Consider the following 44,853-nt stretch of genomic DNA (forward strand, 5'->3'; position numbering starts at 1 on the left):
TGACCAAGGCAACGGCCTGGGCAGCGAAGAGCATCGCTGGCCGTTTTCAGGGCTCTGACCGGAGTTTCGTGAATCGCCAGGTCGGCGAGGTGCGTGCGGGAACGTTTCGTCAGGGGATCTCTCGGTTGTGGGGGTCTGTTCGCTGGAAGATGTACTGTTCCCGGAAGTCGATGTGCGGTTGGAGCGGGTGGACTTCACCGCGGAGACTCTGGTCGTGGTGGCGGTGGCATGCGGGCCGGCACCGCGGTGTCCCGGTTGCCGAGTTCGTGCCCGCCGTGTGCACTCGTCGTATGAACGCGGTCTGGCAGAGCGGCCACTGACGGGGAAGAGGTTGCAGGTCAGGCTGCGGGTGCGGCGGTTCTTCTGTGACCGCTCATCATGTCGGCGGCGGACCTTTGTCGAGCAGGTCAGCGGGCTGAGTGAACGCTATCGACGCTCCAGCCTCGGTTTGAAGCAGTGGCTTCACGCGGTTGCGGTCGAGCTCGGTGGCCGCCCCGGCGAACGGCTGTGCCGCAAGATGTCTCTCCCGGTGGGCCGCAGCCGACTCCTTGAACTGCTGGAATCACCACCAGTGCCGGAGCGGGCCCCGCGAGTCCTCGGTGTCGACGAGTTCGCCTTCCGTAAGGGCCGCACCTACGGAACCCTCCTCGTTGATGTGGAAGCCAGCCGGGTCGTCGACGTCCTGCCCGACCGCACCTCGGAGACCTTCGCCACCTGGCTGCGCGACCATCCCGGCGCCGAGATCATCTGCCGCGACCGGGCCACCGCCTACACCCGCGCGGTCAAAGAAGCCGCACCACACGCCCTCGAAGTTGCGGACCGTTGGCACCTGCTCCAGAACCTCGCGGCCTCGGTGGAGAAGACCCGCCACCAGCACCGCGCCTGCCTGCGCAAACGTGCCGACGAAGAGACCGGCCGCATCCCGCAGGCACCGTCGCTCATGCAGCTCCCGCTGCACGAGCTGCCGCGAACGCCGATCATCGAACGGACTCGGCGCCGCTACGCCGACGTCCAGGAGCTCGTCGCTGCAGGCTGGACCGTCAGTGCCATCGCCCGCCGGCTCAATCTCGACCGTAAGACTGTCCGGCGCTTCCGTGACACCGACCTCGACCAACTCTTGGCCTCGGCAAACGAACGCCACCCAGCCGGAGTACTGGAGCCGTTCAAGCCGTATTTGAACACCCGGTTCATCGAGAGTCTCGGCCAGGTCAGCGGCAGCCGCCTCTTCCTCGAAATCCGAGAACGTGGATACCGCGGCAGCCGCCAGGTCGTCCGCAAGCACCTCGCCGCCCTCCGCGCCGGCAACGCCGAACCAGTGCGGGCCGACGTCCCCAGCCCCCGGAAGATCACCGGCTGGATCACGCGACCTCGTGAGGCCCTCACCGACCAGCAGGAGGAGCGACTGCTGGAAGTCCGGCTCGCCTGCCCCGACATCACCCGGGCCTGCGACCTCGCCCGCAACCGCCGCGGATCCTTCCTACTCGAATGGATACAACAAGCCGAGCAAACGCCCCGAAACCAATGAGCGGCTTCGCCGGCTTCCTCCGCCAGGACCTTGACGCTGTCACCGCCGGCCTCACCCTCACCTGGAGCTCCGGCGTCGTCGAAGGCCACGTCAACAGAGTCAAAACACTCAAGAGAGCAATGTACGGCCGAGCCTCATTCACCCTCCTCCGCACTCGCATCCTCACCCAGGCATGCAACAGCCGATGAGGCTAAGGACGTGTGTTGAGACCGAGGTCGGCCTTGAACAGGTCAATCACTTCGTATCGACCGCGATCAACCTCGGGCACCCCTGCCTCCTCATCACTGGCGCCCTCAGCGATCATTGAGTGTGCCTTGATTACCCTTTTCACGAGGTCCCGAGCTGGCACAGACACATCCCTACCAGCCAGAACTTCGATCTCAGCCGTGGCAGCATGGAGCCGACCATCCTCCGAACGGTTCCGTTGGCGAGACTCCGCTTGTCCATAGCTGGCGCTGATCGACCGCAAATACTCAGAGTAGGCATTTCGCTTCACATCGTTGTGCGAGTCTTCTCGCTGCCACTCGCGGTTACGCGATGCCTGCTTGCCCTGGAGGGCATCGCCGATAAAAACTCCGAGCAGAGCACCGATCACGCCCACGACGACGGACCACATTCCCAGCGCCCCCTTGCACACAGTCGGCCGAAGGCAGCCGCCAGCGGCTCCCTTGATTCTCTATGGTTCGTGCACTCTAGGGATCGGCTCGCAACCCACCGCTGATGAACCCAAAAACGCGCGTGTCGTCGAGGTTCCAGAGGAGCGCCTGAACAACGGACAGAGCCAGAAACGCGAGTACCTGCCGAATGCCCGACTGGAACGGAGCCGTTTCCCATCACGGAACTGCGGCCAGAGCCCTGAAAACGGCCAGTGTCGCTCTTCGTTCCCCAGTCGTTTGCCTCGGGCAATGAGGACCAGCTTCGTCCGTCGGCACAGGGACGGAAGTGTCTCCTCCGCCAACGGCTCCTTCGGCGTCACAGGCAGCAAACCGCCCGTGCCTTCGTGTCCGATCCGGGGGATCGCCTTGCCCTGGTCCGCTCTGCGAGCTTCCTGTGTGTGGGCCTACGGTGAGGTCATGCCTCACGACATCACACGCTTACATCACGTCGGCCACATTGTCAGCGACATGACACAGGCCATCGCGCTCTACCAGCGACTCGGATTTCGCGTTCCGCCGCCCAGCGTGCCGGCGCTGGCACCCCGTGAGGGTGCCGCGCCAGAGCCCTTCGGGGCAGCGAACACCCACGCCGACCTCTCCCGGAACTTCGTCGAGTTGGTGACCCCGGTGAAGCCCGGCAATAGGGAGGGCGTGCCACCCGACGCGCGGATCGTTCCACTCCAGGCACCTCCGGAGAAGCTCCCCCTGGTCCTGTCGCGGATCGATGCGACCAGCGCCCAGCTTGCCGGATGGCGTGATCGCTTCGAAGGGCTCCACATCCTGATGTTCTCCTCGCCGGACGTCGACGGCACGGGAACCCGGCTCACCGCTGCCGGTGTCGAACACGGAGGGGTGAACACCGTCGGCCGACCGGTCGAGACCCCCAACGGCGTGCGCACGGAACCCGTCCGGTACCTGGAGATCGACGGTGCGCCGGAAGGCCGGGTCGGCGTCGTTGCCGACTTGGACCCGGAATTCCAGCACACCCGTCACCTCGACCATCCCAACGGCGCCCAGGACCTCGTCGAGGCGGTGCTGTGCGTACCTGACGGACAACTCCCCCTGGTTCATGAGCGGTACCAGCGGTATATGGGCCGGCCGATCTCCGCAGAGGGGCCGGTTACCCTCGTGGCCGAGGCCGACCTCCCGGATCTGCTGCCGGATGAGCTTGCGCCCGCGCTCCCGGCGCTTGTCGCCTGCACAGTTGCCGTCCCTGACATCGCTCGGGTGCGTGCGCTGCTTGCAGAGAACGGGCTGCCCGTACGCGAGACGGCCCGAGGGGAGATTTTCGTTCCGGCCAAAGCAGCCCTGGGCGCAGCTCTGATCTTCCGGGAGATCTGAGAGGGGGCATGGGGGCATTGGGTTCCCGAAGGTGCGCCTCGCGGTCAGGGGACGTCAGAGCTGCGTGGTTCCGCCTCGCCTCGGCCTGGTGCGGCTGAGGAATCAGGATGAGCAGGTCTGTCCACCCCCTGAGCAGGGGGTGGGGAGTTTCTTGAAAGCGGCCACGGTTCGCTTTCCCGGTGTCCCGTGCTCGCTCACGGTGTCCCTTGCTCGCTCACGGTGTCCCCTGGCCGGCCCATGGGACAGGAAAGTGAGACGACGACTGTCTGATCGTTCGCCCGTAGTTGCGCTGATCCCGCTCCCCCTGACTCAGTGTCGCTGGTGTTGCCGGCTGTAGTTCGGGCCGTGGCGGGACCGCGAGCGGAAGGTGCGGCGGTAGGTGTCCGGAGGCACGCCGACAGTGCGGTTGAAGTGTCGGCGCAGCGTCGTGGCGGTGCCCATGCCGGTAGCTGCCGCGATGGCGTCGACACTGTCGTCGGTGGCCTCGAGCAACTCCTGGGCGCGGCGGATCCGTTGAGTCAGCAACCATTGCAGCGGGGTGGTGCCGGTCGCCGCCCTGAAGTGGCGGCCCAGGTTGCGCGAGCTCATCCGTGCCTTGCGGGCCAGGTCCTCCACGGTCAGCGGATGGTCGAGCCGTTCGATCACCCAGGGGAACAACTCGGTGAGCGGGTGGTTGTCCTGGGCGGGCACCGGGGCGGTGACGAACTGGGCCTGGCCGCCGGCCCGGTGCGGGGGCACGACCAGGCGGCGGGCGACCGTGTTGGCGATCGCCGAGCCGTGGTCGAGGCGGACCAGGTGCAGGCACAGATCCATCGCGGCGGCCTTGCCGGCGGAGGTGAGCACACTGCCGTTGTCCACGTAGAGCACGTCCGGATCGACCTCCACCCGGGGGTAGCGGGCGGCCAGGACCTCGGTGTGCGCCCAGTGCGTGGTCGCGCGCCGGCCGTCCAGCAAGCCGGCGGCGGCCAGCACGAACGCACCCGTGCACAGGGAGGCCACCCGCGCGCCTGCCTCGTGGGCCGCGCGCACCGCGTCGACCAGGTCGGCGGGCGGGTCCTCATCGACATCGGCCCACCCAGGGACAATCACGGTGTCGGCGCGCTGGAGTTGGTCGAGCCCGCAGTCGGGCTCCAGCCGGAACCGGTCGACCTGCACGGCGCCCGGCCCGCAGACGGTCAAGTTGTACCAGGGGTCGGCCACACCGGACAGGTCGGCGCCGAACACCTCGTACGCCAGGGACAGTTCGAAGTGCAGCATTCCGTCGGTGACGGCCAGCGCGAGAGTACCCATGTCCGAAATTGTACGTGCCATGTCGTTCCAGACACTCGCGTTGATCGTCCGCCGCCGCCAGGATGTACGCAGTTGAACATTCGAGTGCTGAGAACTGCAGGAGAAGTCATGGGATCGGGTCAGACGGTCGTGGTGTTCGGCGCCTACGGGCACACCGGGCGCTTTGTGGTGGAGGAGTTGCGGGACCGAGGCTTCGTCCCGATTCTGTCCGGACGCGACGCGGACAAGCTGCGGGTTCTCGCGGCATCCCAGCCGGGGCTCGACGCCCGGCCGGCCACGGTCGATGACCCGGCCTCACTCGACCGCGCGCTGGCCGGCGCGGCAGCCGTGATCAACTGCGCCGGGCCCTTCGCCTCGACCGCCGCCCCGGTGATCGAGGCGGCACTGCGCGCCGGGATCCCGTATGTGGACGTGGCCGCCGAGATCGAGGCCAATCTCGACACGTTCACGCACTTCGCGGAGCGCGCCGCCGCCGCGGGCACCGTGGTGATCCCCGCGATGGCCTTCTTCGGCGGCCTCGGCGACCTGCTGGTCACCGCGGCGATGGGCGACTGGACCTCGGCCGACGAGGCGCATATCGCGTACGGGTTGAGCAGTTGGCACCCCACCGCCGGGACACGCACCGCGGGCACGGTCTCCCGGCAGCGCAGGGACGGCCAACGCGTCGTGTTCGGCAACGGGCGCCTGGAGTACCGCGATGACGCTCCGCCGACGCTGAAGTGGACCTTCCCCGACCCGATGGGGGTCCGGTCCGTGATCGGCGAGTTCACCATGGCCGACGTCGTCACCGTCCCCAGCCACCTGGCCATCCCCGAGGTGTGCACCTACATGACAGTCGAGGCGGCCAAGGACCTGGCAACTCCGGACACACCGGCACCGACTGCGGTCGACGAGCATGGGCGGTCCGCACAGACCTTCCTCGTCGACGTCGTCGTGCGCTCCGGCGGCGAGGAACGGCGCGCCGTAGCGAGCGGCCAGGACATCTACGCCGTCAGCGCACCGCTCGCGGTGGAAGCGGTCCACCGTGTCCTCACGGGACAGACCAGGACGGTCGGTGTCGCCTCCGCCGGCGCGATCTTCGACGCGCCCGGCTTCCTCCGCGCGCTGTCCGCGCAAATTTCCCTCGAACTACGTCAGTAGCGGGCAGACCGCCTGCGCCGGCGTCGGGCTACAGCCAACTCCAGCTGGGTGCCTGGGCGTTCACCGGGAACGCATCCGGCTCCGCGCGACCCGTCGATGTCAGGCGTCGGCCCTAACGGTCGGAGTGGGCCACCACGGTGCTGCTGCCACCGCTCACGGACGTGCGCCCTCCCCGCGCTCACCGCCGGCTGAGGAGGCCCGCAGCCGACGCGGAGCGACAGCATCCGCCCAACTCCCCGGCCTGCTGCTGACACTCCCCGGCCCGACGGGCGCGAAATGACCTCGACGACCGCCCGAATGTTTACTGTGCGTAACCGGTGAACACCTACGGTGATACTGGGAGCCGCCATGTCCATGCTGCTGATCAGAGGAAAGTTCAAGGTGGAGGGGGGCGCCAAACCGGATGGCGACACCCTCCCGTTCATCCCGGACAACGTGGCCGACTGGAAGCTCGTACCCGGGGACGGGCAGATCGTGCCCAAGGCCGACGGCCGCGCGAGCATCCGGCTCGAAGGAATCGATGCCCTGGAGACCCACTACGGCGAGAAGCAGCACGTGGAGCACCAGCCGCGGGGCCTCGCCCACGAGGCCGCGGACGAGCTGCTGAAGTTCCTCGGCTTCGACACCGTCCTCCGGGACGACGACGAGACCGTCGCCACCACGCCGGACAGCGTGCCCGGCTGGATCCTCACCCGGGGCGCCGACGCCTTCGGCCGCTGCGTGGCCTTCGTCGGCAAGGGCACCCCGCCCGTGTACAGCGGCTACTGGACCGGCGTCGACGACGACCTACTGAAGCGGACCGCCAACCACCGCCTGCTCCTGCTCGGCCTGGCCTACCCGACCTTCTACTCGGGCCTGCCCGAGTACCTGCGCGAGCTCCTCACCGACGCCTCGGAGAAGGCGAGGGCGTCCGCGAAGGGCGTGTGGAAGGTCGACAAGACCCTCGACGGGGCGAAGGTCGCCGGAATGACCTCGCTCACGGACGACACGACCGGCGCGGTGATCCTTCCGAAGCTGTTCCGCCGCCTGAAGGACTACCTGGACTTCATGGGCACCGACTCGTCACTGGCCTGCTTCCGCGCCTTCCTGGCCGGGGCCACGGACGACGAGTACCGCCTCCTCCCGGAGTCCGAGACGCTCCACAGAGGTCTCCACCACATCGTCGAGGTCACCGCCGACAACACCGTGAAGATGACCCGCCCGGCCAGGGAGATCGTCTTCAAGGAGAAGTGAGCGGGAACCCGTCGGGGCTCGCGGCCCCGGCGGGTCGGCTCCCACCCGACTCGGTAACGTCGGCTCACGCCTCCTGGATGAACGCGCGCACCAGGTCGAGAAGAGGATGTGGTGAGGATGACTGGGACGCGGGAGTCCGAGGTTCGGACATTGCTGGCGGGGCGGGGCCTGGTGGAGTCGCCGCGGTGGCACGGTGACCGGCTCTACTTCTCCGATTGGTCCGCGCACGAGGTGATCGCGGTGGATCTTGCCGGTCGGAGTGAGGTCATCGCTCGGGTGGAGTCGCTTCCGCTGTGTACCGCCTGGCAGCCGGACGGCCAGCTGCTGATCGTCTCGTCGACCGACGGGCTGCTGCTGCGCCGGGAGCCGGACGGGACACTTGTGACCCATGCCGACCTCGGAAAATCGGGCTGGAACGACATCGTCGTGGACGGCCGGGGCAACGTCTACGTCGACAGCATCGGCTTCGACATGATGGCCGGCGAAGCGTACGCACCCGGCTTCGTCAGCCTGGTTACCCCGGACGTCTCGATCCGGCGGGTAGCGGACGGACTTGCCTTCCCGAACGGTATGGCGGTGGCCGCCGACAACTCCACCCTCATCGTCGCCGAATCCTACGGCCACAGCCTCGCGGCCTTCGACATGGATCCCGACGGTGGGTTGTCTCGTCGTCGGGTGTGGGCCGACCTCGGCGACGGCACCCCGGACGGCATCTGCGTCGACGCCGAGAATGCCGTCTGGTACGCGGACGTGCCCAGCAAGCGGTGCGTGCGAGTCGCCGAGGGCGGCCTTGTGCTGCAAACGATCGAGTTGGACCGCGGCGGGTTCGCCTGCGCGCTCGGCGGTCCCGCGGGGAAAACGTTGTTCGTGGTGGCGGCAGAGTGGCGGGACAACCTGCCGGAAATGGTTCCTGCGGGATCCGGCCAGGTGCTTGCCGCCGAGGTTGATGCCCCTATGGATGTCAATCGGCTGACGCTGGTGCAGGAGTGGGCTTCCTGGCCACGGTGATGAGTTGGTAGATCTCGCGGGCGACGTAGCGTTTGAGGCAGCGGATGGTGTAGAGGGCGGAGTTGGCTTGTCGGTCACCGCCTCGGTTGAGCCTGCGACGCTGAGTCTTGCCGGATGATGCCTCCACCGGGCTGACGCCACAGAGGGCGGCGAAGGAACCCTCGCCGCCCATCCGGTCCGGGTTGTCGCCGGCTGCTATCAGCAGTGCGGCCGCGGTGTCAGGGCCGACGCCGTAGCAGTCCAGGAGCTTCGGCGCGTAGGAGGTGATCGCTGAGGTGATCCGTGCGGTGAGGTCGTTGATCTCCTCGGTGAGGTGACGGATCCGGCTGGCCAGCAGCCGCAGGGTGTGGCGTGCGGCCATGGCCGGGGTGGCCCCGGTTGCGGTCTCCAGCTCGGAGCATCGACGGATGAGTTTGGGGTTGCTGAGGCCTGCCAGAGATTCACGAAGTGCGGGGTCTGCGGAGACCAGGACGGCCTTGAGCTGGTTGATCGCTTGCGAGCGTGACTTGACCGCGGAGCTCTTGGCCATCTTGAACATCCGGACCGTCTCCACCGGACCGTCGGTGGTCTTGGCGGTGGCGGTGGCGCGGCCTGAGAGCACTGCTTGGGCGGCGGCCGCCGCGTCGATCGCGTCGGTCTTTCCTCGTCGGCGCCGCAAGGCCTTGTCCGGCTGGTTGACCTCGGTGACCGCGATGCCTTCGCTCTGAAGGTAGCGGGTCAGCGCGGCGCCGTAGGAGCCGGTGCACTCGACTCCAGCCCGCTTCAGGATCCCGAAGGCCCGTGCCCAGGAAAGGAGTTGTCGGTATCCCTCTCGCGTGGTCGGGAAGCTACGAGTGTCAAGCATGGCTCCGGTAGAAGTGATCACCGCAGCGACGTGCACATCCTTGTGGGTGTCCACGCCCAGCACGGTGTCCTCTGGGTGGCCGGTCGTGTCGTGCAGCGGAGGGGCTTGCCGGGTCATGCTGGGCACGGTCGTCTGTCTCCTGAACGCCTGGGGGACTCGTGGCCGGCGCCGGGCCGGTGAGGCGGTCAGGACTGTGACGGTGCGCGTCGCGAAGGCCCCTATCGGGACACGCCCACCGGTCCGGCGGCAGCACGCACCGCCTCGGGCGGTGGTCGGCAGATCAAACTCAAGGCATCAGCGCCAGTCGTACCTCGGGCCAGACCACCGCCGGGGGCGGCACCCGACCATCCTCACAGTCGTACCTGGTTGCGACGCCTCTCGCCTGCTTGAGAAGGCCCGATCCGGCACTCGAGATTGTGCCGGCGCTTGTACATCTCGCGGTCGAAACCAGGCGGCCGGCCACCGGTCGCACCTCGACGCCGGCGGTGTCCGGCCTGGTCACGCTTCTCCGGGACGGTGTGCGGAGTTTGCCGACAGCGCAGGTACTCGCGGATCTGGCGGGAGGAGTACGCGCGGTCGGCAAGAACATGCACGGGGCCGGGTACGACCCGCGATCCCTCGCCCCGGAGGCGCTGGTGCAGATCGCTTGGGAGCTGGCCTGGGGGTCTCGCGCCCGAGTGTCAGTTTTCTGCGCGCTGGAGGTCAGGGCCTCGTTCGCCCCTAGGCGGTCAACGCCGGGTGAACCACGTCATCGTGACGTCGTTCGTGAACACCTTGCGGCCGGTTACCGTGAAGAGAGTGGGGTTGAAGTCTCCGTCGAAGACCGCGATTCCGGATCCCGCGGCTACGGGGTAGCTCTTGATGATCAGTTCATCGATTTCGGGAAGCAGTGAGCCCGCGAGCCGCCCTCCGCCGCAGAGCCAGATGTCCTGGCCGTCGTCGTTCTTGAGACTCCGGATCAGTGCGAGCGGGTCGCCTCTGACCAGGGTGACGGCAGGATCGGGGCTGGAGGTGAGTGTGCTCGACACCACGTACTGACGCAGGTGCGCATACGGGCTGGTCATGCCGAGCTTGAGCGCCGGGCGATAGGTGCCATGGCCCATGATCACCGTGTCGAAGCGAAGGTTCGGGATATCCGCGAGGCCGACGTGGCCGCGTATGGAGGTGGGGACGGTCTCCGGGTAGCGCGCGTTGACCCACGCGGCGTAGTCGGCGGCCTGCCGCTCGTCGCCCACGGGGTAGAAGTCGAATTCCCCATCAGGGCCTGCGATGTAGCCGTCGAGGGAGACTCCGACGTAGTAAACGAGCTTCCGCATCCAGACAACTCTTTCGTAGCACTCTGTTCGTAGTGGTATGAACGTAGTACTGCGATTAGAGTGGTGTCAATGTGTGCAAGAACCCCCGAGCGCAGGGCGACCTCCTACATGCGGCTATTGAGGTACTGCCAGGGACGGCCGCCCGCGGCCTGACGTTCCGTTTGGTGGACGTCCAGGCCGCTGTTCCCGCCGGGACGACCTCCAACTACCTCGCCAACCGGTGCAGCGGGACAAGGGCACCCTCGCCAAGGCGGTCATGGCCAGGTGGGTCGTCGACCAGCAGCCAGGTGATGGACCCAGCGGAGAAGCAGGCGACGCCGGTCATCATCGGCGTGAGGTAGGTGATCGCGGCGAAGACTCCGCCGAACAAACAGCACCTCAACCTCACGATCAAGACCATCAGCCGCCCGAAGGACACCTCCGGGTTCGTCGTCCTGCCCCGCCGTTGGGTCGTCGAACGCTCGCTGGCCTGGATCATGCACGCCCGCCGCCATGCCCGTGACTACGAACGGCTCGTCCAGCACTCCGAGACCCTGATCACCTGGGCCGCGATCACCCTGATGACCCGGCACATCACCCGGGCAACCAAGAGCGTCAACGGCCTGCCCGTCCCCCTTGCACGGGTTCTGCAAGACGCCTGACTCCTCCCGGGTCACCAGAGCTTGTCGATCTCTCCCGGATACAGCTCTATGCGGCTGTCGCGGAATGACGCCTCGGCCTGCCGGGCCTCGGGCGAGAAGAAGTCGGCCATGGTGACCTTGTCGAAGCCGGGCTGGTCGCTGGGGAACGGATCCTGCGTCGTCCCACCGATCAGCACCGCACCGGGAAGAACGCGCCAGCCCGCACTCTCATAGAACGCCTGCAGCGGGCTGTCGCAGGTGAACAACCCCAGGTCCAGCTTCCGCGCGACCATCGTCTCCCGGGCCGCCGCCACCAGGTGTCGGCCATGCCCGCGGCCACGGGCCTCCCGCCGCGTCACCACCGTGCTGAGCCCACCGGCCGCAAAGCACCCACCTGCATGGACGATCTCCTTGGACAAGATGTCCAGCGCAGCCAGCAGCGTCCCGTCGTCCACAAGCAGCATCGACAACGGCCGCAGCACAGGATCGTGGGCCGGAGCGTCGGGAGGAGCAACCGACCCAGGCGGAGACGGCCACGCCTGCTCCTGGAGTTCCCGCACCTGTACACGCAGCTCGAACGGAGTGGCTTCTTCAGGGAACGACACAATCTGCACGCGCTGATTCTGGTCGCTCTCCGCGCAAGGGCAAGAGATTTCCCAGCACTCAGTCTCGCCCCCGTTCAGAAACAGCTACAGCGCCGCCGCATCAACCGCGACGCGCACTGAGCTGGCGGCCGGCAGTCGTCCGGCGGGCGCACCTGGCGGATACCTCGTAGGTTGGAGATGAAAGCGGTCGCGCTCGTAAAGATCGGCAGGGCACGCGCGTGACGACAGCGGAGATCGATTTCGAGGAGCTGTTCGACGCCGCGCCGAACTCGTACCTGGTGCTGGACGCCGACCTGGTGATCCGCTATGCCAACCGGGCCTACCTCCAGGTCACCGGCAGGACACGCGAGGAATTGATCGGGGGGTCCATCCTGGAGGCATTCCCGGACACGCCTGCCGCGCCGGACGCGGCGCGTGACTTCGGCGCCTCACTCCAGCGCGTACTGGACTCCCGCGAGCCCGATGTAGTGGCACCGAAGCGATTCGACATTCCCGTCGCCGGCCGGCCCAGCGAGGTCGAGGAGCGATGGTGGTGCGGGATGTCCAGCCCCGTCCTGGGGCCGGACGGCACGGTGAAATGGATCATCGCGCGGGCCGACGACGTCACCGAGTTCATGCATTCCCCCGTCATCCATGAGCTCACCCAGCCGCTGAGCAAGCAGGCAACAGGGATCGCGGCCCAGGTGTATGCCCGGTCGCGTGATCTGGAACAGCTGAACGAGCAGCTGCGCCAGGCGCATGCCCGCGAACGTGAAATCGCCGTCACCCTGCAGGAGGTCATGCTCCGCTCGCCCGACTTGGACAGGCACCGGGACATCGCCGTGCGGTATCTGCCTGCCGGCGGATCACTCAACGTGTGCGGCGACTGGTACGACGTGGTCGATCTGCCGCCCGACCGCTACGCCATCGCTATTGGGGACGTCGTCGGCCACGGCCTGCAGGCCGCCGCCGTCATGGGCATGCTGCGCAGCGCCCTGAGCGCAGCCATCCGGGCCGTTCCCAGCCCCGCACAGGCCCTGGAGGTACTGGGCCTGTACGCCCGGGCGGTCGACGGCGCACTGGCCACCACCGTGGCCAAAGTGCTCATCGACCCGCGCAGCCGGCTGATCATTTACAGCAACGCCGGCCACCCACCGCCGGTACTGCTCCGTCCAGACGGCAGCTGGCAGCTGCTGGACCAGGCCACAGACCCGCCGTTGGGCGTCCGACCGGAACATGTCCCCCGCCCCCAGGCCGGCCTGTCCTACACCCGGGGGGACACCCTCGTGCTCTACACCGACGGCCTCATCGAACGCCGCGGCGAAGACATCGATGCCGGCCTGGCCCGGCTGACCGACGCCCTCGCCCAGTACTGCACCCTCCCCGTAGAACAACTCGCCGATGCGCTGGTGGCTCACTTGGGCGTCACCAGCGGTAGCTGGGATGACATCGCCCTGGTCATCGTCCGCCTGTGACCGTTTCCGTGACTCCTCCCCGCCCTGAAGGCGGGGCTTCTCGCTATGCCTGGTTGGCGTGGCGACGGGCCAGCCCGGCCCGTAAAACGTTGAGCGCCCCGACCGTGTCAGCGTGTGCCCGGTGGCCGCACCAGAGGCAGTGGAACTTCTCCTGTGTGGGCCGGTTCTCCTTCGCGGTGTGCCCACACTCGGGGCACTCGCGGGATGTATTGCGGGGGTCCACGGCCATCACTTCCCGTCCGGCGCTCTCAGCCTTTGCGTTCAGGATCGCGAGGAACACCCCCCAACCGGCATCAGCGATCGAACGGTTGAGACCCGCTTTGGCCGCAGCCCCGTTGGGCAGGAAGCTGCCCAAGGTCCCGGGGTCGGGCTTGGGTGCGGGGGCTTTGCTCATGTTGCGGATCTTGAGGTCTTCGTGCGCGATGAAGTCGTGCTCACGCACCAGGCCGAGTGCGGTCTTGTGCGCGATGTCGAGCCGTTGACGTCGCACCTTGCCATGCAGGGCCGCGACCCTCTCCACCGCCCGCTGATGGTTGCGGGTGCGGTTCTTGTCCTTGCGGCGAAGGGAATCGGCTCAGGGCCTGCTGCGCCGCCTCTAGTTTCGCGGCGGCCCGGCGCCCGTGGCGCGGGTTGGGGATGTGTACGCCGTTGGAGTCGGTGAGGAACGAGGCAATACCGAGGTCGATACCGATCACGCTGCCGGTCGCGGGCAGCGGTGCCGCCCGTCCGGGGCAAGCGCGGCCGGCCTCGTCGTCGCCCGGAGGTGGTGCTTGGCGACCGCGGCTACGACCACGACGAATACCGGCGCCTGGTCTGGGGCTGGGCAGCCAACGATGGGTCGTCGAGCGCGCGTTCGCCCACCTGCACTGGTTCCGCCGCCTGCGGATCCGCTGGGAGGTCCGCGACGACATCCACGAAGCCTTCCTCAGTCTGGGTGCGCGCTGATCTGCTGGCGGCGCTTGAACTCGTTGCATGAAGGCGTGCCACGTGTGCTGGAGTGGAGGTCGCAGGCTGAACTCACCCGCCGTTTCGGTCCTGGGCAGCCATGACCTCATCGCCGTGCTCGAAGGCCCAGGCGCCGAATGCGTCGATCGGGCCGAGCAGCGTCCTTCCCAAAGCGGTGAGTTCGTACTCGACACGGGGCGGCGCTTCGGCATAGGCGTGTCGTTCCACCAGACCGTTGAACTCCAGCCGCCGCAGCGTCTCGGTCAAGACCTTGGGGCTGATGCCGCCGATGCGCTCGCGGAGTTCGCCAGGGCGCATGGGACCGTCCCGCAGGACCCAGATCAGCACCGCGTTCCAGGTGTTGGAGAGAAGGTCGAAGGCGAGGCGTGCGCGGCAGTCGGCGAGATAAGCGTCGGTCGTCACGTACCAAATGGTGCCTGACGGATTTCCTAGTGTCGTCCCGGAAGCGGTTGGAACAAGCGCGGAGAGGGGCGAATCGATGAAGATCGGCGTGCTGGGAACGGGGAACATGGCGGACGCACTGGCCACGCACTGGGGGCGGGCCGGGCACGAGGTGTTCGTCGGAGGCCGGGACGAACTGAAGGCCCAGCGGCTCGCGACGTGCATCGGGGGAGGTGCGGGCCACGGGAGTCTGCAGCAGGCGGCGGACTTCGGCGAGGTGGTCCTGGCCGCGCTGCCATATGGCGCGGGGGCAGACGTCGTCAAGGAGCTCCAGGCGGCGCTGAGCGGGAAGGTCCTGCTCGACTGTGCCAATCCGGTCGGGCCCGGCTTCCGGCTGCTGACAGAAGGCGGCCTTTCGGCGGCGGGCCGCCTTGCCGCGGCGGCACCGGGTGCGCAGGTCGTCAAGGCGTTCAACCTCTGTCACGAGGACGTGTGGCGGATGACCCCGCCGGTCTTCGACAGCCAGCCCCTCGTGGTTCCGGTCTGCGGGGATGACGAGGCGGCACTCACGCGGGTGTACGAACTGGTGCGGGACGTAGGTTGCGCCCCGGTGGCCGGGGGCGGGCTGGAACGCGCCGGACTGCTGGAGGCGACCGCGGCACTGTTCATCGGACTGTGGGTGGCGGAGCAGGCGGACGTACGAGCGATCGCACCGCCCCTGGCGTACGCGACAGGTCCAAGAGCCGAGAGCGTGTGAGGTGTACCCGGGCATTACGTTAGGAGTTCTAAGGCCGGGATTCCCTGCCGAGACAGGGATGGGTTGCCAGCCACGCGCTTGGTTTATGTATGTCAGGCGGCTTGCGCGATCCGGGGCAGGGTCAGGGGCTGGCGAGCCAGGCCCTTCCCACCCGGGCCTACACGGCGGGACATCAAGGTGATTGCAGCCCAGGGCCCGAGGCGACTCGGACCAGGGTTCAGAAAAGCTACTGAGTCCGGCTGCCGCGGGCGTTCCCGAGAGTTCAGCGTGGCGATCCGGGTCCGGGACGAGGCGCGAACGCGACGACGTAGCCCTGGTCCCAGGTCGGGGACCGCTCCCCGTCGGCCGACCGAAGCGCGGCGTGCGAGACGTCACCTGAAACGGGCTGGGGGCTGCTCGGCCGGGGCGGGTGGTCGCAGCGAACCCTCGACTTGCCCGCGGATGCCGACTGATTGCTGAACGCATCCTCGACCGATTGGCGGAGCATCGTTTCTGTGGTGAACCGCACCACTCGGGCGAGTGAGCAGCCTGGCGTCTTGGCCCGGCGACGGCTCATCAGCGCTATTCCTACATTCGTGATCAAGAACCTGATGCGCGCCGCTCGGCTGCCGCGCTTGCCGTCCTGCCCCTCACCACTTCCCCACTGGCGCACGCCGCCGAGACGCTTCCGCTGAGCGTCGCGGTCGACCAGCTCGACCTCGCCGATGAATCCCGCGAGGGGTACACGCGCGACAAGTTCCGCCACTGGAACGCCGGGCAGAACCCTTCGGACGGCTGCAACACCCGCAACGAGGTACTGATTGCCGAGGCAGTCGAGCCGCCGACCATCGGCCCCGGGTGCAAGCTGTCCGGCGACACCTGGTTCTCGTACTACGACGCGACGACGGTGTCGGGCCCCGCCGACATCGACATCGACATCGACATCGACATCGACCACATGGTGCCGCTCGCCGAAGCATGGGATTCCGGCGCATCAGCGTGGACCGCGCAGCGCCGCGAGGCATACGCAAACGACCTGGGAGCCCCCACCTCGCTGGTCGGCGTCACCGCCCGATCGAACCGCAGCAAGTCTGACCAGGACCCCGGCACATGGATGCTGGACCGCAACCAAGCTCCGCTGGGACCTGACCGTCGACCCGCAGGATCAGGCCGAGCTCCTCGATCTTGCCGAGCAGTGCCCGACCACCGACGTCCACTTCGAACCCGCCCCGTAGTCGAACATCAGCCGCCCCGAAGTCCCGCACGGCAGCGGACCCCGGCGAATCAGCGCGGGGGTCCGCTGCGGCGTCCAGGAGCCTTCTCAATTTCGATCGCCAGCACGTCCAGGGGCTCTGAACCGGGCTTCGCCCCCGGATGCGGTGGTGTGCAAGGCGGGCGTCCAGATGAGCGTCCCGTCCTCCGTGAGCGTCCGGGTGAATCCCATGCCGGCTGGTCAGCTCGTGCCCGACGCGGGTCCCGCCAGGCCGTGCAGCAGTAGGGCAGTGAGGGTGTCGACGATCTCCTCGTCGGTGGCCTGAGGGCCGCCTTCCCCTGCGGTGATGACCGCGAACCCAAGCATCGAGATCATCGCCCCCATGGCGGCGGCGATCAGCGCGGGGTCGCCCGGGAGTTGGTGGCCGCGCTGGCGGAGCCAGTCCAGGTGCTCGTGGAGGGTGCTCGTCTCCTCGGTCAGGTTCGCCCATGCGCGGCCTTCGCCGGGCGGGCTGGCGAAGGTCGTCTGCATCAGGGCTACGACCACCGGCAGGTGATCGCGGATCACCCGCCAGGTGACGGCCAGATGCTCGCGCAGCTGCTCGGGGTCCGTCAGGTCATGATCGGGCGGGTGGCCGTCCGCGCCGATCTCCGTGTCGGCCTGCGCGTTCAGGTCCTGCATCAGCGCCTGGAGCAGGGCGTTCTTGTCCGCGAAGTGGGCGTAGAAGGAGCCGGTGGCACGTCCGGCCTCGCGGGTGATGTCGGTGATCTTCGTGTCGAGATAGCCGCGCTCGGCGAAGAGCCGCCGTGCTGCGTCCTTCAGTGCCGCCTCGGTCTCGGCGGCCTTCTCCTTGCGTACGCCCATCAGGTGGGGCTCCTTCTCGGGCTTGACGTATGGCCAGGCCTTCATCATAGTGAACCAAAGTTCGATGAATTAAAATTCAGTGAATATGGGTTCAGGGGGCGTGTGTATGAACGTCATCGTCATCGGCGGCGGAGTGGCTGGAGCGGCGAGTGCGATAGCGCTGCGGCGGCTCGGTGTGGAGGTCACGGTGTACGAGGCGTACGCCGAACCGGCAGGTCAGGTGGGCTCGTTCCTGAGCCTGGCGTCCAACGGTCTGCGGGTGCTGCGCTCCCTGGGCGTACTGGAGCAGGTGCAGCGGGCCGGGATTGATGTGCCGGGCCAGCGCATGTGGTCGAGCTCGGGCAAGCTGCTGGGTGATGTCCCACGGGGCCGACTGCGCGGCGACGAGCTGCACAGCGTGACCCTGATGCGTGGCGCGCTGGTCGAGGTGCTGCGCGCGGAGGCGCTGGCGGCTGGGGCGGCCATCGCCACAGGTGAGCGCCTGGTGGATGCGGTCACCACCGAGAAAGGCGTACGGGCGGTTTTCGCGAGCGGCCGTATGGCGGAAGCGTCGCTGCTCATCGGCGCGGACGGCATCTGGTCCGCCACCCGGTCGCTACTCGACCAGCACGCGCCCACCCCCGAGTACGCCGGCCTCTTCAGCGTCTCGGGCATCGCCGGCGGCATCGAGACCGAACCCGGCATCTTCAACATGACTTTCGCCCAAAACGGCGCCTTCATCCACCTCGCCGCCCCCGGCGGCAAGGTCTGGTGGTCGGCCCAGGTCTCCTGCCCCGCACAGCCGGAGCTCACCCTCACCGACGAGGAATGGCTGCGCCGCCTGGCCGGGCTCTACCGGCACGAGCAGGTGCCGTCCGCGATCCTTGAGGCCACCGTCGAACTGCACCGCCCCACCCTGATGCACAGGCTCGACGCGGTCCCGGTCCGCCACAGCGACCGCATCGCGCTGCTAGGCGACGCCGGACACCCTGTCGGTGCCGGTCAGGGCGCATCGATGGCCCTGGAGGACGCACTGGTCCTGGCGCAGTCACTGGCCGCAGAGCCCTCGGTGGCGGCCGCCCTCTCGGCTTACGAGGCTGTTCGCTCGGACCGCATCGCCAAGATGGTCAAGGCGGCCTCGGACAACCGCGACGCCAAGACGGCCGGCCCACTTGCACGGCGGATGCGCGACCTGGTGATGCCGGTGGCGGTTCGTCTCTGCTACGAGAAGGCCACGGCCTGGCTCTACACCCACGACTGCGGCGAACTGCCGGCCCTTCGAGTGGCCTGAGGGCCCGCTGCGGGTCCTCAACCCCGTGCACCACCCCCTCAACCAGCCCAGCACACCTCGGGTGGTTCCCGCGCGTCCCCCGTGGACTGCTCTCCTGCTCTTGGCTTCTGACTCGTGGGCCCCGGCTCCCGGCCCCTGCGATCACAGGTGCCTGAACGCTTGATTACGGAGAATCACGTTGCGGTCACGTTAATCGGACACATCTTGACGCTTCCCCAACCACATAGTTGGCTTTCGGCCACCTTGGCCGTAATTGATGCGGCCTGCCAGGGAGTTTGGATCCAACCAATGAACGCACTTCTGCGTCGTGCCGCCGTCGCAGCCGCCGCCCCCGCGATGGCCATGTCCCTCTTCGGTTGCGGGACGACCGAAGAACCGGGTGTGAGGATGAGTGACGACATCGTTGTTGGTCTGCTACTCCCAGAGAACCAGGCCGCTCGCTACGAGCAGTTCGACAAGCCGGTCATCGAGGAACGCATCGCGCTGCTCACCAACAGCAAGGGCACGGTCCGCTACGCCAACGCGAAGAACGACGCCCATCTGCAGACGCAACAGCTCGAATCCATGATCGCGGACAAGGTCGACGTGCTGATCGTGGACGCAGTGGACTCCAAGGCCATAGCCGGCGCGATAGAGAAGGCGGACGACGCCGACATCCCGGTCGTCGCCTTCGACCGCCTCGCCGAGGGCCCCATCGACGGATATGTCTCCTTCGACAACGAACAGGTCGGCCACATCCAGGGCAAGTCCCTGCTGAAGGCCCTCAAGGGCGAGGCCGGGTCCGGTTCGGGACCCGGGTCCGCGGCAGGCAAGGTCGTGATGATGAACGGCGCCCTCACCGACCCGAACGCCGCCATGTTCAAGAAGGGCGCCCACACCGAACTCGACGGCAAGGCCGACATCGGCCTCGAGTACGACACCAAGGACTGGAAGCCGGAGAATGCCAAGGCGAACATGGAGACCGCGATCGCCTCCCTCGGCAAGAACGCCATCACCGGCGTCTACTCCGCCAACGACGGCATGGCAGGCGGCATCATCGCCGCGCTCAAGGCCGCCGGTGTCACCGACCTCCCGCCGGTCACCGGCCAGGACGCCGAACTGGCAGCCGTGCAGCGCATCGTTGCCGGTGATCAGTACATGACCGTCTACAAGCAGTACGCACCGGAGGCAGCAGCCGCCGCGGAGATGGCCATCCTGCTGGCCAGGAACATGTCGCTCGGCGCCGCCGCGCACACGGACCTGGACACCCCGACCGAAAAGTCCGTCCCGACCGTGCGCATCCCCGTCATCGCACTGACGAAGGACAACATCAAGGAGACCGTCGTCACTGACGGCCTCTACACGGTGGAGCAGATCTGCGTCCCCAAGGTCCAGGCCGAGTGCGAGAAGCTCGGGCTCGAGTAGTCCCGCTGGGCCGGCGTCGTACCCCGCACCCCTTTACTCACCGGGGCCTTACGGCGGCCAACCGCCCCCACGCCACCAGCCGGTACTTCGAGCTGAACTCGGGCGTGCACGTCGTCATCGTCAGGTAGTGGCCCGCCGCGCGGTACCCCGCGGCGGGCCACACCGCGCTGCGCGGCACCGGGTCGATCACACCGGTGTCGCCTGGCAGGGTCCGCGAGAGCGCCTTGTCCACGGCGTGCGGTCACCCCGTCCCATGCCCAGAACAACGAGCAGCCCAGACAGGGATTACCGACGACTACGCCGCGGGGAGCGACGCGAGAACGCGGGCATGAGCACGATCGATCCGGACGCCGAGCTGAACGCCGTTCCGGGTGGGTGTCGGTCATCTATTGGGGGCTGTCGGTGCGATGTCGGCGGCTTGTGGGCGGGGCCTGGCACCTTTCCAGAGACGTCCGCCGGAGATCACTGGGCGGTCCCGACCCCGAGGAGCCACCATGCACACCCCCGTCACGATCATCGGCGCCGGACTCGGCGGACTCACGCTGGCCCGCGTCCTGCACGTCCACGGAATCCCAGTCACGGTCTACGAGGCCGAGTCCTCCCCGACGGCGCGCACGCAGGGCGGGATGCTCGACATCCACGACTACAACGGGCAGCTAGCCCTCAAGGCAGCCGGCCTGATGGACGAGTTCCACGCCATCGTCATCGAGGGCCGCCAGACGATACGACTCGTCGAGCAGGACGGGACCGTCCTGCACGAGATAGCCGACGACGGCACGGGCGGACGCCCCGAGGTGCAGCGCGGGAAGCTGCGACGGATCCTGCTCGACTCGCTCCCGGCCGACACCGTCCGGTGGGGGCACAAGGTCAGCGGCACCCGTGCCCTCGGCGAGGGCCGTCATGAGGTGACGTTCGCCGACAGCAGCACCGTCGTCACCAGCCTGCTGGTCGGCGCGGACGGCGCGTGGTCGCGGGTCCGGCCGCTGCTCTCCGACCCCACACCCGAGTACGTTGGCACGTCATTCGTCGAGACCTACCTGTTCGACGCCGACACCCGGCACACCGGCTCCGCGAAGGTTGTTGGCGGCGGGTCGATGATCGCGCCCTCGCCGGGCAAGGAGATCTTCGCTCACCGGGAAAGCGGTGACACCCTGCACGCCTACGTGGCATTGTCCAGGCCGCAGGACTGGTTTGCCGCCATCGATTTCACCGATGCCTCCGCCGCGGCCGCGCGGATCGCGCGGGAGTTCGACGGCTGGGCACCGGAGCTCACCGCGCTGATCACGGACGCCGACATCACGCCTGTTCTGCGCCCTCACTACGCTTTGCCGTCCAAGCACCGGTGGGACCGGGTGCCGGGGGTGACCCTGCTCGGTGACGCCGCCCACCTCGCAGCCCCGAACGGCGAAGGCGCCAACCTGGCCATGCTCGACGGGGCCGAACTCGGCAAGTCCCTCGCCGCGTACCCCGACGACATCGAGGCGGCGCTCACCGCGTACGAGCAGGCCATGTTCGCCCGCAGCACCGAGGCCGTCACTTTTGAAGGCACCGAGGTGGTCCAGGGGATCGACTCCGAAAACAACACAGCCCAGGCCATGCTCAAGATGATCACCGAGCAGGGTCGATAGGCGACTTGAGCATCGACTGGCGGACAGATACTCGGACGACAGCTCGACGCCCTCACCGCCGGGCCTCGGGGCGTCTTGAAATCCTCTGCCCCGTAAACGGGGCAGAATCCCATCCGTGTCAGAGTGCGACTGGAAGGGTGGTTGACGCTTCACGGCCTGCCCACTGGCTAAGGCTCCACGTCCTGACACCGGCGATTTCCTGGGGCGCTTGGTGCTTGGTGGCTATCTCGATGTTGAACGAGCCATTGGTGTCGGCGTTGTCGGACCATCCGCAGGTCTCGTTCTTGCATACGAACACGGCCTGAGTCTCGCGGTTGCCGGGGGTGATGAACCCGCAGGCGTGGCAGCGGCGCGAGGTGTTCGGGGCGTGGACCTTGACCAGGATGCCGCCCCGGTCGGCGAGCTTGTACTCAAGCAGGGTGACCGTGCGCCCCCATGCCTCACCGCTGATCGAGCGGTTGAGTCCGGCTTTCTGTCGGACGTTCTTGCCTGGCTGCTCAACGGTGCCTTTAGCCGACTTGACCATGTTCGTGATCTTGAGTGGTTCGACTCCGACGATGCCGAACATGTCGGCGATGCCGGTGGTCGTCTTGTGCTCCCAGTCGAGGGTGCGGCGCTTGGCTCTTGCGCGGCACCCGGCGATCAGGCGGCTGGTGCGGTGCAGCCGGTTCGAGGTTTTCTCGCCCGGCTTGCGGTGAGACTGCTGTCGTTCGCGGGCGCGCTCCAGACGGCGCAGCCGTTCGGCTACCTTCGGCCTCAGCCACTCGTCGTGGTCTCGGAACGATCCGTCTGAGAGGGCCATGGGACGGGTGATGCCGACGCCGGGACCCATGTAGAGCTTCGACTCGTCCATGATCAGCTCGGTGCGGAACACGATGTGCCAGCCGTGCGCGTCCTTGACCAGACGGGCCCCGGTGACGCGACCGGCGGGGCTGCTCTTGGTGCACCGGGGAGGTCTTTGGTCCAGCGGAAGCGGACCAGTCCAACCATCGGCACCCACACTTGACCCCAACGGCGGTTGATGCACTTGATGAGCAGGTCGCGGCCCTGGGGAATGTCGATGGAGGCGCGGGTGCGGAACCGGGACTTGAAGTTCGGTTCCTCCGCACGCCCCTCCCAGCAGTTCGACCAGGCCCGCATATACGTCTTGAGTCCACACGTCGTGAAGCCGGTTCCACATCGCACGGGCGGCGTGGCCCTGGTCCTCGATCTTCCACAACTGGACGGGGGTGAGGTCGAGCCGGGCCTTGCGTCCACGCCGGCGCTTCAAGTCCACACCTCCATCGGGTCGTTGGTCGTTGCGCTGATCATCATGGGTGTATGTCACCACGATGGAAAGCGGCATCCGATATCAGGCGCGGCGCGCACTCGTCTATAAACTCCACGTGCACTTGGTGTTCGTCACGAAGTACCGCCGGAGTCTTCACGTCCGAGATGCTGACGCGCTGCGAGGAGATCATGCGCGACATCTGTACGGACTTCGAGGCAGAACTGAAAGAGTTCAACGGCGAGCGTGACCATGTGCACCTTCTGGTGCACGACCCGCCGAAGGTCGCCCTCTCCAAGCTGGTCAACAGCTTGAAGGGCGTCAGCTCCCGCAGGCTCCGCCAGGAGTACACCGGGCATGTCAACCAGGCCATCATGCACGGCCGGTTCTGGTCCCGCTCCTACTTCGCCGGGTCCTGCGGCGAAGCACCGATAACAATCGTCCGTCAGTACATCGAGCAGCAACAACGCCCGTACTGACCTGTAAGTCAGAGCAATCCTGAGATGGCCTACACCCCCCGCCTGAAGGCGGGGGCACTGGCCAAGATCAGAGGTAGGGCCAGTCAGCGGGGGCGTCGGTCCGGGAGGCGGATCCACCTCACTGCGATCTTGTCCTCATTGGCCAGTCCGCCTAAAACGGCGGCGCCTTTGCTTGCGTGGATCGAGCAGGTCAGGCAGAACGACCTGCCCCACCTGCGGCAATTCGCCGACGGACTCCTACACGACCGGGACGCGGTCGTTGCAGGCCTGTCAAGCACCTGGAGCTCGGGCCAGGTGGAACACCAGGTGCCGAGAGTCAACTCCTCAAGCGTGCAGGCTACGGCCGGGCCAAACTCGACCTCCTCCGCACCCGTATCCTCCTGAGGAACTGACCAACTGCGTCACAAGATCAGCGACAGACCCCGTCTATCTGTACTTGGCTGAGCACTCAAAGGAGTACGCCGACAGGTGGTGAGATTCCCCGAATTCGGCGCGCCGCAGGGTGTTGTGGGGATATTTCTTATTAGCCTCCGTAATCGTACGAAGTCGATCTATCGCAGATCGCATTCACCTCACTCCACCGGAGATGAAATGCACAAGCTCCGCAAGGCTGCCGTCCTGGTCGCCACCCTCGCCAGCGTCGGACTCCTGGGTGCCGGCACTGCCCACGCCGACGGGGGTGGGTACGGCCAAGGCGGCAAGGGCGGCAAGGGTGGCGACCGCTTCAACATCCAGCAGAGCTCCACCTGCAAGTCGCACGACCTGAACCTCGACATCCTCGGCCAGGTCGGGCTGCTCAACGGTGCGCTGGGCAACGCGCTCAACGGCGAGGGCAACTCGGGCGCACAGGACACCCACATGGGTTCGACCATGGGCTGCAACAACAGCGCCTTCTAGGCGCGTGACGGTCGTATAGACGGCCGAGAGCGGGAAACTGGTCCCGGCACCGAGCCCCAGGCCCGGCGCCGGGACCCTCTTTTGTGTCGAAAAGGCCGTCCGACCGGCATCGGCGGCGGCCGAGCCGACGGGTCCAGGTGCCGCGGTGGACACTCCAGCCAATCGTCACGCGCGGCGGCCTGAGTACTTCTACTCAGGACCGCGGTCCGCTTCTGAGGGACGCTGGACCGATGACCACGCTGCCTCCCCCCAGTACCCCCCCGTGGCCAACTCGCCACCCCCGCTTTACAGGGGCCAACAATCCTCTGCCGCCGCAACGGCGCAGGTGGTTGCACCCGGCCGCAGACATCGCACTCGCAATCGGCCTCCTCGTGATCGACGTCATCGCCCCCCTCATCGCATTCGTCTTCGGACTCGACGCGGCTGGATACAAGATGTTCGACCCCGCAGCCGACAACTCGTCCGTCTCCCTCACCCGCCCCTTCGCCTACATGGCCGTGGCCGGCGGCATCGTCCTAGTCTCCGCGTTCCCTTTGTTCACGGCCCGCGCAATCATCAGCATCGGCGTCCAAGCCCTTGCCGGCCTAGTCCTGGTACTGGTGGCCGTCATCGGAATAAACGACGCAGACCGCAAAGCGCACCCACAGCCCGCCCCGACCTCCCCCTCCATCAACCCGGGCGCGCTGTGCCGGTCCGGCGGCGACAACAGCGAATGCGGCGGATCCTGACGTGCCGACCTGCGATTGATGATCTTCGCCACGGGTGAGGACATGGATCTGATCGCCGCGGCCAATGTTCGTGCCGTCCCCGGCTCGACCTGTTCCAGTGGCTGCACCGCTACAACACCCGACGCCGTCACTCGAGCCACGGACAACGCCGCCCCATCGCCTACGAGACGGCACTCGGAACAACATCAACTAACCTGGCCCAAGCCGCATAAGCCCGTGTCCAGGACTCGGGGTCAAGGCCCCACCCACACTTCCACCTGCACTTCACCCCGACCGGTTCTCGTGGCTCAACCTCGTCGAGCGGTGGTTCACCGAACTCACCACGAAGAAACTCCGCCGCGGCGTCCACCGCTCCGTCCAGGCACTCGAGCGTGACATCCGGGCCTGGCTTGCGGACTGGAACGACCAGCCACGACCGTTCATCTGAACCAAAACCGCCGACGAGATCCTCGACAGACTCGCCGCATACTGCCGACGAATCTCCGACTCAGGTCACTACCTGACCGACGGATCGTGAGCCCGCTGTGGAGCGCCCGACGAACTCGATGTCGGGTGCGGCGGCCCGGGCCGCCTCCATTGTGACCGGCTCGCCGGGCACGAAGGAATGTCGGCGTCGTGGCCAAAACGAGGCGGTTGCGCCGCGGTCTGGGGTGTCAGAGACTCACCGGCGCACTCTGTTCACCTCATGGCACATAGCGACTGAAGGGTGGCGTCGATGTTCGCCTCCACAGATCGGCGCCCATGACAGAGCCCGATCACTACGCGCGAGAAGCCACCGCGTCCCTGTCGTCCTCGACAGCCGTGACGACCCCGCAGGAGATCTGGCACTCATGAACGACTGCGCCGCACAGCACTACGCCAATCTCGCCCACAACTACGACGATACTTGGGCGCACCGCCCCGAATACCTGGCGTGGATGTGCAGGCATATCGCCGCCAGACTCCCGGTCAGGCCCGGGACACGGATCGCCGACATTGGTGCCGGCACCGGACTGTTCTTACGGCATCTGATCGGCGGCGCCTCAGCGCAAAGCCCGATCCTGTGCGTTGACCCCAGTGCCGCGATGCTCGCTCAACTACCGGACGACCCCCGGCTGCACCCCGTCCACGCCAGCGCAGAGGATGTGGCCATGGGGCAGGCCACCCTTCCGTATGACCGGCTGCACGGCATCCTCATCAAGGAGACCATTCACCACATCAGCGAGCTGGGCACCACCCTCAAGGGGCTGGCCGAGCTGCTTGTTCCGGGCGGACACATGCTTGTCGTCACCCTGCCACCTCGGCTGGAATACCCCCTGTTCCATTCTGCCCTGGACCGGTTTGCCGAACGGCAACCGGCTCCCCAGGATATCGCCGACCACATGCGGAAATCTGGACTCATCACCAGCTACGGGTACGAGGAGTATCAGGTATGCGTCGACCGGGACCACTGGATCGGGCTGGTGGCCAACCGGTGGATGTCGGTGCTGTCGTCATTCACCGACGAGGAGTTGGCCGTCGGTCTTGCAGAAATTCGTCACCGGTACGCGCCCGGCGAGATCTGTTTCCAGGACCGGTTCGCCTTCGTGCTTGGCATGAGGCCGTGACGCACCCGCAGCGCAGCAGCACGCGGCAGAGCGGAGCGCCGGCACGCAGCGAGGCCGAGGGACCTGAAGGGCTGTTTAGGGACCTTGACCTGGCCTCGGGACTGGGACCACTTTGTAGCTACTGAGCGTCAGTCACGCGGGTCGGGCAGGAAATACGGGTGGATCGGCAGGTACAGCGTGAACTTGAAGTGCTCTCCCGGCTTCAGCCGGAAGAGCACTTCAACCAGCCCCCGTCCGCTGCCCGCTCGGCGACAGTACGGGTGTGCGGATCACGTATCGGAGGTTCCACGCGGTTCGGTCCGGTGCCGCGGCGGCTCGTGGTGCTCACGAACGGAGTCTTCCTTACGGCTGAGCTGTCGCGTCATCAGGCTGCCGGACCCTGCTCAGTTCGTGCCCTCGGGCGGCAGATAAGTGGTCACGATGGTGCGCTCCACTCCGGCGTCCCGCATGGCTCGGGCCCGGTGGTTGCCGTTGGTGTACCCGGGGTCGGGGCCGAGGTGAGGAAAGATCGCGGCGGCCGGACTCAGCAGCGACTCCAGGGCACGTATGTCATGGTCCGCCACTCCCAGCCTCCGGGCGCGCTCCGGGACTTCCTCGCCTATGTCCTCATCGGCAAGACGGTCCTGGCGGGCGTCGTCGGCGAGGCGGATGGCCAATTCGCTGACCGCCGCCCAGTCCTGCTTGTGGTACCAGCAGCATCCGGCACCCGGTCCGGGCCTTCGCTGCCGTATGCGGCGGAGGAGGATGCCGAGCCGTGAGACGCGGCGGGACATGCACGGCTCGCGGAAGGGCTGTGGTTCCGGAAGGTGCGCGACCGGGATGATGTCGTACCGGAGCCGATCGGGCGGCGGGGGCACGAACGCCACGTAGCCGTCACCACGGCTCGGGTCGACATCGCAGCCGGCCAACGTGGTCAGCTGCTCGTCGGTGAGAGTGTGCCAACCCGGGGCCTTGAGCTGGAACGGACCAGTGACGTCGAAGGACACGACGCTGAACTCTTCGTCGGGCAGCATGTGCTGGACCCAGATAGGGGGCTCGCTCTCGCTGCTGCAGTGGGTCCGCCATACAGCGGCGGCGTACTGCTCTGCCCGATTGACGAGACTGGCACCCTCGTCGGGGCCTTGCGTCGCCACCGCGACGGTCCGCTCGTCGGCTGCTGTGAACAGCTGAAGCCGGAACGTGCACGGCACCCCGCCCGCCTTGCCCACCTGGAACATGTGCTCGTCCACGGTTCGCCGCCGCGGCGCCCCAGCAGTGACGAGCAGCTCGTCGACAGTCGGTCTGTGTGAGGTCGATTCGGGCATGTGAGAGTGGCCTTTCACTCGTGGAAGCAGACGGGTGCCGGGTCAGGGCTGAGGCTTGGCCGGTTCCTTGTACGAGACGTGACCGATGGCGCTGTACGCCTGGTCCAGGCCGCGCTCAAGAGCCTGAGACGCCTCACCGAGGTCTTCTCGGCAACGTGACAGTTGCGGTGTGTGACGGGGTGCGGGTGCCCGCTCGCGGCCTAGTTCTGCGGTGCCAGGGTGCGAAGGACGTCGAACTCGTTGCCCTCGGGGTCGGCCATGACCACCCAGTGTCGGTCTGATCCCTGGCCCACATCCGTCTCGGTGGCGCCGAGGCCGAGCAATCTGGTCACCTCGTCCTCGGTGCTGCCGTCGATCGGGCTGACGTCGAGGTGAAGCCGGTTCTTCACGGTCTTGCCCTCGGGCACCTGGATGAACAGCAGGGTGGGCGACATCTGGCGGGCCCGAACATCCTCGACGGTCGGCACCCAGGAGCCGATCTCGACTTTTCCCTCGCTCCGGTCGATCACCTTGAAGTCCAGGACCTCGCACCAGAAGGCCGCGAGCCTCTCCGGATCGTGGCAGTCAACGGCCAACTCGGTGAACCTACTTGTCATGACTCTCCCAGATGGTGCGGACGGGGCTCAGAGTATGCCGCCCGTCCGACAGATCCGAGATCTTCCTGACCAGGGACGTCAGACGGGATTGACCCGGCATCAGATACGCGAGAAGCCCCTGGTAGGAACAGGTTCGGGGTACCGAGAGGCTTCACGCGTTGACCAATATCACCTACACCGGCGTGCTCGATGTCAGCCGGGCCACTGCTGAAGCCCTCGCGAAGCTGCTGCTCGAACACCGCGAGCGTCTCGGGACCCGCAAGGGCACCCGCGCCCTGGGGCCGTTCAAACAGAGCGTGTTGATCCTGCGCTGGGTCCTGGACGTCCACCGTCCTCGCTCAAGGCCGGTGACAAGATCGAGGTCGACCGCGCGGACGGGAAGACCGTGCGGTTCAGCGGCGACCGCACAGCTCAGTATCCCAAGAACCGGTTCCCCACAGTCGAGGTCTACAAGAACGTCGATCAGGCGGGTCTGCGTCTGATCACCTGCGGCGGTGCGTACGACCAGTCGGAGCGGTACTACTCGGAAAACGTGGTGGTGTTCGCAAGCCTCACCGGCAGCCGGTAGAGGCAGAGCAAGCCGAGGCCGACGTCTCTTTCGGACGTCGGCCTCTTCGCCGTACGGCGCTACGGTCCGGACCGGGCCGCGGTCATGTACGACGCCCACACCCGCAGCGGCAGGAAGTCGCCCCGCTCCGCCCCGGACCCGCCCACTCCAGTCACCGGGAGCAGGCCGCCCTCGCCGGGTTTGTCCCGGAAGACGGTCACGGCCGTCGACAGTTCTTCCGTGCAGCCGATGAACCAGGCGGCCGGCAGCCGGTCGGCGTCGCCGGTGCGGCCCGCCGCAATCGGCGTCGCCAGTGCGCGTAGGGTGTCCGGGGCCAGGGAGTCCACGGCCACGTCCCCCATCGCCCGGGAGACCTCACGGGCCACTTCGGTGTCCAGGACTTGCCTGCGGGGCGGCCGCTCCAGCCTCTCCAGCCGTGTGCCCCGGTAGGTGACCTCGGTGACCGAGTACGGGTCCGTCCGTCGGCCGTCCTCAGCGAAGGTGGCGTAGGCGTCGGCCATGCGAATGGCGCTCGGGGTGGAGGTGCCGACGGAGAAGGGTCGCTCCAAGGGGGCCATGCTCTGCGGCAGCAGGCCCGTACTGACCGCGAGATCGCGCACCTTCTTCAGGCCGATGTCCTCACCGAGCCTGCCGTAGACACTGTCGCCACCGGTGACCAGCGCCTCGCGCAACGTGGGAAAGCCGGCGGAGAAGGACATGGCGCCGGCCGCGAACCGGCCGGCGCCGGTATCGGATCGCTCCGGCAGCAGCCACGGCGTTCCAGTGGTCAGGACGCCGGTCCCGTCGTAGAAGCTGTCGGCGGTCACCGGCAGCCGTGGCGCGAGCGTGCCGGCCGAAGGGACACCGTACTGAAGAGCCGCGGCCAGGACGAACGGCTTGAAAGCCGACCCCACCGGTACACCCGCCGTGTCGGCGTTGTTGGTGAAATGCTCGGTCGCGTCGGAGCCGCCGTACAGCGCCAGCACCGCCCCGTCGTCCGGGCGTATCGACGCGGCGCCGAACTGGACGTCCCGGTCGGCGATCCGGCGTTCGGGGTCCAGCGTCTGCGCCGTGACCTTGTCCACGGTCTGCCGCAGTTGCTCCACCTTGGTCCTGTCGAAGGTCGTACGGATCTTGTATCCGCCGCGGCCCAGATCCTCGGCAGTCAGCCCGGTACGTTTTTCGATGTACTTGTTCGCCACGTCCACCAGGTAGCCGGTCTGTCCGGACAGACCGGTGGACACCGACAGTTGGCGCGGCTCCGGGAAGACGGTGTACTTCGCCCGCTCCTCCGGCGACATGTGGCCAAGCTCCACCTGCCGGTCCAGGACGTACCTCCACCGCGCCTCCGCCCGGCGGTGATTCGCCTCGCTCAAGGAAGGGTCGTACTGCTCCGCGCCCTTCAGCAGCGCGGCCAGCAACGCGCTGCGCCCGGGATCGAGTTCCCGCGCGTCCATTCCGTAGTAGGCCATCGCGGCGGCCTGCACTCCGTAGGCGTTACGGCCGAACCAGCTGGTGTTGAGATACCCCTGGAGGATCTCCTGCTTGGACAGCGACCTGGACAGCTTGACCGCCAGGCACAGCTCGCGCAGCTTGCGGTCCACGGTCTGCTCCGGCGTCAGGTACGTGTTCTTCGCATACTGCTGCGTGATGGTCGAACCGCCCTGGATCTCCCCTCCGCGGGCCATGTTCACCACCGCCCGGCCCAGGCCGCCGACGGAGAATCCCGGGTCACTGTAGAAGTCGGCGTTCTCCGCCGAGATCACGGCATTCTGCAGTGCGGGCGGGATGTCGGACAGCGGGACGTTCTGCCGGTTGATCGCCCCGACACTGACCATTTGGGTGCCGTCGGCCCAGTAGTAGACATTGGCTTCCGCTCGCGCGGTGGCATTCACGTCCGCGATGTGCACAGTGGAGTAGACATAGCCGACCAGAGCGGCGAGGGCGGCGCAGCAGATCAGTGAGATGCCGAGCAGCTGGCGCCACGACGGAAGAAACCGGAACAGACCGCGACGGCCGCGGCGCGGGTAATCGATGCGCAGTCGGCGGCTCGTGCCGGAAGGCCGGTGCGGCCTCCACGCTTTCGGTCCCATTCGACGCATCACAGACGCTCGCCCTTCTCCGTACGGTCCATCCTGCCGCTCCCTACTTACTACGCGGCGTGACGGCCACCTGTTCAGGGGGCCGGCGGCGGCCCGCCGTCGCGTGTGGTGTGTCGATGCCTTTGGGCCGCGGTGGTTTTCCGTGAGGGTGGGCGGCATGCCGTCGATCAGCCTTGATCCACTGTCTGGGCTACCGGCCCTCGACCGCGCAGTGGCATGCCGACCGCCGGGCCCGACGCCCGACGTGCCGCCAAACTCACCGTGACCGACAGACTCCAGCAGTATGTGCAGGACAGACTCGCCAGCATGGTGACCGCCCTGGACGGCAACGGGATCCCGGGACCGCAGGTGCGCTGGATCGGGCGGCGCCACGGCCGCCGACAGGACCGGCGCTGGGCAACCTCGTGGAGCCCGGAACAGATCGCCCGTCGGCTCCCGGTCGACTTCCCCAGGCTGCCGGGAGGGCAGTCGTCAGGCGCACGAACCGCGTCAAGCCCACCACCGCAAGGTAGGTGGGAATCTCCCGGGTTCATCCGGGAGAGCACTTCAATTTCTTCAAACTCTGGACGAGGTGCAGCGGGACTTATGGCCGCGACGTTGGTTCGTCGCCCTGGACCGGAGCCAGTTGTCTCGGGGAGGGGCGCCAGGCTTCCGATCTGGTTGATGACTGCCCGTAGTCCGGGGCTCGGTGTGACCCCGGAGAGGTCGTCACCACCGTCGGTGCACGCTTGCCTTACTGCCGGTCACCAGACTTGCCGGCGGAACGTCATCGGTCACGACCGCGCCAGCGGCGACCACGGCATCACGGCCAATGCTGACGCCAGGAAGGATCGTGGCACCGGCGCCGATCCACACGTTCTCCGCCACATCGATGGGCGCGCCGCTTAGCCACCCCCGTCGCTCCTCAGGATCGACCGGGTGACCGACGGTGATGAACGTGGCCTTTGGTCCGACCATCACGCGCTCGCCGAGCCGGATGCCGGCGTAGTCCAGGAACGTGCAGTTCTGGTTGATGAACACGCGCTCCGCGAGGTCCAAGTGAAGGCCGTGGTCCGTGTAGAAGGGCGGATAGATCGTGACTCTCGTCGACAGCGGCTTGCCGAGGACCTGTTCGAACAGTTCCGCCTTGCCCGCTTCATCCTCGAAGGGTAGGACGTTCAGGCGGGAGGTGAGCTCAGTGACCTGCAGGACCCTCTCGGCCATGGCCTGGAACTCGGCGCTATGGATGCGCATGAGACGGTCGCTGGACATGCCACGATCCTTTCTGTGTACCGGTGACTGGATAAGACTCACTAGGCGCTGGTGGAGGCTGCTATCAGCAGCCGGTCGAGTCACCTTGTCGGGGTTGGTCCCTGCGAGCATTTGCGATGTCGCTGTCGCCGCGCCGTGGCCTCGTTGCCCAGGACGGAAGCCAGACCGTCTCAGGGAGCCTTGGCAGGCTTCCGAGGTGGGTGATGATTCCACGGAGTCCTGGATGTGGATTCGTTTTGGGGAGGATAAGAGAAAGTGGGTAGGCGAGGGTCGGATTCACAATAGGGATGCGGCGTAGGTCGTAGTTCGTCGGCCAGATGTACCGGTCGCGTGCCCCAACGAGGGTGGCCACGTCCGCGGAGTCCGCGAGAGTGTCCAGGAGTACTTCGTCTCCAAAGTGCGGGCCTGCCGCGTCGAGGCGCAGGTCGAAGTCGGTGGCGAGCTGATCGTAGAACTCTGCCCATTCGCTTCGGGGCGCGATACCCGGCACCCATATCCGGTGCTTACGCAGCTGCGGTGGCGTCAGTCTTCGCGCGGAGGCGAGCGGATGCCCAGGGCCGACGAGAAGTTCCAGCGGAGAGTCGAACGCGCGAATCATTTGCACGTCGGGCGGCAGTGTGTCCGGGTCAATGACGGTACGGAACGAGGCATCGATATCGCCTGCTTCGACGGCGGTGACCGCCACGCGTGGGTCGTTGACCCTGAGGGTCACCACGTCGAGGTTGGTTTCGGGATGCGACCGCCAATAGTCGTGCAGAACAACGGCCTGCGCGCTCCGCAGGCCGAGAACGTCGATCCGAAGGGCCCGGGAGCCCGGCCTGACCGCGGTGATGGCGCGCTCGATACCCGCGACGATGCTCCGCGCGTGGGGGAGAAACGCCTGACCATCGAGCGTCAGCTCAACCCCTCGGGCGGTACGTGTGAACAGACGGACTTCCAGCTCGCGCTCCAGGGCGGCGATCCGCTTGGAGACTGCCTGCTGCGTCACGCCCAGCTCATCGGCCGCATGTTGCAACTGTCCGAGCTCTGTCGCCCGGACGAACGATCGCAATGCCTCGGTGTCCACTGGTTCACCTTAGGCGTGCACAACTGATCGTTGTGGCGCGCCGAGGATCGGTTGTTTGATCACGGCGTCGGAGATCAATGGAACCGTGGTTGAGCTGAGATTGATCGGGTGGCGTGCGCCTGAACATCAGCCTTGAGTGACAGGACGGGGGAAAGTACCAGTCGGGCACGATGCCCGAACTGCCGCTTCTCCACCCCTTGTTCACTCATGGCGACCACCACACGGCGAAGGCTTCGAAGCCGAGCTGAAGCAGTTCAACGGCGAACAGGATCACGTCCACCTGCTCGTGCACGATCCACCGAAGGTTCAGCTCTCCAAACTGGTCAACTCCCTCAAGGGCGTCAGCTCCCGCAGACTTCGCCAGGAGTACAACGCGCACGTCCGCCGACATCTGTGGGGCGGACACAACGTCCCATCTGACCGTCACCACGCAGGCGCAGGGACACTCCGGCGCTCCGCGCCTCCGAGCCAAGCACGCCCTTCACCACCACCCTAAAGGGCGGTGCACTGGGCGAGATCAGAGGTAGGCAGCCTCACGTTCGGACAGATCTGGGCAGTCGGACCTTCGTGCTCTCTCAGCCGGCGTGAAGGATCCGAAAGCGATCGGGTTCCGCCGGATCTCGATCAACGACGTGGACTGGCGTCCAAGCCCATTGCCAAACGCTGATGCCTGGCGTGCGGGAGAACTGGATCTGCCCGCGGGTGCCCTCGACAGCAACGCGCGGCCAGGATTCGGCAATGCGCGCCCGGTCCGCGCCGTGAGAACGCAGCACATCGGCGAGGACGGCGACCGTGTCGTAGCCCTCGAAGGCGACGAAGGAGGGCGCTTCGCCCAGCCGCTCGCGGAGGGCCGTCTCGACTCGTGCACCAAGTGGGCTGAGACGCTCGGGCAGGTAGCGCAAGAACGGGATCGCTGAGCCGTCGTCGCCCAGCAACGTCGCCCATTCGGCGAACTCCGGTTGCCCGGCCGGAGCACCAATCATGATCTCGGAGAGGCGCTGGTCGCGGCGGACAGACTTGACGATCGACACTGCCGGCTCCGGGTGGCCGACCAGAAGAAGGAGGGCTGTCGCGCGATTGTCGACGAGTTCGTCGCACACGGCCGTTGGGGTGAGCGCGCGCATGTCGAGTTCGATCACGGTGCCGCCGCGTGGAGCGAGGTAGTCCCGCAGAATGCGGGCCCCAGATGTCCAGTAGACACTCGGCTGGGCTGCTACGGCGATTCGACTGTGGCCCGCGCTGAGGAGGAAGTCTGCGTAGATCTGCCAGCCGTGGGACTGCGCCGGGCAGAGGCGCGCGACCCATTCCGTTGGCTGTTCGGTGAGCGCGTCGAGAACCGCTGACGAACAGAGGAACGGCAGGCCGAGGGCGTCGGCCCTGGCGGCAGCGGCGCGAGCGACGACGCTGTGATACTCCCCCGCCAAGGCAGCCACGCCCAGGCGAGCCAATTCATCTACGGCCGCCGTGGCCCTCTGTGGATCAGCCGCGGTGTCTCGGACCACCAGCTCGAGTGGTCTTCCGGCGATCCCGCCGGCGTCATTGACTTCGCGAACAGCCAGCTCGAGTCCAGCAAGCAAGTGTTGGCCTGCCTCGACCCAGCCAGGCCGAGTCAGCGGAACGAGAGCGCCGATCTGGACGGATGATCCGTCAGTCCGCTCCGCTCCAGGTGGCGATGGTGGCGTATTCATGCGTTGGTGTCTCCCGCGTGACGATTCGGTCGCAGGTTGCCCAGATCGCCGAGTGGCAAGGCCCGGTAGTACGCGTTCATCTCATCTCGCCGTGGCAGGCGCACCTGGGTGACCATGCCGGACATTGCATCCACCACCATCGCCAACAGGCAACCGATTATTGTTCGCTGAGCTGCCAGGCTTGAAGAATCCCTGTCCAGCGAGCGGCAGATCCCCTCCTGGATCTCCACCGTCGGGGCCCGGCTGGGCCGCTCTGCTCGGCCGGCTCCATCACGACCTGGCCACCCTCGACCCCGCCCACCGGATCGAGGAGTTCGCCACGAAGTTCGGCGGCCTGCGTATCACCGCCGCCGAACCGCTTCGAAGGTGGCGAATTCGACGGCGAGTTCGCCGACCGGGCCACCGCCCTCACCGACGCCGCTGCACCGTCGTCCGTCTACTCCTTTCCTGCGGTGACAACGCCCGCCCGACTGGTTCAGCATCCCCACACGAACCGCAGCCGCGTTGGATTCGATGGTCAAGCCTCCGACCAGCTGATCGGCGACCGTCATCGGATGGGCAGTTGCGCCGCGACCATGACGTCCCGTACAGGTCTTCGAAGTGCAGAGAACGGCTGTCGGCGTCCTCCCGCTCGTCCCACACCCGCACGCCGTGAGCGCGCAGGTGATTGCCGATCTGCTGCACGTCGTCCGTATACAGGACGAGCAGGGGCTGGCCACCGCACTGACGGCCGATCAGCTCACGCTCCCGGGCCGTGGTCGCAGGCATCAGCCAGAGGCCGGCCTGTGCCTGGCCGGATAATCCAACGTGCAGATAGCGGTCGCCTCCAGCCGTCTGATCGTGCAGGATCGAAAAGCCCAGGATGTCGCGGTAGAAGACCAGGGCGGCATCTGCATCCGCGACGAGCACCACCGTGCGGCCGAGCGCGGAGAACAGGTTCTGATCGGGAGAAGAAGCCATGAGTGGAGCCTCCAGGTGAGGGACAATCCCGTTCGGTCGTCCGGTCAGTCGACGCCCAGCAGGCGCCTCCGGTCCTCGGGTCGGGACGCGAATTCCGCGCAGGCTGCTTGGTGGACGATGCGGCCCTTCTGCATGACGGCCACGCTCTGGGCGACGGAGAAGGCGAGCCCCAGGTTCTGTTCGACGAGGACCACCGACATGCCCTGCGCGCTCACCTCGCGGATCACCTCGCCCACTTGGGCGACGATCGCCGGGGCGAGGCCGTCGGACGGCTCGTCGAGCAGCAGCAGACGCGGATTGCCCAGCAGGGCGCGGGCGATCGCGAGCATCTGCTGTTCCCCGCCGGAAAGCTGGTCGCCGCGATGGCCGAGCCGCTCCCCCAGCCGCGGCAACAGGTCGAGGATGCGGGCCCTTGTCCACGGGCCCCGCGCCGGACGCCGCGAGGCGATCGCCAGGTGCTCTGCCACCGTCAGGGGCGCGAAAACACGGCGCCCCTGCGGAACGACACTCACCCCGGCCCGGGCGATCACATCGACACGGGCCCCGGCGATCTCCCGGCCGTCGATGGTGACGCTGCCTTCGTAGGGCCGGAGGAATCCCACGACGGTCGAGATGAGGGTGGTCTTCCCGACCCCGTTGCGCCCGAGGACCGCGAGGGTCCCGCCTGTGTCGAGGTCGAGATCGATACCGTCCAGGACGGTGCCCCCGGCGTAACCGGAGCGCAGCTCACGCACGCTGAAGAACGGCTTCACGAGGAGACCTCCTTGGTACCGAGGTAGGCACTCTGGACCTCGGTGGAGGCGCGCACCTCATCCGGAGAGCCGGTCTTCAGGTGTCTGCCGAGGTGCATGACCGTCACCGTGTCGGCGAGCTCGAAGACCATGTCAAGGTCGTGTTCGATCAGGAGTACGGTCACCTCACCGGGCAGAGCGGCGATCAGTTCCGTGAGCCGCGCCGTCTCCGCCGGCGACATCCCGGCGGCCGGCTCGTCCAGCAACAGCAGCCGGGGTTCGGTAGCCAGAGCGACGGCGACCTCCAGCTGCCGCCGTTCGCCGTGCGAGAGCGCGGCCACCTGGGCGTCGTGCCGGGTGGGCAGGCCCACTCGCTCGAGCAGCGTGTACGCCTGCGCGATCGCCGTCGCCCGGGCACTCACCTTCCGCCAGCCGCCGAGTCCGGTACCGGCTCGGCGCAGCACGGCGAGCAGGACGTTCTCCAGCACGGTCTCTTGCATGAAGAGACTGGAGTGCTGAAACGTCGCGGCGACACCGAGCGCGACGCGGCGGTCCACGGGCAACCGGGTCACGTCCTGCCCGTCGACGAGGATGGTTCCGGCGGTGGTCGACAGCGTTCCCGAGATCAGGCCGAACAGCGTCGACTTGCCCGCACCGTTCGGACCGATGATCGCGTGCCGGGCCCCCGGCCGCACGGTGAGGTCGACCTCGTCCAAGGCTCGGAAGGAGCCGAAGTGTCGTGACACCTGGCGTAGTTCCAGTAGATCGAGATCTGTCACGCCGTCCTCTTCCGGGTCAGCTTGGGCGGGAGTCGTACGCCGGCCAGCCCTCTGGGCAGCGTGTAGACGGCGATGACGAAGAACAGTCCGAGCAGCAGCGGCCCGCGTCCGGCGACGGCTTCGAGGTTTCCGAGGTAGTCCCGGGTGAGCCAGACGAGCGCGGCTCCGGCACAAGCCCCCCACATCGAGCCGGAGCCGCCGATGACGACGGCCAGCAGCGCCAGGGCGGCGATCTCGAATCCCGCGTCGCCGGGCGAGACGAACCGCTGCACCGACACCCACAAGGCACCGGCGACGCCGGCCAGCGCACCGGCGCCGCAATAGACAGTCAAGGCGTACCGCCGGGTGGGATATCCGATCGCGCTCATGCGGGGCTCGTTGTCGCGGATTCCGCGCAGGGCAAGGGCGAACGGTGTCGAGCCCAGGCGGGAGACGGCCGCGAAGAGCACCAGGAATACGGCCAGGACATAGAAGTACACCAGCCCGTCGAGCTCCAGCGCGGGCATGCCGGGCAACGGTACGACGGGCGGGATGCCGGACACACCGTCGGTGCCGTTCGTCAGCGACTTCCAGTTGACGGCAGCGCTGTAGGCGATCTCTCCGATGGCCAGCGTCAGCATCAGGAACACCACTCCCCGGGCTCTCACGGCCAGCCATCCCGTGGGCACGGCTACCAGCGCGGAGACGCCCGCGGCGATGAGGAGTTGGAGTATCCCGATGTCGGTGAGCCTCGTCGCGACGATCGCCGCCGTATAGGCACCGACGCCGAAGTAGGCCGACTGGCCGAGAGTCGGCAGTCCGGTCAGGCCGGTGAGCAGGTTCACGCTGATCGCGAGAAGGGCGAACACCAGGATCCGCGACAGGCTGCCGATGATGTACGGGCTGAGGACGAAGGGGGCCGACGCGAGCCCGACGGCAACGACAGTCACCGACAGCCGCCGTGCGGCGGATCCGTCAGGTCCGGACGGGTTCATGTGCGCACCGCCGACGAGACCAGGCCGTGCGGGCGGACGACGAGCACGGCCAGCATGGTGCCGAAGAGAAGGAAGGGGGCGTACTCCGGGAGCAGAGCCACCCCCAGTGTCTGCACCTGGCCGATGAGAAGCGCTCCGGCGAGCGCACCGCGCACGGATCCGAGACCGCCTACGACCACGACGACGAGCGAGAGGACGAGGACGGTCTCGTCGACTCCCGGCCCGGGACCCAGAATCGGTGCCCCCAGGACACCACCGACCGCGGCCAGAGCCGCACCGAACGCGAAGACTCCGTACAAAACCTTGCGGATGTCGACACCCAGTGCGCGGACCATGTCCCGGTCCGCGACGGTGGCCCGCACCAGTGCTCCGAGCGAGGTGCGTTCGAAGAGGAGGTACACGACGGTCGCGAGGCCGGTCGCGACGCCGATGAACACCAGCCGGTAGACCGGATAGGCGTGGCCGAGGAGGTCCACCGTCCCGCGGAGGAACGTCGGCGGGTCCGTGGGCAGCACCTCGCCGCCGAAGGCCGCGGCAAGAAGATCGGCGACGATGAAGGTGACACCGAGCGTCAGCACGGCCTGGTCCAGGTGCCCGCGCCGGGCCAGCGGCTGAGTGAGGAACGTCAGCGCCACTCCGCCCAGGGTGCCCACCAGAGCGCCGGCAGCCAGCGCGAGGAGCAGACCCCACAGGCTCCCGTCGGACAGTGCGTAGGCGACGTAGGCCCCGACGAGGTAGAGCGTGCCGTGAGCCAGGTTGAGCACGTCCATCATGCCGAAGACCAGGGAGAGGCCGACCGCGATCGTGAACAGCAGCAGACCGAAGGCGACCCCGTCGATGACGCTGACGAAGTTGCCGTCCAACCATCCGGCCACGTCAGCCGCCCAGCCGGCCGAGCTCGGAGCTGACGGTGTTGGTCCCCTGTTTGACCTCACGCAGGTACCAGGGCTGGATGGGCGTGCCGCCGCTGTTGAACCGCCAGGTGCCTCGCGGGCTGTCGATGTCCCCCACCTTGGCGATGGCAGCGTTGACCGTTTCCGGGGTCACCGTGCCACCGGCCGCCTTGATCGCCTTGTCGAGCACCTGCGCCGCGTCCCATGACGCCATCGCGTAGGTGGTCGGGGCCGACCCGTAGGCGGATGTGTACGCCGGGGCGAAATGCTTGTTGGCCGCGTTGTCCAGGTCCGCGCTGTAGTTGAGTGCGGTGAGGATGCCATTGGCCGCCTCTCCCTGCCCCTTGAGCACGCCGCCCTCGGTGAGGAAGCCGGGCGCGTAGAGCGGGATCTTGCCGGCCAGTCCGAAGTCCCGGTACTGCTTGACGAAGTCGACGGCCGCACCGCCGGCGTAGAAGCAGAAGACGGCTTTCGCGCCGGACCTCTCGATCTGCGCGAGGTACGGCTGGAAGTTCTTCGTTCCTGGGAACGGCGTATAGACCTCCTCCCCCGCGATCTTTCCGCCCACCGGGAGGAAGGTGGACTTGAAGCCCTCCACCTCGTCCTTGCCCGCCTGGTAGCCCGCGGCGATCAGGAAGACCGGGCCGCCGGCCTTCTCCGCCACGTGCTTGCCCAGCGCCTTGCCGGGTTCATCGTTGACGTACGACGTGCGCCAGATGTACGTGGTCCCGGTCAGCGTCGTAGGCGAGGCGTTCGAGCCGACGAGCGGGACCTTTCTTGTCTCGAACAGGTCCTTGACTCCGTTGATGGTCGCCGAGCTCACCACCCCACTCACCGCCAGGACATGGTCCTGCTTGACCAACTTCTCCGCGGCCGCCTTGCCCGAGTCGGCCGTTTCCCCTTCGTCGGCAATCACGATCTCCACCTCGCGGCCGCCGAGCTTGCCGCCGTGCTGCTTGACGTAGAGCTCGAAGCCCTGCTTCATGTCGTCGCCGAGCGCCTTGTAGATCCCCGACTGCGGGACGAGGAGCCCGATCTTCACGGGCCCGCTCTGCTTGTTGTCACCACTGGCCCCAAGGCTGGCACCACCACATGCCGTGGCCAGCAGGAGTGCCGTCGATACGGCGATCAGAGCAACGGGACGAGAACGACGTGCCATGGAAACTCCGTACGTTGTCAACCGGCCCCGGAGGGCTGGATGTTGCTGATGGGGCTGCCTTGAGGGGGTCCAGGCGAGGGAGGTCCGGCTCTCAGGGGTGGCCTGGCTGCCGGTTGAAATGCGCGTTTCGTCGCTGATCAGACGGGCTCGAAGCCACAGCCGATGCCTGGGCGAGCCCTTGACTGCCTACGGGCGGCATCGGAGATGACACGTGTCTATCGCGAATTTACGACGCTCGTCAAGACTTCGCGAGATGGGCGGCCTCGCGAGGGTCGCGACCCTTGACCCCGACCACATGCATGTCGTAACACTAGCCATCGTCATTTTTGCGCTATGCCGATCTGGCTACAGGCTCTTGACCAGTCAGGGAGTGAAGCACCATGACCGATGATCCATCGCGGCGCAAAATCCTCAAGAACAGTGGGGTGTTGGCCGGCGCCGCACTCCTTTCCGGCATACCGGACGGGGGCACGGCGCAGGCCGCCTCCCGCACGGACGGGTCCTCGCCCGTGGTGGAGCTGCCCGCGGGCCGAGTGCGCGGAGGCACGGAAGGAGGTCTCACCGTATTCAAGGGCGTGCCCTACGCGGCGCCGCCGATCGGCGCGCTTCGATGGCGGCCGGCTCAGCCCCATCCCGGATGGCAGGGAACGCGCGATGCGACCGCCTTCGGCCCGAGTGCACCGCAGCCCTACCGGGACGGAGGCGACCAAGTGCTCGGAACGCACGGCTCGCCCCCCTTCGACGAGGACTGCCTCACGCTCAACGTCTGGACCCCCGGAGCCGATGACGCCAAGCGACCGGTGATGGTGTGGATCCACGGCGGCGGCTTCATCTCCGGATCCGGCTCGCTGCCCAACTACTCCGGCGAGACCTTCGCGCGCGACGGCGACCTCGTCGTCGTGACCATCAACTACCGGCTCGGCCCGCTGGGTTACCTCTACTTCGGCGAGGACGGCGCCGGGGGGAACTTCTGGCTCACCGACCAACTCGCCGCGCTGCACTGGGTACGGGACAACATCACCGCATTCGGCGGCGACCCCGACAACATCACCGTCGCCGGCCAGTCCGGCGGCGCTCTGTCGGTCGCGGCGCTGGCCGGCGCCCGGCCCAAGGGCCGCCCGCTGTTCCGACGCGCCATCCTGCAGAGCCCACCGCTCGGGCTGCAGATCCCCACCCGCGCCGAGTCGCTTCAGCGCACCGCCACCTACCTGGACATCCTCGGAGCCAAGAACGTAGCGGAACTACGAGCCGTGCCCTGGCCACGCCTGATCGCCGCCACCTTCGAGATGTTCGGGCGCACAGGACGGTGGGGATACTGGTCGACCCCGTTCCTGCCGGTACTCGACGAGGTCACGCTGGACCGCGACCCCGCCGACCTGCTGCTCAGCGGCGCCGGGGCGGACATCGACGTCCTCATCGGCTGGACCAGGGAAGAGGCGAACTTCGCCTTCGCGCTCAGCGAGCCGTACGCCGCTGCAACCAAGAATCAGGTGCTCGCAAGGGCGCGGGACACCTTCGGGAACCGGGCGGCCCAGGCATACACCGCGTACGAAGAGGCCCGGCCGGGCGCCCGCCCGGTGGACGTACTCATGGATCTGATCACCGACGACCTGTTCCGCATGCCCAGCGTGGCGCTGGCCGAACGGCGGGCGGCCCGCGGACGTCCGGTCTGGGCGTACCAGTTCAACCTCCCCACTCCTGCGCACAACGGTCAACTCGCAGCCGCACACTGCCTGGAACTGCCATTCGTGTTCGACAACTTCGACAAGTGGGCGCACGCACCCTTCCTGGCGGGGCTGGACCCCAGGGTCCGTGACGGTCTCGCCGCGACCATGCACACGTCCTGGATCTCCTTCATCCGCACCGGCGATCCCAACCACCACCCCATGCCGCAGTGGGACGGCTACGACCGGGGCTCTCGTACGACGATGGCCCTCGACTCAGTCACCACCGCCACCAGCGACCTCGCGGGATACTGGCGCCGCCTGCACCATCCGGCGGCGCCGTAGCCGCGCCGCCGGCCTGCGGCGAGAGGCGCTCCCCCACCTGGTCCCGCGGTGTTCCGCACCGCGGGACGAGGCGGGCCCTCGGCCTCGATCGAGACACGACCGCGAGGTCACGATTCACATGGCGCCGAGCAGCAGGCGGGCGCGAAACGCCGTCGCGCGCTACCTCTCTCGCGTGCTGTCCAACGGAGACCTACGGGTGGCTCATCGACGACCCGGATCGCTTCACCCAGGCACTCCGGGACATGGCGGAGGATCTCGACCTCGAAAGCGACCTCATCGACTACCGCCGGCGGCGCGAAGCACTCCAGAACTGGTCGCTGACCCTGACATCTGGCACGAGATCATCGCCAGCCTGCCGCCTGTTTCCGGCCCCGTCCGCCCCAACCTGGACGACCGCAAACGACAGGAGGCATCCGCCTTCATCTGGGCCCGTGTCGCCGAAGGCGAGCCCCTGTTCGCTCCTCTGTTCGCTCCTCGCCCCATTGAGGCCGGCCAGCCCGACGATGTCCGCCGGGCCTGGTTCCTTCGTCGCGCCAAAACCTGGTTCCAACTCGGGCGCCACGACCCGCTCGGCCACTATGCGGCCCTACGCGAGCGCCTTGATCAGCATGCCGACCAGATCGCCAAGAACATCGATGTGACATTGCGAGATAGGTGGCACCTGATCTTGAAGGTTGACACCACCCCTGGGAACGCCGGAGCCGTACCGGTTTCTGCCGTGCCCGTTTTCGCTGCCCGCACGGCGCTAGCGTTGGGTCCCATGATCGTATGGCTCAATGGCACCCACGGCGCAGGCAAGACGACGACCAGTGCACTCGTGCAGCAGCTGATCCCGGATTCACGGGTGTTCGACGCCGAGAAGGTCGGCGAGACACTCATGGACATCACGCCGGGGCTGCCCTGGACAGGCAACTTCCAGCACTGGCCGCCGTGGCGGCCGCTCGTAGTCGAGACCGCCCGCCGCGTACTCGACTACACCGGCGGCACTCTGGTGATGCCCATGACTGTCCTGGTCGAGCAGTACTGGCGCGAGATCAGCACGGGCCTCGCCCAACATGCCATCCCGGTACGGCACTTCGTCCTCCACGCTGACCAAGACACCCTCCGCGGGCGCATCGAGGGGGACACTCTTCTTGGCCCCTCCCCATTCCGCCTCAAATACCTCGAGCCCTACGCCGAGGCGGCCCGCACGTGGCTACACGGCGAGGCCGAGGTCGTCGACACCACGCACCTCACGCCCGCCCAGGCCGCCCTGCAGATCGCAGAGGCCGTCAAGAGTTGAGGTCCGCCCGCCATCGCGCCTTGAGCTCACTGATTTCGCCTCCAGCTCCGTCTCGAGCTCCAGGTACAGGGCGATGAATTCGACCCGTAGGTCGCCCTGACTCTCGCTCGCCCCGATGCGCGCTACCACCCACCAAACGAACACGGGATCGCTCGGGAAGGATGCCCCCGCTGCTGCGATCGACCCCACCGGGGGCATCCAACTGCTCAAGACGTGCCTCAGGGTGGTGGCCGCTCGCGCGACCGACACCGCGACCGTGCCAGGGTGGATTTCCGCAATCTGCGCCATCTCGCGCTGGGTAAAGCCGTACATCTTGGTGGCCACGAGCGCGATGCGCTGCTGCAGCGGCAGCTCGCGCAGCGCGTCAAACACCATCATGTGTTCAGCGACCAGAGAGGCGACGTCCCGGCCGTGCCTCGTGGCCATGTGCTCATCCACCAGGTGCTCGGCCTCCCGCTCCCGTGCCTGGTGCAGCCGCTCTGCCTGGTGGATGACCTCGCGGCGCAGAGTCCTGTAGACGTAGGCGCGGGGCTCGCGCAGCTTCCCGGGAGCACGCAGCGCACCCTCGAACGCCAGCTGTACTACGTCCTCCCGGCCGATCATGGCCTCGGGGATGATCCGGTTACGCAGCAGACGGGCTGCCACTGCGGTCATCTCGTCCCGGTAGGCGCGGTAGACGGCATCCAGCGCGGCGGCGTTCACCTGCTGGATCGTTCGGGATTCAGCCACGGCTCCGCCCCCGCTTTCCCCCAACTGCGCCGGCTGCGGCTTCCCGCGCCTCACCCTTGGCGCGGATGATCTCGGCCTTTCCCCGGGCCCGGTTCCGGTAGGCCACGCTGTCCAGCAAGGACCGGATGCCGGGTGCGAGCACGGCGGCCACGAACAGGGCAATAGCGACGAACTCCACTGAGCAACCTCCTCCAGTATGCGGCTCCTCAGCGCCCCAGACGGGGCCATCAGCCGTACACAACTGGAGAGGGAACAGACGCCGGTTCTCTTGACTCCCTGCGCAAGATTCTTTCTTGAGTAGCCCTGGGACTTAGGCACTGTTTCTCGGATCT

General features: G+C 67.2%; 41 protein-coding genes and 8 pseudogenes. 24 read left to right on the top strand and 25 right to left on the bottom strand.

The window, feature by feature from the left end; translation table 11 throughout:
* Positions 1-223: 223 nt before the first annotated feature.
* Positions 224-1,525 (top strand): ISL3 family transposase, encoded by a 1,302-nt coding sequence (locus J7I98_RS30620; RefSeq protein WP_308378003.1) that lies wholly within the window; start codon positions 224-226, stop codon positions 1,523-1,525.
* Positions 1,522-1,713 (top strand): transposase, encoded by a 192-nt coding sequence (locus tag J7I98_RS30625; RefSeq protein ID WP_214928299.1) that lies wholly within the window; start codon positions 1,522-1,524, stop codon positions 1,711-1,713. Before J7I98_RS30620 ends, J7I98_RS30625 begins: the two co-directional genes overlap by 4 nt.
* A 2-nt stretch (positions 1,714-1,715) precedes the next feature.
* On the opposite strand, the gene J7I98_RS30630 is transcribed toward J7I98_RS30625, so the two are convergent.
* The gene (locus J7I98_RS30630; RefSeq protein WP_214928300.1) at positions 1,716-2,141 is read right to left on the bottom strand and encodes a hypothetical protein; all 426 of its coding nucleotides are present in this window, start codon (positions 2,139-2,141) and stop codon (positions 1,716-1,718) included.
* Positions 2,142-2,598: 457 nt separating this feature from the next.
* Here J7I98_RS30630 and J7I98_RS30635 point away from each other — a divergent pair, with 457 nt between their 5' ends.
* Positions 2,599-3,522 (top strand): VOC family protein, encoded by a 924-nt coding sequence (locus J7I98_RS30635; protein ID WP_251021457.1) that lies wholly within the window; start codon positions 2,599-2,601, stop codon positions 3,520-3,522.
* A 309-nt stretch (positions 3,523-3,831) separates the two neighbouring features.
* Here J7I98_RS30635 and J7I98_RS30640 read toward each other — a convergent pair whose 3' ends face one another.
* Entirely contained in the window at positions 3,832-4,812 is a 981-nt protein-coding gene (locus J7I98_RS30640; protein WP_214928301.1) for a helix-turn-helix domain-containing protein, read from the bottom strand.
* A 108-nt stretch (positions 4,813-4,920) separates the two neighbouring features.
* Between J7I98_RS30640 and J7I98_RS30645 the strand changes: the two genes are divergently transcribed.
* The 3 genes from J7I98_RS30645 (at position 4,921) to J7I98_RS30655 (ending at position 8,193) form a co-directional block, all read left to right on the top strand.
* Positions 4,921-5,952: a trans-acting enoyl reductase family protein gene (locus J7I98_RS30645; RefSeq protein WP_214928302.1), complete on the top strand. Its 1,032-nt coding sequence runs from the start codon at positions 4,921-4,923 to the stop codon at positions 5,950-5,952.
* A gap of 348 nt (positions 5,953-6,300) precedes the next feature.
* Positions 6,301-7,185: a thermonuclease family protein gene (locus J7I98_RS30650; protein ID WP_214928303.1), complete on the top strand. Its 885-nt coding sequence runs from the start codon at positions 6,301-6,303 to the stop codon at positions 7,183-7,185.
* Positions 7,186-7,302: 117 nt separating this feature from the next.
* Entirely contained in the window at positions 7,303-8,193 is an 891-nt protein-coding gene (locus J7I98_RS30655) for an SMP-30/gluconolactonase/LRE family protein (protein ID WP_214928304.1), read from the top strand.
* Here the strand turns inward: J7I98_RS30655 and J7I98_RS30660 are convergent.
* Both J7I98_RS30660 and J7I98_RS30665 read right to left on the bottom strand, forming a co-directional pair.
* Positions 8,147-9,154 carry an IS110 family transposase gene (locus tag J7I98_RS30660; RefSeq protein ID WP_214928305.1) on the bottom strand — a complete coding sequence of 336 codons (1,008 nt, stop codon included), beginning with the start codon at positions 9,152-9,154 and terminating at the stop codon, positions 8,147-8,149. The genes J7I98_RS30655 and J7I98_RS30660 overlap by 47 nt on opposite strands.
* Positions 9,155-9,765: 611 nt before the next feature.
* The gene (locus tag J7I98_RS30665) at positions 9,766-10,353 is read right to left on the bottom strand and encodes a dihydrofolate reductase family protein (RefSeq protein ID WP_214928306.1); all 588 of its coding nucleotides are present in this window, start codon (positions 10,351-10,353) and stop codon (positions 9,766-9,768) included.
* 368 nt (positions 10,354-10,721) lie between these two features.
* Between J7I98_RS30665 and J7I98_RS30670 the strand changes: the two are divergent.
* Positions 10,722-10,934 (top strand): annotated as a pseudogene (locus J7I98_RS30670) (transposase); the annotation flags it as partial.
* Between the two features lie 71 nt (positions 10,935-11,005).
* On the opposite strand, the gene J7I98_RS30675 reads toward J7I98_RS30670, so the two are convergent.
* Entirely contained in the window at positions 11,006-11,587 is a 582-nt protein-coding gene (locus J7I98_RS30675) for a GNAT family N-acetyltransferase (protein WP_214928307.1), read from the bottom strand.
* Between the two features lie 209 nt (positions 11,588-11,796).
* On the opposite strand from J7I98_RS30675, the gene J7I98_RS30680 reads away from it, so the two are divergent.
* A complete protein-coding gene (locus tag J7I98_RS30680) occupies positions 11,797-13,032 on the top strand; it encodes a PP2C family protein-serine/threonine phosphatase (RefSeq protein WP_214928308.1) in 1,236 nt (411 codons plus the stop codon).
* 43 nt (positions 13,033-13,075) lie between these two features.
* On the opposite strand, the pseudogene J7I98_RS30685 reads toward J7I98_RS30680, so the two are convergent.
* Positions 13,076-13,748, bottom strand: a pseudogene (locus tag J7I98_RS30685) (RNA-guided endonuclease InsQ/TnpB family protein); the annotation flags it as partial.
* Between J7I98_RS30685 and J7I98_RS41535 the strand changes: the two are divergent.
* A pseudogene (locus J7I98_RS41535) lies at positions 13,745-14,000 on the top strand (IS5/IS1182 family transposase); the annotation flags it as partial. The pseudogenes J7I98_RS30685 and J7I98_RS41535 overlap by 4 nt on opposite strands.
* Before the next feature lie 49 nt (positions 14,001-14,049).
* On the opposite strand, the gene J7I98_RS30690 reads toward J7I98_RS41535, so the two are convergent.
* Complete coding sequence (locus J7I98_RS30690; protein WP_214928309.1) at positions 14,050-14,400, bottom strand: helix-turn-helix domain-containing protein; 351 nt, start codon at positions 14,398-14,400, stop codon at positions 14,050-14,052.
* 76 nt (positions 14,401-14,476) lie between these two features.
* Here J7I98_RS30690 and J7I98_RS30695 point away from each other — a divergent pair, with 76 nt between their 5' ends.
* Both J7I98_RS30695 and J7I98_RS30700 read left to right on the top strand, forming a co-directional pair.
* On the top strand, positions 14,477-15,136 hold the full coding sequence (locus J7I98_RS30695; protein ID WP_214928310.1) for an NADPH-dependent F420 reductase: 660 nt from the start codon (positions 14,477-14,479) through the stop codon (positions 15,134-15,136).
* 571 nt (positions 15,137-15,707) lie between these two features.
* Positions 15,708-16,350, top strand: a pseudogene (locus J7I98_RS30700) (DUF1524 domain-containing protein).
* Positions 16,351-16,568: 218 nt separating this feature from the next.
* On the opposite strand, the gene J7I98_RS30705 reads toward J7I98_RS30700, so the two are convergent.
* On the bottom strand, positions 16,569-17,237 hold the full coding sequence (locus J7I98_RS30705; protein ID WP_251021458.1) for a TetR/AcrR family transcriptional regulator: 669 nt from the start codon (positions 17,235-17,237) through the stop codon (positions 16,569-16,571).
* Between the two features lie 61 nt (positions 17,238-17,298).
* Between J7I98_RS30705 and J7I98_RS30710 the strand changes: the two genes are divergently transcribed.
* Together J7I98_RS30710 and J7I98_RS30715 are read left to right on the top strand one after the other, a co-directional pair.
* Complete coding sequence (locus tag J7I98_RS30710) at positions 17,299-18,462, top strand: FAD-dependent oxidoreductase (protein WP_214928311.1); 1,164 nt, start codon at positions 17,299-17,301, stop codon at positions 18,460-18,462.
* 288 nt (positions 18,463-18,750) lie between these two features.
* Positions 18,751-19,866 (top strand): sugar ABC transporter substrate-binding protein, encoded by a 1,116-nt coding sequence (locus J7I98_RS30715; RefSeq protein ID WP_214928312.1) that lies wholly within the window; start codon positions 18,751-18,753, stop codon positions 19,864-19,866.
* 37 nt (positions 19,867-19,903) lie between these two features.
* On the opposite strand, the gene J7I98_RS30720 is transcribed toward J7I98_RS30715, so the two are convergent.
* Positions 19,904-20,098: a hypothetical protein gene (locus J7I98_RS30720; protein ID WP_214928313.1), complete on the bottom strand. Its 195-nt coding sequence runs from the start codon at positions 20,096-20,098 to the stop codon at positions 19,904-19,906.
* Between the two features lie 262 nt (positions 20,099-20,360).
* Between J7I98_RS30720 and J7I98_RS30725 the strand changes: the two genes are divergently transcribed.
* The gene (locus J7I98_RS30725; RefSeq protein ID WP_214928314.1) at positions 20,361-21,494 is read left to right on the top strand and encodes an NAD(P)/FAD-dependent oxidoreductase; all 1,134 of its coding nucleotides are present in this window, start codon (positions 20,361-20,363) and stop codon (positions 21,492-21,494) included.
* A gap of 118 nt (positions 21,495-21,612) precedes the next feature.
* On the opposite strand, the gene J7I98_RS41540 is transcribed toward J7I98_RS30725, so the two are convergent.
* Positions 21,613-22,494: a transposase gene (locus J7I98_RS41540; protein ID WP_308378001.1), complete on the bottom strand. Its 882-nt coding sequence runs from the start codon at positions 22,492-22,494 to the stop codon at positions 21,613-21,615.
* 320 nt (positions 22,495-22,814) lie between these two features.
* Between J7I98_RS41540 and tnpA (J7I98_RS30735) the strand changes: the two are divergent.
* The 5 genes and pseudogenes from tnpA (J7I98_RS30735) to J7I98_RS30750 all read left to right on the top strand — a co-directional run bounded on the left by tnpA (J7I98_RS30735) (position 22,815) and on the right by J7I98_RS30750 (position 26,451).
* Positions 22,815-23,240, top strand: a pseudogene (tnpA, locus tag J7I98_RS30735) (IS200/IS605 family transposase).
* 591 nt (positions 23,241-23,831) lie between these two features.
* Positions 23,832-24,137 carry a hypothetical protein gene (locus tag J7I98_RS30740; protein ID WP_214928315.1) on the top strand — a complete coding sequence of 102 codons (306 nt, stop codon included), beginning with the start codon at positions 23,832-23,834 and terminating at the stop codon, positions 24,135-24,137.
* Positions 24,138-24,466: 329 nt separating this feature from the next.
* Positions 24,467-24,865, top strand: coding sequence for a DUF6234 family protein (locus tag J7I98_RS30745; protein ID WP_214928316.1), 399 nt, complete (start codon positions 24,467-24,469; stop codon positions 24,863-24,865).
* Between the two features lie 242 nt (positions 24,866-25,107).
* Positions 25,108-25,382: pseudogene (locus J7I98_RS41545) on the top strand (IS630 family transposase); the annotation flags it as partial.
* Between the two features lie 313 nt (positions 25,383-25,695).
* Positions 25,696-26,451 carry a class I SAM-dependent methyltransferase gene (locus J7I98_RS30750; protein ID WP_214928317.1) on the top strand — a complete coding sequence of 252 codons (756 nt, stop codon included), beginning with the start codon at positions 25,696-25,698 and terminating at the stop codon, positions 26,449-26,451.
* A gap of 383 nt (positions 26,452-26,834) precedes the next feature.
* Here the strand turns inward: J7I98_RS30750 and J7I98_RS30755 are convergent, their stop codons facing one another.
* Together J7I98_RS30755 and J7I98_RS30760 are read right to left on the bottom strand one after the other, a co-directional pair.
* Entirely contained in the window at positions 26,835-27,680 is an 846-nt protein-coding gene (locus tag J7I98_RS30755; RefSeq protein ID WP_214928318.1) for a hypothetical protein, read from the bottom strand.
* Positions 27,681-27,955: 275 nt separating this feature from the next.
* The gene (locus J7I98_RS30760; protein ID WP_214928319.1) at positions 27,956-28,351 is read right to left on the bottom strand and encodes a VOC family protein; all 396 of its coding nucleotides are present in this window, start codon (positions 28,349-28,351) and stop codon (positions 27,956-27,958) included.
* Between the two features lie 310 nt (positions 28,352-28,661).
* On the opposite strand from J7I98_RS30760, the gene J7I98_RS30765 reads away from it, so the two are divergent.
* Positions 28,662-28,919 (top strand): sortase domain-bontaining protein, encoded by a 258-nt coding sequence (locus J7I98_RS30765; protein ID WP_374225191.1) that lies wholly within the window; start codon positions 28,662-28,664, stop codon positions 28,917-28,919.
* Positions 28,920-28,978: 59 nt separating this feature from the next.
* On the opposite strand, the gene J7I98_RS30770 is transcribed toward J7I98_RS30765, so the two are convergent.
* Positions 28,979-30,991 carry a transglycosylase domain-containing protein gene (locus J7I98_RS30770; RefSeq protein WP_214928321.1) on the bottom strand — a complete coding sequence of 671 codons (2,013 nt, stop codon included), beginning with the start codon at positions 30,989-30,991 and terminating at the stop codon, positions 28,979-28,981.
* A 194-nt stretch (positions 30,992-31,185) separates the two neighbouring features.
* Here J7I98_RS30770 and J7I98_RS41555 point away from each other — a divergent pair.
* Positions 31,186-31,450 (top strand): annotated as a pseudogene (locus J7I98_RS41555) (IS30 family transposase); the annotation flags it as partial.
* A gap of 258 nt (positions 31,451-31,708) precedes the next feature.
* Here J7I98_RS41555 and J7I98_RS30775 read toward each other — a convergent pair.
* Together J7I98_RS30775 and J7I98_RS30780 are read right to left on the bottom strand one after the other, a co-directional pair.
* The gene (locus J7I98_RS30775; protein WP_214928322.1) at positions 31,709-32,251 is read right to left on the bottom strand and encodes a DapH/DapD/GlmU-related protein; all 543 of its coding nucleotides are present in this window, start codon (positions 32,249-32,251) and stop codon (positions 31,709-31,711) included.
* A 64-nt stretch (positions 32,252-32,315) separates the two neighbouring features.
* Entirely contained in the window at positions 32,316-33,317 is a 1,002-nt protein-coding gene (locus tag J7I98_RS30780) for a LysR family transcriptional regulator (RefSeq protein WP_214928323.1), read from the bottom strand.
* 232 nt (positions 33,318-33,549) lie between these two features.
* Between J7I98_RS30780 and tnpA (J7I98_RS43040) the strand changes: the two are divergent.
* Positions 33,550-33,813, top strand: a pseudogene (gene tnpA / locus J7I98_RS43040) (IS200/IS605 family transposase); the annotation flags it as partial.
* A 79-nt stretch (positions 33,814-33,892) separates the two neighbouring features.
* On the opposite strand, the gene J7I98_RS30790 reads toward tnpA (J7I98_RS43040), so the two are convergent.
* From J7I98_RS30790 to J7I98_RS30825, 8 genes are all read right to left on the bottom strand, one after another.
* On the bottom strand, positions 33,893-35,005 hold the full coding sequence (locus J7I98_RS30790; protein ID WP_214928324.1) for an ABC transporter substrate-binding protein: 1,113 nt from the start codon (positions 35,003-35,005) through the stop codon (positions 33,893-33,895).
* Positions 35,002-35,235: a hypothetical protein gene (locus J7I98_RS30795; protein WP_214928325.1), complete on the bottom strand. Its 234-nt coding sequence runs from the start codon at positions 35,233-35,235 to the stop codon at positions 35,002-35,004. The genes J7I98_RS30790 and J7I98_RS30795 overlap by 4 nt, the downstream gene beginning before the upstream one ends.
* 178 nt (positions 35,236-35,413) lie before the next feature.
* Positions 35,414-35,965: a VOC family protein gene (locus J7I98_RS30800; protein WP_214928326.1), complete on the bottom strand. Its 552-nt coding sequence runs from the start codon at positions 35,963-35,965 to the stop codon at positions 35,414-35,416.
* A gap of 44 nt (positions 35,966-36,009) precedes the next feature.
* Positions 36,010-36,717 (bottom strand): ABC transporter ATP-binding protein, encoded by a 708-nt coding sequence (locus J7I98_RS30805; RefSeq protein WP_308378002.1) that lies wholly within the window; start codon positions 36,715-36,717, stop codon positions 36,010-36,012.
* Positions 36,714-37,475 carry an ABC transporter ATP-binding protein gene (locus tag J7I98_RS30810; RefSeq protein WP_214928327.1) on the bottom strand — a complete coding sequence of 254 codons (762 nt, stop codon included), beginning with the start codon at positions 37,473-37,475 and terminating at the stop codon, positions 36,714-36,716. Before J7I98_RS30810 ends, J7I98_RS30805 begins: the two co-directional genes overlap by 4 nt.
* Positions 37,472-38,449, bottom strand: coding sequence for a branched-chain amino acid ABC transporter permease (locus J7I98_RS30815; RefSeq protein WP_214928328.1), 978 nt, complete (start codon positions 38,447-38,449; stop codon positions 37,472-37,474). Before J7I98_RS30815 ends, J7I98_RS30810 begins: the two co-directional genes overlap by 4 nt.
* On the bottom strand, positions 38,446-39,324 hold the full coding sequence (locus J7I98_RS30820; RefSeq protein WP_214928329.1) for a branched-chain amino acid ABC transporter permease: 879 nt from the start codon (positions 39,322-39,324) through the stop codon (positions 38,446-38,448). Before J7I98_RS30820 ends, J7I98_RS30815 begins: the two co-directional genes overlap by 4 nt.
* Position 39,325: 1 nt before the next feature.
* On the bottom strand, positions 39,326-40,501 hold the full coding sequence (locus tag J7I98_RS30825; protein ID WP_214928330.1) for an ABC transporter substrate-binding protein: 1,176 nt from the start codon (positions 40,499-40,501) through the stop codon (positions 39,326-39,328).
* 380 nt (positions 40,502-40,881) lie between these two features.
* On the opposite strand from J7I98_RS30825, the gene J7I98_RS30830 reads away from it, so the two are divergent.
* Together J7I98_RS30830 and J7I98_RS30835 are read left to right on the top strand one after the other, a co-directional pair.
* The gene (locus tag J7I98_RS30830; protein ID WP_214928331.1) at positions 40,882-42,510 is read left to right on the top strand and encodes a carboxylesterase/lipase family protein; all 1,629 of its coding nucleotides are present in this window, start codon (positions 40,882-40,884) and stop codon (positions 42,508-42,510) included.
* A gap of 760 nt (positions 42,511-43,270) precedes the next feature.
* Positions 43,271-43,792, top strand: coding sequence for an AAA family ATPase (locus J7I98_RS30835; protein WP_214928332.1), 522 nt, complete (start codon positions 43,271-43,273; stop codon positions 43,790-43,792).
* Here J7I98_RS30835 and J7I98_RS30840 read toward each other — a convergent pair.
* Together J7I98_RS30840 and J7I98_RS30845 are read right to left on the bottom strand one after the other, a co-directional pair.
* Positions 43,706-44,494: an RNA polymerase sigma factor gene (locus J7I98_RS30840; RefSeq protein ID WP_214928333.1), complete on the bottom strand. Its 789-nt coding sequence runs from the start codon at positions 44,492-44,494 to the stop codon at positions 43,706-43,708. The genes J7I98_RS30835 and J7I98_RS30840 overlap by 87 nt on opposite strands.
* Positions 44,495-44,513: 19 nt before the next feature.
* Complete coding sequence (locus J7I98_RS30845; protein WP_214928334.1) at positions 44,514-44,699, bottom strand: hypothetical protein; 186 nt, start codon at positions 44,697-44,699, stop codon at positions 44,514-44,516.
* Positions 44,700-44,853: the final 154 nt, after the last annotated feature.

Origin of the sequence: Streptomyces sp. ISL-98, from assembly GCF_018614055.1 — a bacterium.
GTDB lineage: Bacteria > Actinomycetota > Actinomycetes > Streptomycetales > Streptomycetaceae > Streptomyces > Streptomyces spiramyceticus.

What these genes read in the sequence shown, in the direction of transcription:
- J7I98_RS30715 (WP_214928312.1), top strand. Translation starts at nt 18,751, where the DNA reads ATGAACGCACTTCTGCGTCGTGCCGCCGTCGCAGCCGCCGCCCCCGCG.
- J7I98_RS30630 (WP_214928300.1), bottom strand. Translation starts at nt 2,141, where the DNA reads ATGTGGTCCGTCGTCGTGGGCGTGATCGGTGCTCTGCTCGGAGTTTTT.
- J7I98_RS30710 (WP_214928311.1), top strand. Translation starts at nt 17,299, where the DNA reads ATGAACGTCATCGTCATCGGCGGCGGAGTGGCTGGAGCGGCGAGTGCG.
- J7I98_RS30660 (WP_214928305.1), bottom strand. Translation starts at nt 9,154, where the DNA reads ATGACCCGGCAAGCCCCTCCGCTGCACGACACGACCGGCCACCCAGAG.
- J7I98_RS30750 (WP_214928317.1), top strand. Translation starts at nt 25,696, where the DNA reads ATGAACGACTGCGCCGCACAGCACTACGCCAATCTCGCCCACAACTAC.
- J7I98_RS30640 (WP_214928301.1), bottom strand. Translation starts at nt 4,812, where the DNA reads ATGGGTACTCTCGCGCTGGCCGTCACCGACGGAATGCTGCACTTCGAA.
- J7I98_RS30775 (WP_214928322.1), bottom strand. Translation starts at nt 32,251, where the DNA reads ATGTCCAGCGACCGTCTCATGCGCATCCATAGCGCCGAGTTCCAGGCC.
- J7I98_RS30825 (WP_214928330.1), bottom strand. Translation starts at nt 40,501, where the DNA reads ATGGCACGTCGTTCTCGTCCCGTTGCTCTGATCGCCGTATCGACGGCA.
- J7I98_RS30645 (WP_214928302.1), top strand. Translation starts at nt 4,921, where the DNA reads ATGGGATCGGGTCAGACGGTCGTGGTGTTCGGCGCCTACGGGCACACC.
- J7I98_RS30760 (WP_214928319.1), bottom strand. Translation starts at nt 28,351, where the DNA reads ATGACAAGTAGGTTCACCGAGTTGGCCGTTGACTGCCACGATCCGGAG.
- J7I98_RS30655 (WP_214928304.1), top strand. Translation starts at nt 7,303, where the DNA reads ATGACTGGGACGCGGGAGTCCGAGGTTCGGACATTGCTGGCGGGGCGG.
- J7I98_RS30815 (WP_214928328.1), bottom strand. Translation starts at nt 38,449, where the DNA reads ATGAACCCGTCCGGACCTGACGGATCCGCCGCACGGCGGCTGTCGGTG.
- J7I98_RS30790 (WP_214928324.1), bottom strand. Translation starts at nt 35,005, where the DNA reads ATGAATACGCCACCATCGCCACCTGGAGCGGAGCGGACTGACGGATCA.
- J7I98_RS30625 (WP_214928299.1), top strand. Translation starts at nt 1,522, where the DNA reads ATGAGCGGCTTCGCCGGCTTCCTCCGCCAGGACCTTGACGCTGTCACC.
- J7I98_RS30830 (WP_214928331.1), top strand. Translation starts at nt 40,882, where the DNA reads ATGACCGATGATCCATCGCGGCGCAAAATCCTCAAGAACAGTGGGGTG.
- J7I98_RS30705 (WP_251021458.1), bottom strand. Translation starts at nt 17,237, where the DNA reads ATGAAGGCCTGGCCATACGTCAAGCCCGAGAAGGAGCCCCACCTGATG.
- J7I98_RS30635 (WP_251021457.1), top strand. Translation starts at nt 2,599, where the DNA reads ATGCCTCACGACATCACACGCTTACATCACGTCGGCCACATTGTCAGC.
- J7I98_RS30650 (WP_214928303.1), top strand. Translation starts at nt 6,301, where the DNA reads ATGTCCATGCTGCTGATCAGAGGAAAGTTCAAGGTGGAGGGGGGCGCC.
- J7I98_RS30800 (WP_214928326.1), bottom strand. Translation starts at nt 35,965, where the DNA reads ATGGCTTCTTCTCCCGATCAGAACCTGTTCTCCGCGCTCGGCCGCACG.
- J7I98_RS30835 (WP_214928332.1), top strand. Translation starts at nt 43,271, where the DNA reads ATGATCGTATGGCTCAATGGCACCCACGGCGCAGGCAAGACGACGACC.
- J7I98_RS30665 (WP_214928306.1), bottom strand. Translation starts at nt 10,353, where the DNA reads ATGCGGAAGCTCGTTTACTACGTCGGAGTCTCCCTCGACGGCTACATC.
- J7I98_RS30695 (WP_214928310.1), top strand. Translation starts at nt 14,477, where the DNA reads ATGAAGATCGGCGTGCTGGGAACGGGGAACATGGCGGACGCACTGGCC.
- J7I98_RS30770 (WP_214928321.1), bottom strand. Translation starts at nt 30,991, where the DNA reads ATGGGACCGAAAGCGTGGAGGCCGCACCGGCCTTCCGGCACGAGCCGC.
- J7I98_RS30725 (WP_214928314.1), top strand. Translation starts at nt 20,361, where the DNA reads ATGCACACCCCCGTCACGATCATCGGCGCCGGACTCGGCGGACTCACG.
- J7I98_RS30740 (WP_214928315.1), top strand. Translation starts at nt 23,832, where the DNA reads ATGCACAAGCTCCGCAAGGCTGCCGTCCTGGTCGCCACCCTCGCCAGC.